Here is a 56,593-nt window from a genome sequence, read left to right as displayed (position 1 = left end):
TCTCCATCTACTACACGTAAAAACCCGATACATTGCTCATACGTTTTTGCACCAAGACGAGGAATTTTCTTTAGTTCTGTTCTGTTTTTGAACTTTCCTACCTCGTTTCGTTTGACGATAATATTTTGCGCAACGGTTTTGGACAACCCTGATACGTATTGTAGAAGAGATGATGACGCCGTATTTACATTAACACCAACTTGGTTAACCGCGGTTTCAACAACAAAGGAAATTTCTTCACCTAGTCTTTTTTGAGAAACATCATGCTGATACTGGCCAACTCCGATAGATTTCGGATCGATTTTTACGAGCTCGGCCAATGGGTCTTGAAGTCTTCGCGCAATGGATACCGCGCTTCTTTCTTCAACTTGAAGGTCAGGGAATTCCTCTCGAGCGACCGTGGATGCGGAATATACACTCGCTCCCGCTTCGTTAACGATCACATATGCTACCGATCTCTCTAAGTCCTTTAACGTCTCTGCGATAAACTGTTCTGTTTCGCGTGATGCCGTACCGTTTCCGATTGCAGCGATCTCGATATCATATTGATCGATTAGTTTCTTCACGATTGCTGCTGATTTTTCTACCTCTGATCGAGGCGGTGTCGGATAGATCGTCTGAATATGAAGCACTTTCCCGGTTTCATCTACTACACCTAGTTTGCAACCCGTTCTATACGCAGGGTCAACTCCTAAAACAACTTTTCCTTTTAGTGGTGCTTGTAATAGAAGACTTCTTACATTTTCAGAAAAAATATGAATCGCACGCTCTTCCGCTTGTTCGGTTAATGCCGCGCGAATTTCTCGTTCGATGGAAGGTGCAATCAATCGTTTATACGCATCTTCAATCGCTTCTATAATAAAAAGTGCAGCTGGTGAGCTCGAGCGTTTCACTACTTTTCTCTCCATCTTTGAAACGATCAGTTCGGAAGGAGCAGCGATACCTACTCTTAAAATATTTTCTTTCTCCCCACGATTAGCGGCCAAAACACGATGGGGAACAATCTTACGGATGGGTTCTTGATATTCGTAGTACATTTCGAACACTTTCTTCTCATCCAATTCCGTGTTCTTACCATCTGTTTTGATCTCGCCTTTTGAAAATGTGTCTTCCCGGATCCATTTTCGCATATCAGCATCGTCAGACAGCATTTCAGCGATGATATCTTTGGCACCTGTCAATGCATCTTCAGCAGAATGCACTTCTTTTTCTTCATTTATGTATGCCGCGGCTTCTGTTAGTGGGTCATCATTTCTTTGCTCTAACAGCCATAAAGCTAGCGGTTCGAGACCTTTTTCTTTCGCTACAGTCGCTTTCGTTCTTCTCTTTTGTTTATATGGACGATAGATATCTTCTAGATCTTGAAGCTTTTGGGCTTTTGCAATTGCTGCTGTTAATTCTTCAGTCAATTTTCCTTGTTCTTCTATTAAACGAAGGATTTCTTCTTTACGTGCAGCTAAGTTTTGCAGATATGTCCATCGGTCCATAATGTCTTTGATCTGTACTTCATCTAAACCACCCGTTAATTCTTTTCGATAACGCGCGATAAACGGGACCGTGTTTCCTTCTTCTAAAAGAGCAATAACCTGGTTGATTTGTTTTCCTTTTACGTTCAATTCTGTTTCCATTGTTTTCAACGCTTGTTCACTAATAGGTTGTCCCAATAAGAACACTCCTTTTTCAATCAATTAGTACTATTATAAACCAAGGAAGTGGTGGCGTAAAAATTACACTCAAGTGAGTAGTTGATTTACGTTTCAGATGCTCGCTTTCCACGGGGCGAACGGTGAGCCTCCTACCGCTACGCGCCATTAGGAGTCTCCACCTGTCTAGATACGGTGGCTAGCCCCTCTAGGTCAAAAGTTAAACGTTCAAGAAGGCAAAGTGCGCCTTCCTAGCCCATTTAACTTTTGCTGGTCGGGGCTGGACGAGCCACTTCCACTTTTCGAATTTACCGCTCGTCCCGTAGGAGTCTCGCATCTTCCAGTTCAATCAACCTGCATAGAAGGGTTAAAACCATGCAATACTCTAGTAAAAATCCATCCAAAACAAAAAACACCACCCTACAAACTAATGAAGGTGATGTTTACGAAATCAAATTTATTTGTCCGACGAGACAAGTTGCATCGTCATTAATGTCTTGAGGTAATCCACTAATATAGAGGATAGACTCTTTTGGTGATATCATTTTCGTTAACAACGAACGGCTTTGTGTATGAATATCCATACCATCGGAATAAAGCATCAGAGTTAACTCTTTCTCGAATTTAAAGTCTTGTACTTTAAACTTTTCAGGCTTTCCTGCAAGAAATCCGACTTTCGGTAAAGGGTGTATCGCCCTTTGTCTTTCAGCAGAGATCATAAAACGGATGTTACCAACTCCTGAATAAGTAGCTGTGTGATTATGATAATCGACTTTAACGATGGCAATCACTGCCCCACGAGTATGTCTTAGCCCTTCATTACAAAGATGCATTAACCCCTCGACAGTTTCATGATGATTTCGATCGATAATTTCAGTAGCGGCCCCAGAAGCTTCTTTAGCCATCTTGCCGCTTCCTAGACCATCTGCTACTGCACATATCAAATAATCTTCCGTTTCTTTCACATAAAAACTATCTCCGCAAAGATCATTTCCCTTTTTCGGTTTTTGATAAGAGGAAACAGATGCCTTGCTAAACTGATAGTGTTCGATCATCTAAGAGCCTCCGAAGGTGATACACGCAACGCTTCTTTTAGCTTTTCAAGTGCTCGTCGTTGAAGTCGTGACACATGCATTTGAGAGATATCTAAACGTTCTCCCGTTTCCTTTTGGCTTAAATTCTCGAAATACGTACATTGAAGAATTTCGCGTTCGCGTTCAGAAAGGACAGCAAAAGCTTTCTCCAAAAGCATCCTTTTATCAATCTGATCAAAACCAACATCATTGGAACCAACTAGATCGAGTAATGTAACCGTACTTCCTTCTTGATCAGCTTCAATAGAACTATCCACGGATAGAGCTTGATAACTTTTGCCCATCTCCATCGTCTCTAGAACTTCTTCTTCAGAAACTTCTAGATACTCTGCAATTTCAAAGATTTTCGGTGATCTCTGTAAACGCGTAGTTAGTTCTTCCACGGCTTTCTTGATTCTTGGTCCTAGTTCCTTAATTCGACGAGGTACGTGGACACTCCATGTTTTATCACGGATAAAACGTTTGATCTCCCCAACGATTGTTGGAACAGCAAATGATTCAAATGATCTTCCGAACGTTTTGTCGTACCTTCTAAAAGCGGCAAGCAATCCGATCATACCGACTTGTACTAAATCGTCATGGATACTTTTGCCTTTAGAAAACTTCCGAGCTAGTGAATGAACTAAGTCTTGATACTGCAACACAAGGTTAGTCTGAATCTCTTCATTCTTCGGGTCTTGCTGCAGTTCATCAATCCAAGCATAGACTTGTTCTTTACTGTGAAGGCGCTGGTGAGATTCTGTCGACATGTTCCTCCACCTCATCTCTGTGAAGATACTTCGTCATCATTACAACGACACCGGCTTCACTGCTTATTTCTACCTTGTCCATTAATGTGTCTATCAGAAAGAGGCCTAAACCTCCCTCATGCAGTTGATCAACTGATTTACCATCTACAGGGCCAAGATTTTTTGAGATAGATTCGACGTCAAAGCTTTTTCCTTGGTCGACAACCGTAATTTCCATGCGGTCATCATATATATTACAGCCAATACGAACTTGGCCTTTGTCTTCATCAGTATCAGTATAGGCATGATTTACAACGTTAGTCACAGCTTCTGATACTGCAATCTTGATATCTTCAATTTCGTCAAACGCAAAACCCATGCGGTTTGCCAAGCCTGAAATCGTTAGCCTGACGACGCCCACATAATCCGGTTTTGCAGGGACCTTCATTTCTATATAGTCGGACGCTGTTCTCATAGCGCCTCCCCCTTTACTCCACTTTCAATATCCATTACTTCTGTTAATCCAGTAATTTCAAAAATGCGCTTAACGCGTTCTGTCATGCCTCTTAATTTTAAAGAGCTGCTATTTGCTTTGGAAGATTTTAATGCTCCCACGAAAATACCTAGCCCTGTGCTGTCCATATATTCAATACCAGAAAGATCTACAATTACGATGTTTCCTTTTGTCTCTGTTAACGGAAGCATCACTTCTTTTAACTTAGGAGCCGTATAAGCATCGACTTCTCCTGTTAGCTTTAATTCGTATGTTTCATTTATTTGATCTTGATTTATTTGCAAATTCATTTTATTTCCCCCCAAGCTTTGTATGGAACCATATAAGGTACCTTTACCCTAATCAAATACTGATTAAACCAGTCGTTTTAAAATAATTAAAGTAAAATCATCTCTGAGCTCAAAGCCTTGAAGGCGATCAAGCTCCTGAAATACATTCTCAACAATCTTTTGAGAGGGCAGATCCATATATTTACGAATAAGAGAAACAACTTCTTCTCTTTCGATGAATCCTTTGCTCGTTCTGCACTCAGTCACTCCGTCTGACAGAAGGATCACCATGTCTCCCACTTCTATCATCTTTTCGTAAGGATGGTAGGTGGTTGTTCTGGATACACCGAGTACAAGACCTTTTGCGATCAAGTCCTGAAACTCATCTTCCTTAGCGTGATAGAAAAAGCCTGGTTCATGACCAGCACCCGCATAGTAAAACTTATGACTCTCTGGTTCATATACCCCATGAAACATGGTGATGAACATGTTGCTATGAACGTTTTGTTCCACAACACGATTTAAGTTTTCTAAAAGCAGATGAGGCTTCATCTGTTCTTCAGGCAAACTATCCATCGCGTATTTAATCATAGACATACACAGTGCAGCGGGTATGCCTTTACCGATGATGTCTGCTACCGCGACACTTAAACTGTTGCCGCTCTTAACAAAATTATAATAATCACCGTTCATTTTTTTCGCCGGAACACTGACAACCCCTATGTCCAACTGGTCAAACCCTGGGACATCACTGAGCAGTAACGTTTGCTGCATACTTGCGGCAACTTCAATCTCTGATTCAAGCTGTTGCTGCTTATCACGTAAGCTTTGATGCTCGCGATAAGCAAATCCGTAGCCGATCATCGCTTCGAGCAGAAAGTCAAAAGAATCTCTCATTTCTTCAGACATATCCGGAAACAGCTGATCCATCACTTGAATGTGTAAACTGACAAGATCTTCTGGTGATATCTGCTGTTCTAATAACTTCCTGCTGAATTGTTGCCCTTTATAGAGGGTCGTCTCTGTTTTAGCTTTTAGATAGACCGATAATAAATCTTGGTAACGTTCCGTTAGTGCGTCTTTTGCAGTCAAGAGCTCTCCTCCTAACGAAGCCATTTAGTAGCTGATATCTCCGTTCCCACATCAACTGTGGATTCGATTGAGAATTCATCCATTAAACGCTTCACGCCTGGTAACCCAGCTCCTAATCCGCCAGAAGTGGTATATCCATCTTCCATAACTTTTCGGATCTCTCGAATTCCAGGACCATTATCTAAGGCTACGATTCGCAGTCCTTTTCTTCCTATTTGATCGATTGGTTCAATGCAAATCTTACCTCGTCCCGCATATAAGTAGATATTACGGGCGAGTTCAGATATCGCTGTTGTTATTCTTGCTTGATCAACGTTTCCGAAACCTAACTCTTTCGCCATGTTTCTTCCAAGTTGACGGGCACTTACGATGTCCCACTCGTTGCGTACTTCCACACAGGATTGGATGTCCATAGTCATCCCTCCAGTTCCAGACGCAATTTATCAAGCCCCTGTTCTAAGTCAAGTGCTGTCGAAACTTCCCTCATTGAAATTCCAAGGTCAATTAAAGTAATAGCAACTGCCGGTTGTATTCCTGTTAATACAACTTGAGCTCCCATTAATTTTGACATCCTCACTACATCTCCAAGAACCTTAGCTATAAAGGAGTCGATCATGTCTACTGACGTTAGGTCAATAACAACTCCTTTCGCACCTGTATCGTGAATTTTATTTAGTAAGTCTTCTTGAAATTGAAGAGCTGTCTGATCATCCATCTCTACTTGAATGGTGATCAATAAATATTCGTGCAATTTTAAAATAGGAATTCTCATTTTTTTACTCTCACTCCCTATTTATTGCTAATTAACTGCTGATTTGTGATTTCCAGAGCGTTTTCCATACCCTTTTGAAGCGTACTTTTCGTCGGGAACAGACTTAGATCAATTCCTAAGCTTACAATCGTTTGTGCAATTTCAGGACGTATTCCTACTAGGATACACGTAGAACCTAATAAACGCACAGCATCTGCTGCTTGAATAATATGATGAGCAACCATCGTATCAACGACCGGTACTCCCGTAATATCGATCAACACCACTTCCGAGCGATACTTGATCACTCCGTTTAAAAGGTTTTCCATGATCAGCTTTGCACGCTCTGTATCAATCGATCCGATAAGAGGCATAACACTGATATTTTTGAACACTGGGATTAATGGAGCAGAAAGCTCTAATAATGCCGTTTTTTGAACGGATACGGTTCTCTCCCAAATCTGAGAGGAGTTTTCAACAACGCGATTTAGAATCGGATCTAACCAGCGATCGATCTCACGGTATACAGCCGACACCTTCTCTTTGTCGTTTTCCGTTTCAACTAAAAGATTTAAAACGACACGGCGTGCCGCTTGAAGTCCTTGTGTTAAATAACTTAATGGTAAACCTGTATGAAGAACTTGATCAAAAAAATCATCAAGTGTTCCGTCTTTAGAAATATCGTGAAAATTAATGTGCTTAATCAACATAGCAAAAAACTGTTGGTCCGTTTCTTCACTAAATTTTAAAGTTGTTCCAACCAGTTCTTTTTCTTTAAAAAGCTTAACTTCTTTAAGCCAATTATTTTTTAGGGTTTCTTGATTTTCATTGATCATCTGTACAATCAAGTTGTCCAATTTTTCTTGCACCCCCACTACATGTAGTCTCAATTCTATTATTTCACTTCTGAATATATTGTGCAATGTTTACTCTTTTACTAGCTTTGGATATATAACCCAAGATTCAAAAAGCTAAACATGTATTTTTTTACAAAAATATTTAAATAGTATTCGTATACTTGTTCCCATTAAAAGGGGTTCATTCCTTGCTGGGTCAGAGAATGAGTAATATGAACCTTAAAACTTAACTTTCATCTTCTTTCATTAAAATACCTGATAACGCTCTAAACACCTTATGAACTATTTGTGCATAATAGGAAAATTGTACCTAGTGTTCCAACTATCCTTTTAACTTCAGTAAAAAAATAAAAAACCGCCAGACATCCCCGTCAGACAGTTTCCTAAATGATGTTATAAAATTAAAAATCAACCAGACCAGTACTGATCTGCAATGCGTCGTCTACCCTGCGCATCATGTCTTCATCCAGTTGTGTTATTTTATCTGTTAATCTTTGCTTGTCAATCGTCCTGATCTGTTCAAGCAAAATAACTGAATCCCGTTCAAAGCCGTATTTTTTTGAATCTATTTCAACGTGTGTTGGAAGTTTAGCTTTCTGAATTTGAGCTGTGATTGCTGCAACGATAACAGTAGGGCTAAAACGGTTCCCGATATCATTCTGTATAATCAGTACAGGACGAATTCCGCCTTGTTCTGATCCAACTACCGGTGAAAGATCTGCAAAGTAAACGTCTCCGCGTTTGACTATCAAGGACTACACCCCGCTAACTAAGCGGTCCAAGGTATGATCGGCTTCCTCCTCTAACATAAATGCTTCTGAAGCAATCGTTAGATTGATCTTAGCCATTTCCATGTAACCTTGTTTCATCTCATCACGAAACTGACGCTTATTCTTCCGCTCACGAAGAAACATCTCAGTAGCTTGATGGATAAATTCGCTGCGGTCCAAATTTTCTTTTTTTATGACGCGATCTACCTCACTTAGTAATTTCTGAGGAAGACTAATCACTATTCGTTTTGTGTTCAATTCGGACACAACATACACCTCCAGCGCAAAGCTATACTACGATCAAATTCCTTTTAACCACATTTAATCTTATCACTTCAATAATCCATTTGCAAAGCGATTTCAAAGTATTTATTCTACAAAATTTTTAATAGTCCTTCTAATATTCTGCTAAAAATTTAGAATTACATTCATATTTTCTAAAATTCGACCCTTTTTCGTATAAACTCTCGGCACTCGAGCGGAAATGAGGCACGGAATTTCATAATTTATCGTATTTGCGATACGCGCGATCTCATCCATTTCTATTCTCTCTGACTGCTGATTTCCTATTAAAGTAGCAACTTCACCAACATCTAGTCTCTTTGGCAGCCTAACCATACATTGATCCATACAGATTCTGCCGATGATCGGCATTCGTTCCCCTTTAATGAGTACCGAAGCTCCTGGGGAAAATCTTCTTTGCCAGCCGTCCGCATAGCCGATTGGAAGTGTACCTACCCACTCCTCTTTTGTTGCTGTATAAGTAGCTCCATAGCTTACAGTATCCCCAGGCATCAGTTTTTTAACATGAATGAGCTGAGAGTGCAGACTGAACGCCTCTTCTAGCGGAAAAGGCAAGTCTTGTTTTAATTCGTTAGATGGTGCCAATCCGTACATACTAATTCCGAGTCGAACCAGATTGAAAGGCCCTTCTACTTTTCTAAGAGCCGCAGCGCTATTGGCACTGTGAAAGAGAGCTGGATTCAATCCACATGTGTTAAGCAAGTCTATATATTTAATAAAGCTCTTTCTCTGTTTCTCAAAAAGTTCTGATTCCCATTCGTCTGCTGTTGCAAAATGGGTAAAGACACCTTCTGCTTCAAACGTAGATGATTGTTTGATGAAGTTCGCTACTTCTCGCAACTCACTTTCTTCTCTAAACCCTACTCGCCCCATACCGGTGTCGATCTTCAGATGAACTTTCACACGGTGATTTGTGTCTTTAACATGTGGTTCCGCATCAATCAGCCATTCTTTTTGAAAGACGGTAAGGCTTAATTCATTTTCTGCCGCAAGATTAGCATATTCGGGTCTTACCCGGTTCATAACTAAAATCGGTGCTGAGATTCCTTGTTTACGTAAAGCTAATCCTTCATCGAGCATCGCTACAGCAAGCCACTCTGCTCCTGACTTCAAAGCTTCTTCTGCAATTTGAAAAGCGCCATGGCCATAACCATTTGCTTTTACTACAGCCATAATTTTTTGATCAGGGAGATGTTTCTTAAATGATTCTACATTTTGACTGATCTTGTCTAAGTCAATTTCCGCCCACGTGTCTCGATAATAATGATGTTTATCCATGATGTTTGCCTCCCTGTTTAGATTGCTGCCTTCTATTTTACCCTCTTAGTGTGATTTATGTAAGCATCCTAACGCTTCAATCCACAAATATGTATGTACAATCAAAAAGTTTTGAGAGTTTATCAACGAGTTTTTGTTCTCAGTCCAAAAGTTTTGCCACTTTATCCACGAATCTACAATCCTCGACAAAGTAAACACTCGCCGCTACCTCTAATACCTTACAATCAAATAAAAACAGGCTAGCATCATCGCCAGCCTGTTTTCTATTAGTATATATAATGTAGTAATTATTTAATCGCCTCTCCGCTCACTGAGCGGGCAATCGCCATCAACTCTTCTTCACCGAGGTTATTAGAGACAAGCAAGTAATCCACACCGTTAAAATTCCATGTAATCGATTGATCTGTCATCGCGCCAACAGTAAAACCTAGATCAACGGGTTCACCACTAGACATCGTGAGACGTGAAGCTGTTTCAACAGCTGTGTTTTTCTGCTGCATTAATGTAAAAGATTTATCTTCATCAGCATAGTTTAATACCACTTTGGAATCATCTTCGCCTTCTGCGACTTCTCTTTCATTTACGATGTTCATGTTAGCTGTATAAGTCGGATACAGCACCTCGAACTCTTCTCCAGCACCAGAGAATGTAGGTACTTCAAATTGAGCACTACTCATGTTTGATTCCATATCAAAAGCGTTCTTATCAAATTTTGCGTTAAACTTAACTTTTGAGAAATCCAGTCTTACAAGCTCTTTTTGGTCTTGATCCATAATTCGCACTTGTTGTGGATCAAGATCTTTATTTAGTGTAATCTCCTGCTGATATAGATTTTTGTTTTGGTAATTAGTTTTTGTATGGAAAACATAGCTTTTCTCTTTTGATTTAAATCCTCTGTCCGTATCGTTCAAGATGTCCGAAATGAGTGATTGGAACAAATATACTTGGCTGTTGTTTTCTGGCCAGTCACTCTGGAATCGGAAACTTTTATTAAGAGCTGGCGTAAGAACGAAAACTCCATCTTTGTTACGCAGTATCATCTGACTTTGATCTTTTTCAGCATTTTTTAAGCTGACTCGATAAAAATCGGGCTTCTTATGCCAAATTTCTAAATCGTAAGTCAGTGGTTTCTCTCCTGTGCTCAATGTCATCTTGGCTTCAGCTTTGTAGCCTGTCATGGATTCCATTCTTTCTTCTAAGGAATCTAAAACATCGTTCTGGCTTTGTGCACCACATGCCGACAGAACCAATACGATCATGAACGCCGTCAACATCATTGACAGTGTTTTCTTCATTTTTTGCCATCCCCTTTGTCCCAAAGTAATTTCGACATTGAAGGGGGACCAACTCTCTGCAACTTGCAAAGGACTACCCCTTCTACCGCATTACAATATATGAGACAACCCTGGACAATATGCAGACTAGCTTGACGAGCTTTCTAAAACCACTTGTGCAATCGCGTATTCTTTCGTATGAGAGATAGAGAGATGGCATAAATATGGGTAAGGGGATGTAAGAAATGGCTTACCTTTTTCATCTGATTTAATTTCCATGTCCTGCCACGAAAGTTCAGCGCCGATTCCAACACCGAGCGCTTTAGCCATTGCTTCTTTTGCTGCAAATCGTCCCGCAAGATATTCAAATCTTCTGTTCCCATTTAAAGACTGAAACCTTTTTTGTTCGAACGGCGTTAACACACGCTCCGGAAAACGAGGTTGATGGGAAACCACCTGTTTGATTCGTTTTAGTTCGATAATATCGATGCCTGTTCCTACAATCATTAAATAAAAGCTCCTTTACAGCTATATCTTTCGCCCTATCTACCATCACATGGTAAACTTAAGGAAGATGAATAAATATGTTTAAATTCGGGCTGTTTTTAAAAAGTTTGTTTTTCTTGCATGAAGATGATTTCGTTTCATGTGCTTCGCGTTCTTCCTGCGGGGCAGGCTTTAACTCCACTCAACGAAAAAACAGCCTACACTTTATATAAAAAGGGTGATACTATTTCCATGTTTATAAGAGATGAAAGCTTTCAGACCTTTATCAGGCGCTATCCAATTGTTACTTTTTTAGTTGCTGCACATATAATCGTGTTTCTTCTTATTAATTTTACCCCTTTTTCTACCTCTTTGTATCATTTTATGGTGGGATCAAACTATTACATCACCGCTGGAGAGTATTGGCGTTTATTTACCCCTATTGTAACGCACGAAGCTGCAGGTCATCTGATCTTCAACTCGTTCTCACTTGTTTTGTTCGGTCCTGCACTTGAAGGAATCCTTGGAAAAGCACGATTTATTATCGGGTATGTAGGTGCTGGATTAATTGCAAATATTGCTACTTTACTGCTGCTCCCACTTTCTTACGCTCATATCGGTGCATCTGGAGCTATTTTCGGTTTGTTCGGTATTTACGTATACATGCTATATAACCACCGTCAATATATTGATCAAGCCAACACACAAATTCTTCTCGTTGTATTGGGAATTAGCTTAGTCACCACGTTTATGAATGCACGGATCAACGTGATGGGTCACCTGTTCGGTTTAATCGGTGGGGCTGCTCTTGCTCCAATCATTTTTGCTTCCCTTCATCGCAAGAAAAAACGATGGTAACACAAAAAGCACCTCATCACGTTTGAGGTGCTTTTCCTATTTGAAGATGCTCGATCAAGACATCTTTTAATGAAGTTTCAAAATAGACAGGCCAATCCACATCCAAAGCGTTCAACTGCCTAGCATGTTTAGGCTTTACTCCAATGATTTTTACTGGTTTCCCATTCATGTATTGAAGCATGCGGAAAAGCTCGCTTAATTTTTGCACGCCACCCTCATCAATTTCTCCTGTTGCCGATAGATCGAAGAAAATCTCTTCAAATTGACCTTCGTACGCGGCTTTCAAAGCATTACCTGTTACGGTGATCATCTTGCTCTCATTCACATCACCAAACAAGGGAACAAACGCCATCTTTTCTGAGATCGGAATGAACGGTCCAGACAATTCATCAAGACGTTTCATTGCATCTTCTAACGCTTCTTTCTTTTCGAATAACTCAAAATCTGTAGAAGATAACCTGAGTCTAAGTTCTAAAAGTTTTTCTTCAAGCCCTTGGACGTGTTTCCCGATTGGAATAAAAACAATGTGCGCGAATTCGCCTTCCCAACAAATAGAGATGTCGCACAGCAAGAACGGTTGATTTCTCGCTTTTATGTTTGCTTCAAATGTCTTTTCGCCTTCAAACGGCATCATAAACTTCATTAGCTTGTTATGACTTTCTTCATCAAAACAATCCCGAATTGTTTCAGCCTGCAAGTCCAACATTTCAATGGCTTTTGAGGATCGATCGTGAATAACTCCATGCTTATCTATCTTTACGTACGGTACAGGTAAGACACTGCTCATTTGTAGGCATTGATCCTCTCTTGGGTATATTCATCCAGCCATTTTTCTGCCTGTTTAAGGTTCTTTATAATGATTCCCTGATTATTTACATATGGTTCTAAATCGTATTTTTCTGTTAGTCGTCCGCCTACTAAGATATCAGGTTTATTCGGCAGCGCGGCTAACGACCGAACATAATTCTTTAACACAGGAAGGTTGTATACGATGGAAACGGATAAGCCGATAACTTCTGGCTTCCATTGCAGTGCAGATTTCAAAGCATATTCCAGCGGCAAGCTTGCTCCATAGTATTTCGTTTCCCAGCCTTTTTCTTCAAAAATACTGTTGATCATTTTAATTCCAAGATAATGCTGTTCACCTTGCAAGCACAAAAACATGGCTTTCTTTTTACCTGGTGTTTCATCTGCTGATACTTGAAATAATCTGGAAAGTACAAAATCACAGACTCCCGTCGCTAAATGTTCATCAGCGACTGAAATCTCATTGTTTTCCCAGAGGTCTCCAATCATATACATTGCAGGAGTAAATAGGTCTCGAAACAAAACCATTCGATTTTGGTCAGGCTGCTGTTTAATAAAACGTAATGCCTCAACATGATTACCTTCTAAAAACAGACGAGCCAGTTTTTCAGCTTCTGAAATAGCCATGGATGGGACCTCTCCTTTAATTTAGTGTGATTCAACTTTACTACGCAAAATATCGTTTGCTTGTTTCAAATATCCGATATAAATACCGACACGGGTATTTTCTATTCTTTGCTTTTCCTTCTCTTCTAAAAGAACCTCTATAATTAAATCAAAATTGTCCATTAAAAGCTGTGTGCTCATTCCAAACTTTTGCAGAATACCATCTAGCCAAATGGCATAATCCGTAAAGAATGAACTATTATCAAGTTCGTATGCCGTTTCTAAGTGCTTAAAGTGATGGTGATTATCTTCGATGCACTTCACTCTCCCCTTGTCACCATATCTTTCGACAAGAGAAGGATCTTTTTGGTAAATTTTTTCTGTTATTCTTTCTACCATATCATTTATGTTAAATTCCGTCATTTGGCAACCACCTTATATTGCTTAACAGTGGGAATGACAGCTGCTAATTCTTGATCGGGATACTTCTTTTCTAAATCATGAATCTTCTTAAACTCCTCACTTCTTACCCATTTTAAGTAAGCTTCCTTTGACGTAAATATGAGTTGAACGGTCAGCTCACCTGCGCGCTTATCGTTCTGAAGCAACAAGAAGTCAACAAAGCCATCGGCGTTATCTACTGATCTAGAACGGTTCTTATATATATTTATTACTTCGTCTGCTTTTTCGTTTGGAACATCAAACGTAGAGAAAACGGTATACATGGAAACATCACCTCTTGGATGTATTTAAACGACACAAAATGTTTATCTCATAAAAGATTCAATAAAGACTATATTTTTCCTGCTAGCTATTTTAACTAGGAACACCTTTTAAATTTGAACCACTCATATTACAGGAAATATGCACAGAAGTCGAATTTAAGTAAAAATGCAACAGGAGAATTAGGCCCTAAAACAGTAATTTTTTTTCAAACTTTTGAACATAGAAAAAAGGATAGAACCCTCACGATCGTGAGTTGGTTCTATCCTTTGGTTTTTTACTTTAGTAAAGATCAAACATATTCACATCGTGATCGGTCTGTTTTAAATAAGTAAACAACTGACCACGATGATGATAGCTATGAGTGACAATTTCCACCAGCCATTTTGCCTGAGTAGCACCCTTCTCAGCATAAAAGGCCTTTGTTTCTTTCTTCAAAAAATCGTCTTCGGAAAGAGATAGGAAATATGACTTCGCCAGATGATAACCTTCTTCTAATACATGAGTTAATTCAGTAACATTTTCTGCAGATAACTTCTTTTCAAGCTGCCGAATGTCTTGCTCTGATTTTTCCTGTAAAATCGCTAAATCGATATGAGGAATCTGAACCAAATGATTAGCTAATTCTAAAAAAGAGCGCATGTTATCAACAGGGCGAAAATTGTAAACAGAAGGATCTGCTTTTTTTAATAATTGATTGGTCGTTCGAACCACAACATACAATTCTTCGAGTAATGTTTCTGTTAAGGAAGCCGTTGCATTCATATCTTCTTTCCTCCTGCTATGTATAATAACTACTCGTATTATCTTCTTCGTCTCAAGCGTCTTTTCCTCCGTTTAATCCAGAAGCTATCTCATTATGTGCGGAGTTGCTCATCAAAATATTCTCAGAGTGGTCTTCACAGATCAAAAGCATATCGTAATAAGCTCGCATAAAGACTTCCACGATAAATGGATCGTACATTTTTCCTGATTGATTCTCGATCTCTTTCTTTGCTTCCCAAGGCGTCATACCTTGACGATACGCACGGTTACTCGTCATCGCGTCAAAAGAATCAGCAACGGCTAAGATACGAGAATAGATCGGTATATCCTTCCCTTTTAAACGGTGTGGATAGCCTAGACCATCGTATCTTTCATGATGATGAAGAATTCCTGTTAAAACACGGTCCGAGTATCCGAAAGATTTTGCTAGCATCATCCCATCAACAGGATGCTTTTTCATAATTTCGTACTCTTCTTGTGTTAATTTTCCTTTCTTCAAAAGCACGGCATCTGGCGTTGAAATCTTTCCGATATCATGAATGAGAGCAGTCAACTCAAGCTCTTGCCATTCTACATTTTTAAATTGACCATGTTTGGCAAGAATCATGGCATAAAGCGCTACTCTCTTTGAATGACCTTGAGTATAAACATCTTTCGCTTCAACAGCTAACGAGAATGCTTTTACACCTTGCTGAATCGCTTCTTTTTCTGCAACGGACTGATAAACGATTCGTTGAGCCATGAACAGAAGTGAACAGAAAATTACATAGATCGAAATAAACGCCAGATAGTCTTTCAGTGGTTCGTTCGATAACAAGAGATATGAACTCAATCCACCTATACTTGAAACATAATATAGCCTCTTATCATTTAAAAGTAGCGCAGATACAGGCAAAAAGAAGTATGCGGCCTGCACGATCGGATATGTAACGAAAAAGTAGGAAATCGAAACGACATATATACTGCACAAAATAAAAGCCAATTTTGTGTATGGTTCTTGTATGCGGTTGACTCCCCAAGCAGGAAGAAACCCGATTAAAAATAAGAATAGAAATGGATAGAAATTATCGATTGGTTCTATAAAAAAATGATGGAGAGCCTGAATGAAGGCACTCCCCACAATAAATAGCTGTGCTAGCTTAATATTACGTATCATGAATGAAACTCCAATTGTCGAATTTTGTAATTTAATGTAATTATATACTATAAAAGCTCTTTATCCTATAGTTTGTTCGTATTTAAAACATGTTTGCTTCATCATGTCTATTTTTATGCAAGCAAAAAAACCGCCAAACGACGGTTTTATTTTACGTAACTGCGAGCAACTTGTCTCATTTTTTTATGTTTATGTTTTTGGCTTCTCATTCTTAATATAACTAGAAATGCGAGTAATAGCAGTAATCCGCTGTATAAGAAAATTCCGGTCTTTACAACAGATTGCATAAACGTTGAATCTACTTCCTCGACAGATTTGTTATCGATCGTCGCCGTAGCTTCTTTTTCCTTCTCTTTAAACAAGGTATGCGTGAGTAGAACATTTCCATTAGAATCTTTTAGTTGAAGCTCTCCATCTGAACTCACATCCTGAACCGGTTCTTCTCCTTTTCGCAAGGTAACGGACAGGTCCTCTTTTAACGGATACGTTTCTCCGTTTAACGCTTCAATCTTTGTACCACTAGGCAGAGTTTGTCTTTCGAAGTTTGCAAATCCATAATCACCAAGCGCCATCGTATCCCAATAAGCCGCCCGACTTGTAGGAGCTTTTAGTGTAACGATGATAACGTCTAGGTTATCGCGTGAAACAGCTGTAACTAAAGTGTGCTTGGATTCATCAACATAGCCGTTCTTAACACCAATCGTACCCGGATAATCCCATAAAAGCTGATGGTGATTCCTTAACGTGGTTTCCCAGCCTTCTCCGACCCAAGGCAATTCTTTTGTAGATACGATCTCTCGGAATTCTTCATTCTTCATTGCGTATTGCGTAATCTTCGCCATATCTTCGGCTGTTGTATAATGTTCCTCATCAAAAAGTCCGTTTGGATTAACAAAATGAGTGTTTTCTGCTCCCACTTTTTTCGCAAACGTGTTCATTTGGTCAGCGAATGAATCGACATCCCCTGCCAAGTATTCTGCAATCGCAACAGCTGCATCATTACCCGAGTTGATCAGAAGGCCTTGAACAAGCTTTCTCAAAGGTACTTGCTCGTCTTCCATCAAATAGACACGCGTCCCCTCAGCTCTCACAGCATCACTGCTCACGACAACAGAATCATCCAACTTGCCTGATTCTATAGCCAGAATCCCTGTAATGATTTTCGTAATACTTGCTGGATACATTTGTTCTGAGCTATTTTTTTGATATAAAATATCCCCTGTTTTCGCATCGATCATTACAGCGCTTTCGCTTTTAATTTCTGGTGTGTTCTCCCCCGTTGCTTGTACAAACTGCGTATTCACAAGCATAACCAGTGAAAAAACAAGAATTAGGCTAAGTTTTTTCATTTATTTCCGCTCCCGTTAGTCATTTAATCTTCATATCTCTTCGTTGTTTGTTTCGTTTCTTTTATGGTTGAAATCAAAATGAAATCTAGTAATATTCGCCATAAAAAAACAGGCGTTTTATCAATTGATACCGTTCGACAAAATCCGCCTGTTTCCTTTTATATATCGTTCATATTTTTAGTTTATTTAGTCAAAATGTTTTCTACTTTTCTTTCCTTTTAATAAATCTCCTGTCCAACCCTTCATTCTAAGCCAAATATAGATAGCTAATGTGGAGACAACGATTGAAATCATAGCGTAAAGGTAACCAAATTTCCAATCAAGCTCTGGCATATTCTTAAAGTTCATACCCCAGACTGCCCCTAGAACCATTCCGGGAGTGAAAATAACGGTAAAAACAGTTAATGTTTTCATTATTTCATTTCCTCGATGAGAAGAAAGAACTTCTTCAAGGTTTAACAAAGTATCGATGTCCTGTCTGTAATGAGAAAGAAGCGAAGTTGTTCGATCGATCCTAGTTTCAATTCGCTTATACGCTCGTGTTTCTGTAATATCATCGAGAAATGCTTCCTTAATGGCCATCTGCGTTTCATGAACCGGAAGTGTTAAGTCACTCCAGTTAATAAGCTCGATTCGTCGATCATAGATGCTGTTCAATAGGTTGGTATGATTGTTTCTTTGAACATCACGCTGCAGCTCCTTGAGCTTAATTTCCAGAGCGTCAATACCGTCCAAAAAGTGATTAATTAATTCACCCAGTAATATTAAAAAACCTTCCACAGGTGTCTTTTCTTCCAGAATCATATGATCACAAGAATCACGGTGATCCCCTTGGATACTTGAAAGGTCTAAGCCTACTGTTATTAAGGATTTGGGACGTATATAAAAATGAAAAACTTTAAAATCAGATTGATTCTCCGGATCTTGTTTATACGTAAGTGACCCACGAACAATTTGATCACCGTCACTGTCTCTTTCAATTCTTAGATAGTTGACTCTATCTTCTTTAATGTTACGCAGCCAATTTTTACAGCCTTTCGTATCTGCTATCAAGTCATGAATTGTTTCTTCATGACACACATGACGATGCCACTTCCAACTATAAACACTTGTTTCTTCCATAGAATGATCCATCCTTTATATAATGATCGCTTTTAGATAACGTTATATTCTTTTGCACCTTTTCTTCTTAACCAGTTTAGTGAGAATTGCATGATATCAGGATGATTCTGCACATCTTTATTCTTTGAATAAATCCAGATATAACCTTTCTTTTCGGTTACCTGTACCTTTAACAATGCAATGGCTAATATTTCATGTTCTTCTACTATCACAACGCTTGTATCATCACGATCCTCTAAATATTGAGAAAGTTTCTTCTGATATTCTGGAGCGTCACTACACCATTCCAACAAACGGTTAAGGTCTTCCTTTTCTGCGAATATCGGTTTCACTGTCATCCTCCTCCATTAGAGTTCCCTTATAAAAATGTGAACAAACACTATATTATTTCTTTAGTTGGTGCCAGATAGCTTTGTAAAAGTTCTCGGTCTTCTGGAAAGGATAAGGTAAGCGTCTCTAACTCTTTCAAGGATACCCAGCTTATATCGTGTATTAAACCATCCGGATCTTGAATGACCGAAGAACCACTCACTAGATCTGTTAAAAAATAGTGAACGTTAAAATGGATGTTTTGAGAGATTCCTTCTTTAATATGTAGCTTTCTAACAACTTTTACGACATAACCCGTTTCTTCCCACACTTCACGAATGCCGCATTCCTCGAGACTCTCGTTGCCTTCTCTACCTCCAGAAGGAACACTCCACGTCTTCTCCTCATCTGCTGCTCCTTGTAAAACCATCAATAACTTTCCATCGTTCACACAAATACAACTTGCACCTTCCCACTTCATAGCCATTCCCCCTTATACAGCTATTTTCTGGACATGAAAAAAAAGTCCTGCGCTTGAATGCCAGGACTTTTCTACAATTATATGACGTTAAATTACTAAACTATATGACTTTAGTTTGTTCAGCTACTTTTTGAGTGTTCACAATGCAACATTTGCAATGATCCCACGTGTATAGCGTCTTGCTGTTTTGTTCTAACAAAGACAGAGAATCATCCGTACATTCAACGATCTTCGAATGTGGAATATCATGCTCTTTTTGTTCACCTGTCTTCATATCGATGTATACGATTCGCTCGCTCTTTCCCGTTGCAAGATCCAATTCGTAGACTAAAAGTTGATCGTCTACTTGATAAAGAGCTCGGGGAGAGATGGATAGCTTATATTCTGTAACCACTTTATCTTTGTCATTCAACACCATGATCTTCTTTGGGTCCCCGTTTAGAACGGGAGCACCTGAAACGTATACAAGATCTTCATGACATAAAATATCAGTAGGAGCCATGTTACTTCCTAGATTTATACGCTTTTTCTTCCCGTTACGGATGATGTAGAGAACCGCTTGATCTTCTTCAACAATATAGGAAGAAATGTAGAGAACATCTTGGTTCATCTCTACTTCCCACAGGAAGCCATTCACTTTCCACTCTTTTACTAACTCAGGGCCATCTTTAGAAAAGATTAAGACTGAGCCTTTTGAACCATCACCTTCACAAGCGACTACAACACTTGATTCGAATTCATAAAAGTTGGGTTGTCCTTTAATAATTTGAGATTTCAAGCAGCCGTTTTTATGGTCAAAGATGAAGAGCTTGTGGTCCCTTGACTGATCATCTACCTTTTTGGAGAACCAGTAATTCTTCTGTTTGTCCATGAATACTTCGGAGTAGGCAAAAGCGCCTTCCTCATTTCTTACTATATTTCCGGCCACTTCAGGATCACGTGAGACATACAGCGATTGATTCTTCTCTGCAGTTCGTGATGATAATTGATACATTTTAGCCATAGTACTCTCTCCCTTCAAATTTGACGCCGGCTCGGTGCTGACATAGGATTTATGTAAAACGTTCTTTTCAAAATTATCAATTTCTAGCAAAAACTTTGTATTTTCTGTTATATTTATCTTATCAGACATTCCATTTATTCTGTATTGGGAAAAATGGTAGGATAGATACTTGTTTAGTGGGGGTCTTGCATGACAATTTTCCCAAGTTCTGAAAGGGGGATTTTATGGTCGGTCAACGAATAAGATATTATAGAAAAACCAAAGGCCTAACCCAGGAAGAGCTGGCACAGGGAATTTGCTCTGTCTCATACTTGAGTAAAATTGAGAAAGGGGACGCCAAATCAAGCGAAGAAGTCATTAATCTGCTTTGCGAACGTCTAGGTATTTCGCCGGAGGAAGTAGACGAAAGCAAGATCCTTGAGATGTTGAATGAGTGGAATATGATGATGGTAAATCGGCAGTTTGAGGAAGCGATAGAATTTTTTCCTCAAGTTGAAAATAAAATTGACCATGTTACACACCCAGAGATAATGATAACTTTTAACCTTTATCTAGCTAAGTATTATATGGTTAAAGATTTACCCGAACTAGACAAAGCAAACTTAGAACTTGAAAAAGTCAAAAAGGTTTTTGACCAACTAACTCCTGATCAAATCTTTAATTATTTCCTACTGCAAGGTATGTATTATAATTATAGTGAAAAATACAATGACGCGCTTCAATTCCTTAAATTAGCAGAAGGTGAATTAAGCAAGAGTTTAAATATTATAGAAACAGAGATTGCTATATTATATTACTTATTGGCACTTACCTATAATTTCTTAATGAGAATAAACTCTGTAACAACTTATGCTTTTAAGGCAATTTCAATTTTTGATAAAGAATACAACTATAGTAGAAGCGCTGATTGCCAGGTCCTATTAGCAATTAGCTATAGACGAGCAAAGAATTATGATTTAGCAGAGTACCACTTAAATAATGCTCTAAAGTATTCTAAATCCTTTAAAGACGATTTTATGAGCGGAGTTATATATCATAATTTAGGGTATGTAACATCTTGTAAAAATGAACATTTAAAAGCAATAGATTATTTTAAGAAGAGTTTGGAATATAGAAATAGTCAAACACAGAAAAGAAAAGCATTAACCTTATTTTTACTTGCTACAGAATATTTAAAACTAAAAGATTATAAACGTGCTGAAGAATATCTTGAAGAAGGATATGAGTATTCAAATAACGATTTAGAGGTTTACTACCATCTAAGAGTCCTTCAATATCAGATTAGCGGAAAATACGATGAGAACTTTGAAACCTTAATAAGTAAAGATGTCATAAGTTTTTTTGAAAACAGAAGTAATTGGGAATATGTTGCAAAATACTCTGAACTATTAGCTGACGTATATTTTGACCAATCTTTATATAAAAGAGCTAGTAATTATTATCGAATTGCGAATAACGCAAGGAAAAATATTGTTTAATAAATAGGAGGAAAAATAAATGAAAAAACTAGTGGCATTAACACTAGCATTGGGTTTGCTTCTCTCATCTAACGTGAGCTCAACTCTAACTTTTGATGATTCGCCAAGAATAAATAAGGTGAAGATTGCTTTTGATGATTCTCCCACAATAAGAAAATCATTTAGATTTGCATTCGATGATTCCCCAACTATTAGAAGTAATTCAATTTTAGCATTTGATGACAGCCCTACGATTAGGAATAAATTTAATTTATCATTTGATGACAGTCCTACTATTAGAAGTTTTAAATTAAATATTTGATACGAATTTTAAAAACCCCATTACTGGGGTTTTTTTATGCCCTTATAACCACCTTCGTCCCAATAGGTACTATCTGCGATAATTCCAAAACATGATTATTATGCATCCGCACACATCCTTTGGATACGTTTTTGCCGATGGATGATGGTGTATCTGTGCCATGTATGCCGTAGTGAGGACGTGAGAGTCCCATCCACATGACTCCATACGGTCCACCTGGATTTGGCGCTTTATTAATTATGGTATAGGTTCCGGTCGGTGTAGGTGTTAGCATTTTTCCTACGCCGATCGGATAACGTTTGATTACTTTCCCATCTTTTACGAGGGCTAGTCTTTTTCTTGTTGTTGAAATATAGATCTCATAAGGCATCATCATACCTCCCGCTTTAGCTTATGCAGGACAACTATGAAATGACTCTATTCGGTTACCATGAAGCATTGCTCACTATGGGAGGCTTGTATCCTCCCTGTAGCTTCTAAAAAGCTTTCTGCCGTTGTTAAGCCAACGTGCTTAAAGGTTTTTCTCAACACTTTTTGTTTTTCTGCTGTTTCATGTGGCAAATGTTTTAAAAACTCTTCAAAACTGCCAAACTCTTTTATTAATGCATGAACTCTCTTCGCGTTTTCAATCGTCGCTTCAATTTTTTTTCTATGCCTGACAATCCCAGCATCATTTAGTAGTGCTTCAATCTCTTTTTCCCCAAACTGCATGACCTTTTCTACCTCAAACTGCGCAAAGGCTTGCCTGAAGTTCTCTCTTTTGTGAAGAATGGTCTTCCAGCTTAAGCCAGATTGAAACAGCTCTAGTGTTAAGCATTCGAATAAGGCATTGTCCCCAACCACAAACTGACCCCATTCGTTATCATGATACTGTTGCAGCATCTCACTTTCTTCACTCCACTTGCATCGGTTCATCTCACATACTCCTTTTATAAAAATAAAAAGCGCAGCCTGGCTGCACTTTTGTTATTGGGTTGCACGCATTTCTGAAAAAGGGTAGATGACGACTTCAGAACGACCTTCGATTGCTTTCGTTTCGATCAAACCTAGCCCGTTTCGTGAATCCATACTATTAAGACGGTTGTCGCCCATTACGAAAACTTTCCCTTTTGGGACTTTCAGTGGACCAAAATCCTCCGTTAGGTACACCCCTAAGCTTTTCGCTTCAGATTTATTTTCTTGAAGATAAGACTCTTTCACTTTTTTATTATTTACATAAAGGCTGTCACTCTTCATTTGAATAACGTCACCTTCTAAACCTATCACTCGTTTTACGTACCGCTTATCGTCACCTTTGATGATAACAATATCGCCTTTTTGGGGCTCAGAAAACGCATAAACAATTTTATTAACATACAGCTTTTCTTGGTCGTGAAGAGTAGGTGACATAGATGCACCTTCTACCATATATGGAGCAAAAAAATAGGCTTTTGTGATAAATACAAAGACTAAAGCAAATCCAATCGCCTTTAACCAGCTAACCCATTCACTTTTTTGCTTTGTTTCTTTTTCTTGTTCTATCATATCTTCATTCACCTCGGCGCAACGATTTCAATTTTTAATCGATCTGGATCTTCAAAGAATAAAGCATAATGATTTTCTCCACCTGCAAAAGGAAACTTGTCCTCATATAAAAAGGAAATATTTTTCTTCTTCAATTGTACACGAAGGTGCTCTATTTGCGCACGTGATTTAGCCCAAAAGGCCAGGTGATTAAGTCCTGAACGCTTTCGGTGAAAAGGGATGTCCATATACATTTCTTCTGTTTGTACAAAAACAAGATAAGACGATTCTATTTTGAAGCTAAAACCATTTTCCCATTCCTGATATAGAGAAAAACCTAACTCTGGCATCAGCCATTTATAAAACTCACTCGTTTTCCTCAGATTCTTCACATTAATTTCGATATGATGGAAGCCTTGTAGTGTTGTCATCGTTTCTCCTATTTCTTCCTGTACTTAAAAAAAGGTCCTCTATCACTTTTAATCTTTCGAGAAATAGCCTACAATGGTAAAGATTTCCGTTTCACTACAGGAGGGTTATACTTATGAATCCTAAAACAAAACACGCAGCAATCTTCCTGGCTATTTCTTTGCTTTGGTTGAAAACCTATATTGTTTATAAAGTTTCATTTACGCTGCCTATCGATCATTTCCTGCAAGAAATTTTATTATTTTTAAATCCGCTCAGTTTTCTCGTACTCTATTTTTGTTTAGCTAACCTTGCTTCACCTGGTAAAAGACGTCGAATCATTCTATGGCTGTCCTTCATTTATAGTTTTATCTTGTATGCGAACGTCGTCTATTATCGATTCTTTACGGACTTCCTTACGATCCCGGTATTGTTTCAAACCAAGAATGTTGGAGATATCGGAAACAGTGTTTATGAACTGGTCTATGTAACAGACATCTTCTTTTTTGTTGATTTGTTTCTATTAGCATATCTATTAAAGCAGACAAGATGGAAGGCTGATCATCTATTAAAACCTGTAGATCGCAGAAGAATATTTTTATGTGGTGTGGCTGTATTTGCCGTTCATTTGATTCTTGCAGAAATTAACCGACCACAGCTTTTAACCCGTACATTTGACAGAGAAATACTTGTGAAAAGCTTAGGAACGTTCAATTATCATCTGTACGACATCATGCTTCAATCGAAGTCTTCTATGCAAAAAGCACTAGCGAGCAACATGGATGCAGAGGAGATTCTCTCAAATGTGAAAAAAGAAACAGCTAACAACCCCGAGCTCTATGGAATTGCAAAAGGGAAAAACGTAATCATGGTATCCCTAGAATCCACCCAAAATTTTGTACTGAACTACAAAATAAACGGTAAAGAAGTTACTCCCTTTTTAAATGAACTTGCTGAATCTAGCTATTATTTTAATAACTTCTATCATCAAACAGGACAGGGAAAGACATCTGATTCTGAGTTTTTAATCGATAATTCCCTATATCCACTGCCAAGAGGTGCTGTTTTCCAAACACACCCATTAAATGAATACAACGCTATGCCTGAGATTTTAAAATCAAGTGGCTATTATTCAGCTGTTTTTCACGGCAATAATAAAAGCTTTTGGAACCGAGACGTTATCTATAAAACGATGGGCTATGACAAGTTTTATAGTGAAGAATATTATCATGTAACGGACGATAACTCGATTAACTATGGACTTAAAGATATACCTTTCTTTAAACAATCCATACCATACTTAAAGAAGCTGCCTCAGCCCTTTTATGCCCGATTTATTACCCTAACCAATCATCATCCATATTTAATTCATGAAAAAGAACAGTGGATTGAGCCTTATCCTGTAGATGATGGAACGGTTAGCCGCTATTTTACAACCGTTCGCTACGCGGACGAAGCACTGCGCCAGTTTTTTGAAGAACTGAAGAGCTCTGGACTATATGAGAATTCAGTCGTTGTTGTATATGGGGACCATTATGGCATATCAGAACGGCATCAAGAAGCGATGGCAGATGTATTGAACAAAGCAACGCTTACCGCTTACAATCAAGTGGAGCTGCAGCAAGTACCCTTATTCATTCACGTTCCAGGAAAAAAAGGCAAAAAGTTAGATACAGTTGGCGGACAGATCGACCTCAAACCTACTCTATTACACTTGCTTGGAATTGAGTCGAAGGATGACGTTCATTTTGGGACCGATCTTTTTTCAAAAGATCATCATGAATTAACCGTGCTCCGTAACGGCTCGTTCATTACAGACAACTATATTTATACAAATGAGACTTGTTATGTAAAACCATTTGGAGCACCTGTAGAAGAAGAAAAGTGCAAGTCATACATTGAGCAAGCAAAAGAGGAACTTGATCAGTCAGATCGAATCATATATGGTGATCTGCTGCGATTCTTAAAATAAATATAGCCCCTTGTGAGGGGCTATATTTTTTGGTGTCTATCAAGATTCATTTAAAACCTTCTTTTACTTCTTTTGATATGCTAATTATGGAGTTAAGACCTAGGATTAAACACGAAATAAAAAATATGGTACTCCACTCACCTATGAAGATTAAGTAAAAGATGCTTAACAGAGCAGCTAAAATAATAATACAATCTAAAATAAAGGCAAACTTCACTCTCATTTTCTTAACCTCCTAAGTCTTTTTATAAGGTTGTTTTCGAAAACTTTGTTGCTTTTGGAAGTGTTGATTTCCGTTCCAGGCTGCTCGCTTTCCACGGGGCAGACGCTGAGCCACATTCGTACGTTTCACTCTTAAGTGTCTCAGCTGTCCGCCTGTCCCGTAGGAGTCTCGCACCTTCCACTCCAATCAAATGTCAAAGGTGGAAATGAGTTAAAAATCAACAATCTTTTAGAAAAGAGCGTTTTGCAAAGAAGCAGTCTTATTTTATTATAAAAGATAATTTGTTGAAGGTGGAAATATGTTGAAACCTCTTTTTGCTTATTTTACAGATATTCACGGTAATTTAGATGCTCTTCAAGCTGTTATTGATGACGCTACACGTATGGGAATCTCTCGTTTTATTAGTGGCGGTGACATGATTGGGATCGGTCCGTTTACAAACGAGGTGCTAGAACGGTTATGTAACTTGCCATCTATTAAGATGGTTACGGGAAATCATGATGAATCGATTTTGGCGTTAAAATATGGTCTGCCTCACCCTAAGAGTCACTCGCATGCGAAACAACATCATCAATGGATTGCTGCCCAGCTTAAAGATACATATGCTCATACATTGAACGCACTTCCCCGAGAGCTTGCATTTGAGGAAGAAGGTTTTCACTTTCTCATCACACACTATCCTTATAAACAAGGAAAAAAGGAATCTTCAATATCTGAAGATCCTTTTATGCCGATTGTAAGTAAACCTGATTCTTTAGCTATGAAAGAGCTCTTTAAAGGCTTATTCACCTATGATTTTATAGGATTTGGTCATCATCATATCCTTCACGACTTTAAGGTAAATCAAACGCATTTAGTGAATCCTGGTGCACTAGGATGTAATAAGGTTGCCGAAGCGCGCTATGCCATCATCTATATCGCAGATGAAAAGGAACTTAAGATTGAATTTAAATCTGTAGCCTACGACCAAACAAATCTGTTTAAGACTTACAGAGAACTTGAAGTTCCAGATGGTGCGTTTTTAATGAGAGCTTTCCATAGTTAGGAGGTAGCTCTTTTTTTTGAGACTCATTTATTACTGTGCGTCTTTGTAGTAGAAATCATTTATTTTGTTTTATTCCATTCATCTAATGTCATCAAATTCTTCTTCGACATCCAGTCTTAAAGGAGCCATTAATTCGATGCTATTTCCATCTGGATCTTTAAAATAAATGGCTGCGTGAGCTTGTGGGTTATTAGGTAATACTAAAGGTTGTTTTTCATGTGAAAATCCAAAATTAGTAGAGACTTCTATAGCCCTTTCTTCTAACCAACTCTTTATATTTAACATATCCTCTCTATCTATTTGAAAAGCGATATGTCTTAACGATGGGTGATAGGGTGTTTTAACCTTGTCTGTTTCCCATAACCCTAACCAACTTCTTCCTTTCTCAATCCAGAAAAAAACTAAATTTTCTTGTTGATACGCGATTTCTAAATCTAGTTTCTTATAAAAATCTATGGACGTTTTAAGATTACTTACCGGTAAATGTGCTTCATAAAGTCCTTTAATCATTTGATTACTCCTATTAACTTATTCTATATTATCTTCGGGGATAGGATTGGTAGTTTGTATAAATTCAATCTCTTCTCCGTCTGGACCTTCATAAAAAACAGTTCTCCAACCGTTTGGAAGGTCAAAAGGTCCTTCTGTTAGAAAGATCTCCTTAAGAGATAGTTCCTTTATTTTTTCCGTTACAGAAGTCACGCTGAATGCGATATGGCCGGATGCCGTATGACTCCCTGAATTAGGCATCAATTCAAGCTGAAATCCTTCCCCTATTAAAAAATCTAGCTCTGTATCGTTCCACATATAACTTTCTTTCTTTTCAATGGGTAGAATCTTTTCATAGAATTCACTAGACTTTTTCATATCACTTACGTAGAGACCGATATGATGCAGCATCATGATTTTCTCACTTACAGAATTAGATTCATATCGCCAAACTCGTGCCAGAGATATCGCTTTTGAATCGCATCCTTGTAAGCTTTATATAACTTGGATCGGTCTACGAATGCAGAAAGCAATTGCAGATGACTCGCCTCCGGTTCATGCATCCCTGTAATTAATCCATCACATACGGCCAGTTTCGTATTTTCAGTAATATATAGATTCGTCCATCCACTAGCTGCCTGGACCTTTCCGTTTTGCTGAGCGACTGTCTCTAGCGTTCTTACAACTGTTGTACCAATTGCTATGACGCGACCTCCATTGTTTTTGGTTTCAGAAATAAGGTCTGCCGTTTCATTCGGGATATGATAGTTTTCAAAGTTTTTATCTGGTCCTTTATGCCACTTATCATCCAGCAAATAACTCAATCCCGTATGAAGCGTAATATAAGCGATTTTAACGCCTTTTTTCTGAAGTCGAAACAGAAGCTCCCAACTGAACGCCCTTCCAGCAGAAGGCATCTCTACAGACCCTGGAATGGTTGCGAAAACCGTTTGATAGTAATCTAGATTCCAAGGCTTCTGGATGTATTCATACCTGACGGGTTCTCCTAAATCATAGATTTGGTTGAACAGCGAAGAGCAGCATAGATTAAAGGCTAATGATACAAAAGGTGCGTCTTCTGACTGTTCGATAATAGCAGCCGTTAATGTTGGCGAAAAACGGATGATATCACCCTCTTTTACAGTTCCGCTAACGGGAAGTGCTTCCCATATTGATTCATTCTTCCTGTGAGCCAGTCGGATCTCTACCTCAGAGCCATCAGCTTCTTTTCGACTCTTTAAAACGGCTGGAACTGTTCGGCTCGCGTTAAGTACGAGCAGATCACCTTTTTTCAAATAACGGTCCAGTTGGTAGAATTGTGTATGATCTGTCTTTCCTGTGTTTTTGTCGAGCACCATCATTTTCACATAATCTCTGCGTAATCCTCTTCGTTCTGGTGGTTCTATTGCATTTAGTTCATCTGGAACGTCAAACTTCATCGCTGTTTCCATTAAAACTCACTCCCCTCAAGCTGAAACATCTGTGCTTCAAATCGCTTGCCTGTAATGAGGGAAGAGGCATCTGATGCTAAGTATCCAAAAACAGCCGTCAGATCTTCAGGCTTTGCAAGCTCATAATCACAATCTGGTACAGCACGTGCATGCATGTCTGTATCCATCTCACCAGGATCAACCATGTTCACACGTACACCAGATTCACTAACTTCGTCTGCCCATGTTTCGGTCAACCCTTCAAGTGCAAATTTTGAGATGCCATATGCCCCCCAACCTGCATAACCAGTTGCTCCCGCTTCTGATGTAATATTAATGATGCTTCCCTGTTGTTTTTGCAGCATGATCGGCAACACTCTTCTTGTTACTAAAAATGGTCCGATCGTATTTACGCGAAGAACTTCTTCAAAATCCTGTTCTGGATAATCAAGTAAATAAGGAATTGGGCTAGGACCTATGATGGATGCATTGTTAATTAAAACATCTATTACTCCAAAGTGATCTTCTGTCAGAGCTACGAATCGTTCTACATCTTTTGACTTCGACATATCTGCTTCTATCGCTAGAACATCTGCTCCAAGCTGAATCGCTTCACTCTTCACACTTTGAAGGGCATCTTTGTTTCTTGCGCATATCGCCAAGTTATAACCTTCCCGGGCAAAATATAGAGAGAGCGCTTTACCTAAACCTTTTGAAGCTCCTGTTATCATGATTACTTTTTTCATTTCATGTTCCTCCTAAATTTATATTTTATACTTTTTATACATTTATGTTTACTAAGTATTTTTATTATAGTGACACTTCTTTTCATTCGTCAACGATTTAATTTACAAATTTTTCGACAAATTTCCCGGAAAATAAAAAAACCTCTGCCGTAGCAAAGGTTTTACTTTAGCCTAAACGATGCTCCATCTATGATTTCAACATCGTTTCTTTCTTTTATTTCCCTCATAAGCTGAAAAAGGGCTAAATCTTTTTTCTTGGATTCAATCATACAGTCTATTTCTTCCACACTACCTTTTACTTCTTTTAAAAAATCAAAAAACATATTCACATCCACAAAGTCAGCATGATTCCTAAATTGCTTCTCGCTCTTTGGACTGGAGATATGCATCTTCAATGGCAACGGTGATGCTTTCCAAGACTCTACTACGCGTGGCCAATGCTGTACCCAGTTCTCGTCATGATGGTATGCAAGGTGATGGTGATAATCGAACACGAGGGGAATCTGCAATTTTTCACATAGGTATAGTGCATCCGCCATAGTAAAAGAAGTATCGTCATTCTCAAGCATGATCATTCTTTGAATCGATAACGGAACGCTTCCCCAATTCTGCACGAAGCGCTCAAGTGCTACATCGGTTTCTTTATAATTTCCACCTACATGCATCACACAACGATGCTCTGTATCGATTCCCATGCTTTTAAGTATTTTGTAGTGAAGCTGTAGCGTCTTTAGAGAATTTTTAAGAATCTCTTTTTTCGGAGAATTGATCAGCACAAAATGGTCCGGGTGAAAGTCTAACCTCATATTATGTTGTTTTGCATATTGTCCCATCTCATGAAGTGCATCACGTAAAGGAGTGATATAATCCCAGTCTAAGAGCTCACTATGATTGGCTAGCGGAATGATCCTAGATGTCATTCGATAAAACCGTACATCGTTAGCCACGGCATGCTTTAACACTCGTAGCGTATTGGTTATATTGGCTAGCGATATGCGCTCAAGTTTCCTCAACCCTGCTTCTCTATTCTGCAGCTGGCTGAATTGTTTATAGGTCATCGTTTTGGACGGAGAAGCATTTTTTAACTCCATGCTCATCGCCACAAAACCAAGCTTAATTATAGTCATCTGTCACACCTCTTTTTCATCACTACCAGTATGACCCTATTGCTTTTGTTTTTATCCAATATGATGAATTGAACAAGAATGCAAATAAAAAAAACTGCCCTCAACATCAAGGACAGTTCACATGTCTACTCAGGTAAATATCTTTTAGAACCTACATAGGTTCCCTTCCAGTACTTAGCATCGAGTGACTGTATCCGTACACCTTTTGAAGTAGCTGCGATAAACTCTTTATTCCCCATATAGATGCCTACAAATGAGACGCTTTTACCATTTGTTTTGAAAAATACGAGGTCACCTAATTTTTCTTTTCCTTTTGCAACGGGTGTGCCGCCTTTATACTGATCAGCGGCCGTTCTTGGCAAACTTTTGTTCACTACTGTTGTTTTGAATATATATGTGGTAAACCCTGATGCATCAAATCCTTTTGGTGTTGTGCCACCCCATTTAAATGGAGCTCCTTTGTAGAGTTTAGCCGTTTCTGTCACTTCTTGATCATAAGATGGAGATGCTTTTGCTGCAGATACACCACCTAAGATCAACAGAGCTGCGAGTCCTAATGAAACTACTGCGACGAGTAAACGTTTCATGAATAACATCCTCTCTTTAATGAACTCTTTCACTCTATTAGTCGACGGCCACAGAATTTAAGTTACTTTCTTTTCATAGAAAAAAGACTGCAAATTGCAGCCTTTTTCGACAAACGTATTTATATTAGAATTTTTTCTAAAAGATTGTTGCATTCTCTTTTTAAATTACGTCTATGACAGTCGAATGTGGCTCACTGTCTGCCCCGCGGAAAGCGAAGCACCTGGAGAGGAGATCAACTACTTTCGGGAAGCAACAATGTATATCATTGATAGAAGTTTGCACCGGTCACTCCTTCAATCTCTTCATCAAGCTGATAAGGGCCGATTGAATCGAGTTTCGTGTTATTAAACTTCACAGACTCAAAACCGTAGCTCTCAGCTGTTAATAGAATAGCATCAATCATCATCAGGTCTTCCGTATCATCTGCTGATAATTTTATAGAATCAGGAAATGTAACCTCTACATCATCCTTGTTAATAATTTTCACACCTAATACTGTATCTTTTGGTAACAATGGCTTAAGTCCACGCTTTTGCTCATCATCCATCATCTCGAGCGCATCTGTAAACTCCTTTGGCATTGAATCAGCGTCTATCCCCGTTGAAAACAGACTTACGATAAACGAATCTGTTGATGGTGCGTCATAACGGAAATGCGGAGCACCTGGAACCTGAAGATCCCATTCTGAAACTGTACCATATCGCGGAAATTCATACCCATTTTCACCGTTCATGCGAAATTCAACCTTTGCCTTCTGCCCTTCATTGGCAAAAGTCATTGAAATGAGTGCTTGTAGCAATGGTTCTTCTGCTTCGTTAATCGTATCCTTCGGGAAATCAACAATGACCGTCTCTTCTTCTTCGGTTATTGTAGCCTTTTCTAACGGACTATTTGTTAACCCAACATCGCTTGGGTTGAATGCTTTAAGTTCTTTATTTACTTTATTGACGTAATAATCTTCATCTGTTAAAAAACTTACAGGTATGACAAGCTGTGCTTGTTCATCCAAGTAACCTACAGTCACCCAGTCTTTGTTCATTGCTTTTATATTTTTGTCCAAATAAGGTCCGTGATAAGCAACGGAAGGTTCAGTTTTCATGATTCCAACTGAGTTTTGATCCTTATCCGCTGAGTCATCTAAAGACTTTCCTTCCATCTTATCGTTTTCAGCGACCTTGGAGTTTTCCATCTGCACACCGTTCTTGATCAGATCTGGGGCAAAAACACCAAATATGACGAGCGCACAAGCTGTAGCTAGGGCTGGTAGACTCCATGAAGGAAGCCGCTTCCCCTTATTGTCCTTATAATTAATATTTGCTTGAACCTTTAAGAAGAGCTCCTGCTTGGATTGGCGGTCTCTTATCGGGGGCAAATGCTTAAGATGCTGTTCAATTTTTTCTTCGTTCCACTTAATTGGTTCCATCTTTCAATTCCTCCTCCAGGCCCGGTTGCTGATCCAGCCATTTGCGCAATTCTTTTATAGCCCGGTGCTGGGTGGTCTTCACTTTACTTTCGGTCCAACTTAGTATTTGCGCAGTTTCTGAGATCGATAATGACTGAATGTACCGAAGTACAAGCACTTGCTGCTGATCGAGTGAACAACGTTTCATCATTGTATATAAATCTCCGTAAGACTCTTTTTTTGCAACTAACTCTTCTGGAAGGGGATCCTGATCACGCAATAAACTCTCACTTTCTTTTATATCAAAAAATAGGAACCGTTTGTTGCGTCTTGATTGTTTTCTAAGCCAGTCAATGGCCACGTGCCTGGCAATGGAATACAACCATGTTTTCTCTGAACTTTTGCCCTCGAAACTTTCGTAAGCGTTTAACACTCGGATATAAACCTCTTGCACAAGATCTTCTGCCGATTCACGATTTCGTACCATATAGAAGATAAATTGAAATAATGCCGTATGGTACTCATCATACAGTCGGTCGAACGTTTCTTTCACTTCGGGTGGCCCCCTATCTCTATGTATTTATGTAGTCGAATATTCTTATAAAAAGTTACATTACAAATATGTTACTTCTAAGTCTACTCTTTTTTATATCATCTCGATAGGACCATTTGGTCGATAAATCCCAACAAAAGGGGAACTCCTTAGACAAAACTAGCCAGTAAATATGCCTCCAGCAATATTGGTGGTATTTTGGGGAGAGCATCGATACGTAGCGGGGTATTTTGAATGTTACTCAAGAAATATTTATGAAGAACCATAGAGTTTTGAATTTAATCCCGCGAGTTTTTCATATATCCACGAGTCTATGTATTAGGACCCTCACTACTGAAGCATCTCTTAACACATATAAAAAAGACACCAAAAAATATGGTGCCTTCTCTTTATTTCGTTTTCACATAGCTTAAAAACATCTCTTCAATCGTATCCCAAGCAATTCGATACTGTTCTTCTTCTCCTAAAAATGAATAATGAAGTACATTACCGTCACGAACAGCCCAAAAAATTCGTGATACATTTTGCGGATCCAGCTCTTTTTTGATTTCTCCCGATTCCTGACCCTCTACTATGATTTTTACAATATAATCGATAAACCGATTGTATCGCGCTGCAAGAATAGACCGTAGATCTTCTTGTCTTGATCCATAAAGCCAGAATTCAATATATACACGCATCGTCTGCTGATCATCTTCTTTTAACTCTTGCTTTTTCCAACGTTTGAATAGATTTTCAAGCTTTCTGCTAGCACTTTTAAGAGAGGCGTTCTCTTGTTCCATATCTTCAAAAAATTCATCTGTACGCTTTTTTAACAGCTGCAGATAGATCTCTTCTTTGCTCGCAAAATAGTTATAGATCGCACCTTTACTAATGTTTGAATCTTTCACTATATCGTCAATAATCGTAGCTTGATATCCCTTTTCACTGAAGCATTTTAAGGCGCTCTCAAGAATGTGGTTGCGTTTCTCTTCTTTATACTCAGCTGAAACTTTAGGCATGATGCTTCCTCCATTTATGACACGTCTTCCTTGATAAGTATAACAGAGTTTTCAGTCTATTTCGGAAAAAGTTTTCACCGCTCGATAGTCGTTCGTTTGTCTGATTCCACGTTCCATGTGTACTTGTTCAACATACGTCGAAAACCCTGTTTTACGCAGCAGTTGGTTTACGTGATCCTCTTTTTTAGGAATATTAATCGTCATCCTTTTTACTGACCCTTCAGCGGGTGCGAATACCGATTTTACTAGTTCTCTAACTGTGGCTTCTTGTAAAGCATGCTCATCAATTACACATTGATAGAGTAGGATAGCAGAAAGCTCTCCCGTTTCTTTATAGATTCTTTTATAAACGGCGTATCCGAGTGGTACTTCTTCATTTACCCCAATCACACAGATAAAATCTTTTAAACTTTGAAATTGCGTCTGCCATGCGGTGGTAGATTTAAAAAAAGGCAGTTGTTGTATATCATGCATGGATACTTCCTTGACCTTTACATCTGAACATGTATCGTTCCAAGTGGTAATGACTCCTTCATGCTGAAGATATGTCAGCTCTTCGAACGTCACATAACCCATACTTTCATATAGTTTAATAGCAGCTTCATTTTCTTTAATGGCTTCGAGCCTTGCAATTTCAACTTTCTCTTCTTCGTATATCTTTAGGCAGACCGATATAAGCTTCTTACCTACACCCATCCCTCTAAAAGCTGGAGCAATCGCGGTTCCACCGTTCCATACGTATCGTTTGCCGTTGATCGTTCGAAAGCTGTTCAGCACAAACCCTGCTAACTTGCCATCGTAAACAGCCACGACTGACTTTTCTAAAGAAATCCCTTCACCAGCAATCTTTAGTATGAATCGATTAAGGTCCATGGTCATATCTGAGAAATAATGCTTCCACGATTCGTTCCATAACAAAATCGCTTCATTAAAAGTTAACTCACTAAATCGTTTAATGACTAACACCACAATCACTCCTCTATCCTCTTTTAAAACGACTGGTCGTTTTATTAAATTTTATAAAATAAAGGATGCAATGGCCAACATAATCGTTCGACAAAAACAGTATTGTTTCTTAAGGCTTAGTAAAATCAATAAAAAAGCTGATATCAAGTGGTTCATTCAAGATATCAGCTTCTTATACTTTTATGATTTTTCTTCAAACAGCATCTTAAAGTGATCATAATACTCTTCTACCTTTTGATCTTCTTGCTTCAAATAATCGTCTAGTTGTTGTTCTGAAGATAACTGAAGAGCCTTCTCTCCAAATTCACTCATATCATCTAACACACCAGATGTTTTTTCTCCGATCTCAACATCTTCTTTTAAAAGTTGAGCGACTTCCGTTAGCTTATTGAGTTGTTCTTCATTTATGTTCTTTTTTTGATGAATTTCTTCCAACATGGAGTAAATGATCTGAGCTCTTTCTTTTGTCTGTGTTTTCATAGAACCACTCCTCTATTTAACTTTTCCCCCATCGTGTGCCTTAATAAACTGTTTTATATTTACAAGTATTGGGTAAATCAGGAGTAGTAACTTAGAGAAAGGAAGAGTGCTGTGGCGAAAAGGTCTGTACTTCGTAAAAAAAGAAAACGTTCAGTCTGGATTCGGCGAACAGCTATTGTTACATTGATTCTTTTCTTATCCAGCGTGACATTTGGAGGCGCTTTAATCTATGCATACGTGAACGGCACTCCAAATCTAACAGCGGATGACTTAAAAGATCCTCAATCATCGATGATTTATGACATGAACGATGAGTTCATCACATATGTAACAGGCTCTGAACGACGAGAATATGTCAAGATCGATAACATTCCAGAACTCATACAACAAGCATTTATTTCGACAGAAGACGTTCGCTTTAAAGATCACATGGGAATTGATGTGAAGCGAATTGCCGGAGCTGCCGTTGCAAATGTACAAGACGGATTCGGTGCTGAAGGGGCAAGCACGATCACACAGCAAGTTGTTAAAAACTCTGTCCTGTCATCAGAAAAAACTCTTGAACGAAAAGTGCAAGAGGCCTACCTTGCTATTCAGTTAGAACAAAAATACTCTAAAGATCAAATCTTAGAGATGTACCTCAATAAGATTTACTTTGGAAGCGGTGCTTATGGAGTAGCAACAGCTTCAAAGACATATTTTAATAAACCGCTGAAAGAGCTATCACCTGCTGAAGCCGCTCTTTTAGCTGGTCTGCCTCAAAGACCGAGCAGTTATGACCCCTTTCTTCACCCTAAAGTGGCAGAAGAAAGACGAAATACCGTATTGCAGCTCATGTATAAAAATGGCGCAATCACAAAAGAACAAAAAGAAGAAGCTGTTAACACACCCGTAACAGACTCCCTCTCAAAGGAAAAAGCAAAGCGATTAAAATACGATGCCTTTATTCAACAAGTAATTAAAGAATTAAAAGAAAAAGGGGTATCTGAACGTTCTATATATGAAGGCGGATTAAAGATTTATACAACACTTGATCCAAAAGCTCAAGCTCACACCGAAAAAGTGTTATCGACTGAAGAATATGTGAACTATCCAAATGACAAATTTAAGGCCGGTGTCGCACTGCTCGATACAAAGACAGGTGTGATTCGGGCACTAGGCGGGAACCGAACAAGCGGTGACCAAAACATTGAAAAAGGCTTTAACTACGCCACTGATATTACACGCCAGCCGGGCTCGACCATTAAGCCAATCTTGGATTATGGTCCAGCTATAGAAAAGTTTAAATGGTCTACCTATAAACAGATTAAAGATGAGGAGCTAGAGATTGACGGTTGGGAAGCTGGAAACTGGGATGATGAATTTCATGGAGATGTTTCTATGAGAGAAGCACTCGTTCATTCCTACAACATTCCTGCGATCAAAACCTTTATGGAAGTTGGCTCAGAAGATGCTGTAAGCTTTGCCAAACAGCTAGGCATTCCGATTAAAACGGCTCATCCCGCCTATGCGATTGGCGGATTTGGCAAAGGACCCTCACCTTTAGAACTAGCAGGCGCTTATACAGCATTCGGAAACCAAGGCGTCTATCATAAACCGACCACTCTTCGTAGTGTGAAGTATCCGGATGGTTATGAAACGAAGTACGAATCTAAGCCTGTTGCAGCCATGCATGATTACACGGCATATATGATTACCGATATGCTAAAAGATGTTGTTAACCGAGGAACAGGAACGCTTGCCGCTATCCCTGGGTTAGAGGTTGCAGGAAAGACGGGAACGACGAATATGCCTGATGGTCTTGATCACATTGAGAAGGGCTCTAGTGACTCCTGGTTCGCAGGTTATACAACTAACTATACTGCAGCCGTATGGACGGGATATGACAAAACAACAGCTCAGAGCTACCTAACACCTGAAGACCAAAAGATCGCCAAATACATCTTTAAATCCATTGTCTCAGAAGTTTCAAAGGATAAAAAGACTGCAGGATTTTCTAAGCCAAAGTCGGTTGAGGAAGTCTATATTAATAAAGATACCGGCTATGTAACGAAAAGTAATAGTGGTTCTAACGTCACAAAAGAATTGATCGTAAAAGGTACATCACTAAAAGAGATGACTGCTCCGGTTAAGACCAAAAAAGCAGGTAAGAAAGAACGAGCGAAGAGTAACAAGAATGATGAAGATAAAAATAAAGACGAAAAGAAAGATTCAGACAAGGTTAAGGAAGAAGAGAAAAAGAAAGAAGACGAAAAACAAACAGAGCCTCCTCCAACAAAACCAGAAGATGAGGCCGATCCGCCACCACCACAAGATGACAACCCGGATGATCCTGGAACAGATCCTGAACCTGAGGATCCACCGACAGTGCCAGACCCACCTCCAACGGAACCGCCTCCTACAACAGACCCGCCACCAACCGATCCACCACCAGCGGACGATGGTGAAGGTACGGGAACAGGTACGGGAACAGGAACAGGAGCTGGTGCTGGTGGTGGTACAACCGGCACAACAACTACACAGTAGTAAAAAAAGTAACCCGCTACTTTTAGCGGGTTACTTTTCTATAAATTCATACAAAAAGGATTCTCCGTTACGATAAAAACGAGGATCATAGATTCCGAGTTTTTCCTCTTCTTCAACCACGACAACGAATGGAGACCAATCATAAAGTGTTTTTGCTCGTGGATTCTCTTCAAACAGCGGCTCTAGATCCGCTTCATCGCTGGAAACCAATCGATGCTCTATCTCAGGCTCAATAAAAATGCTATCTTTTATAATTTCTACTTCACTATCTTTTTTCCCGATCACTTGAAACTGAGTAGGAACAAAGCCAGCAGCTAATGCTACCTCATCATACTTTTCTTTTGCTTCGTTATAGACCACATAGCCTTGGAGAGATTGGATCGCAACATGTGCAACCATCAAAATCCATACCACGCGAAAAACTTTGAAACGAACTGATGGCTCTTTTTTTCTTGAAACGATAAAACCAGCAAGCATCAAGAACCAATATACAAAATCAACGATTGGAATCGTACCAAATGTGACTCGATAGCTAGAAAAAGGCTCTAGATATCCTGTTCCCCACGTGTTAAAGAGATCACTCGTATTATGAATAAACACGGCCAAAAGCGCCCAGTAGAAAAGCCTTCGATCCTTCACCTTAAATAAAAGCCTGCTAAGAAGATAGATGATAAAGCCCCAAACAGGAACGAGGAAAAAAGAGTGTGTTAATCCTCTATGCCACATTTGCTGCATGATGCGGCCCGTTTCTGTAAGGTTTACGACCACATCTATATCAGGAATCTGACTGCCGACCACTGTCGTAAACAACAAAGCCCTCTTGTGTGACTTGTCCATATTCATTTTATTCGCAGCGCCATACAACGTTAAACCAAACAATGTGTGAGTTACTGTATCCATAGGTCCTCTTTAATTCGTTTTTCTTTTATGTTAACGAAAAAAAGAACTTCTGTCTTGAAAGAAGCTCGTTTAAAGTTTACCATTATTTCCTAAGATAATTTCCGGGGAAATTCGACTTTATTTCCTACTTGTTTACACTTCTTGTTTGGATAGTTCAATCCCTTTGTTCAAAAGGAATTTTTCAATCTGCTGTTTGTGATGATTGTCGTGTTCAACCAATCCCTTGATATATTCACATAATGAAACCCATGAATGACTCATTTGGATTTTCTCTTCCCATATAGCATTCGGCACTTCTTGAAGTTTCCTAGCTAAAACGAGTCGGCATTCAATCACTTCATCAATTAAAGCATTCTTAGAGATACCCGATTTTGCTTCATGGGCAGCATTTAGGTTTATTTCTTCTACATCCCCTTTTTTTGGCGGAGTGTTCGATTTCTTTAAAAAATAAGAAAGTCTTTCATCCCAAACAAAGACATCCCACGCTTTTAGATGGGCGATGATTTCACCTGTAGACCACTTACCTTCATGAATAGGCTCTAACCAATATTCTTCAGGCATTCTTCTAAGTTCCTCGAGCCAATTCACTAAACTGCTATACTGCTTAATCACTTCACTCATTAGCATGTCCTCCTAGCATTTCATTAAACTTTTTCATTTTAATAGGATTTTGTCCATGTCACTCCTTCTTCTGGGACATACACTAAGATGAAAGCATAAGGCACAAGAAAGAAGGAGGACTTACAGCATGTTTGGAAAAAGACAAAAACAACAACGTAACTGGGGCTATCCAGGTTACGGATATGGTTCCTGCACTCCATGTGGTTATGGCTACGGTGGTTACGGCGGCGGAAGCGGAGTTTTCGCTTTAATTGTCGTGCTATTTATCCTTCTCATCATCATCGGTGCGACGTTGAGATAGTAGTTCGTTAAAAAGGCAAGAGTCTATGCTCTTTGCCTTTTTAATTTGGAATCATGTGCTGGTTCAACCTGTCTTCTTTCGTGATAAAAATACAAATGAATTTTTTTCTACCAAGCTAATGTTTGGCTTTCGTTCACCCTTGCTTTTCACCTTTTTGGGGATAGGCAGCTTGTTCACTGACCGTTTGATGCCCTCTCCCATAAAATTAAATGCTAATATGACAGCGGCAAAACTGAACACTGGAAAGAACACGAGCCATGGTGCTAAACGAAGCTGATAATAATACCCTCCTATCAGCCCTGACCATTCATTGGAGTCTGATACTGGTATTTCATATTCCGTTGTAAACTCCCTCATCGTTGTTCCTCCAAAGAATACGCCTAATATTCCTAGGTGAGCTAACAAAAGGAGGACAGCAATCACTTGTTGTACATAGATCAATAACAGCTTTGGCCATAGATGGGGCAGTATGTGTTTTGATAGAATTCTTACTCTTGAACCTCCCATTAATTTAGCGCTTGTAATAAACTCTTCTTTTTCGATCAGGTTAATCTCTTCTTTTATTAGAATAGACGTGTTCGGAACAGCGATAGCTATAATTAACAGCATCTCAAAAAATGCTTTCTCCCAAAATGTGTAGTTTTCTAATTGTATTATCGGTCCTACAATAAAAAAGATTAACAACGCTGACGGAATGTAATAGAACGATTGAGATAATCCTTTTATAAACGGCATCACTCTTCCCGCTCTCCACAAAAGAAACGATCCGATGAATGATAGACCGACCCTAAGCAAGCTGACGACTAGCGCGATACCAATCGTGTATTTGGCTCCAGATATAATCTGAGAGAACAGATCAGCTCCCATCCGGTCACTGCCAAACCAGTAAAGACTGGACGGTTCAAAAGGCGCCTTTTCTTTGGGCATTCCCTCTTCATCGTGTATATACTGTTCTTCATAAATTTCATTATCCAGCACGATTTCATGATAGAAACTAGCGATCAAAAGGCCAAACACAAACAAGAATCCTACAATAAAGAAAGGATCTTTCCATATATTTTTAATCATTTTTCACCAACCCACTTAAACGTGATCACTCGTAACAATGTGAAAAAAAGAAACATCGGAACAAATAGCAGCAGCATGGAGATCGTAAAGACTGCCGGATTTCCACTAGTCCTAATCAGTGATGTAATGCCATAAATATTAAACAGAAATTCGATCATCAGCAGGTTGGATAGCATAAACCATAATATATTTCGTGACTGGTGAAATACACTTAGCAACGTATTTGGAAGAACATGGCGCCATAAGATTCGAAAGCGGCCCATTCCTTTACTTCTTGCCGTATCTACGTAAAGCTTTCCGTACTCTTCTTCTATGTTTAATAATAGAATCCGCAAAATAAGAAAGGTCGGCAAAATGGTTAAGCATAAAATTGGAACAAAATACGTCTTCTGATCGTACAGAGATACAATCTGAAATAATAAGATGTTCGTTTTCTTAAAGAACCATACGATAAAGAACTGTATACCGATCGCGATTAATACATCTGGAATCGATTCAAAAACAAATGAAAATACTCTTATTCTATTCTTTAAGCTCGATGGAAGCATGAATATGAATAGAGCAAACAATAATGCTACGATAATCGCTATAAAGAATGCAGCAAACAGAATGGTAACCGAGTATCCATAGATTCCCCACATGCTTGGAAAGAGCGGATAAGGACCACTTTCTGCAAAGTACATGATCTCTTCAGGGTTCAGCATGACTCTAAACATTTCAGTTATTCCATCCAAATAACCGCTAGTGTTGAATGTCATCCCACTGAACATATAGGGAACAGATCCTAATAGAATAATTCCAACGACAGAAAGAACCATTGATAGAAAACTATCTTTTAAAATATACGGCATGATAAACCCCTATTCCTGACTTTTATAGTCCGCTTTTGCTAGATTAAAATCTCTTGGACTAAATAGGGCGACTAATAGTGTAGAAACTTCTGTTGTACATCCATCTACCATCAAGTTTTGAGGGGAATCCAAAATATAGCTACATTCAATCTCACCAGTTGGCATACCGAATGTCTTGTTGTTGTTCCTGAAAATCGTTTTATCTTTATTCACATAGTGCAATTCACTCGTTGTCGATTCACCTTTTTTAGAAAAGACCGTTATCTGCAGCTTGCTTTCTTTGTCTGCTTTTACATCATCTAAAAAGGTGAACATTGGAACAAGATGCTCGGTTTTAGTCGCGCCTGTCATCAGTTCAGTTTCCTTTTCGGAAAGATTTTGAATGACCACATGATCTTTTTTGATCGCATCTTTAATCGTGGTCTTCGATTCCTTTTCAGCTTCTTTTTCAGAGCACCCCGTAAGAAGAACACCTGCAATAAATAAAGCCCCCCATTTTTTCAAACTAATCCCCCTTTTTATTACAAATGTCTTTCTTTAAGAATTTAGACGTACAAAAGCCCCTCTTTTATTCAAAAGAGAGGCCATTATTTTTATAATTCTAATGTTTGTGGTTCGTGTTCACCGTCATTCATAAGTCGGATCAAGCTTGGTTTGATTTCAAGCAAGATATAGTTAGGATCATTCGGACCTTCAAAATAATGTTTCATTTGATCGTTCCAAAACTTTTCCTTTAACCCTTGATCATCTCGAATTGTAGCTGTTCCTTCGATTTCAAGGTAAGGATCGTTGTATCCTTCTCCATCATAGCCGACTAGTACGTGAACATTTGGATTATCTTGAATTTCGTCCGCTTTATGTGTCTCGATACTTGTTGGCGTGTAAAATGTGAGTTCGTCGTGGAAGAAGGTCATATAGCGAGAATGTGGCTTGTTCTTCTTTACCGTTGCCAGCACACCTGTCTGTTTTTTGTCTACTACTTCAAATACTTTATTTTTCATCTGTTCTTTATCCATGTCATCCACTCCTTAAAGTTTGGCTCTATTATATCTACCTTTTAGGATGGAAAATAAAACATCATGTTATACATAGATGAATCAGAGAGTTTTTACACTATCGCATTTGTTAGGCTTTCTCTTTCAACGGTCTCCATAAAATCATGAACGACTTTATTGTTGTTTTTATCTCCAGCGATTTTTAACATCACTTTCCCTAAAAAGTTGATGCCTTTATTTGAACCTTCATAAACAAACTGAGTCGTATTTTCATCCATTTTAAGAAGAGTGAACGCTGTTTGAATCTCAAATGCTTTTGCCAAGCTAAAACCGATTTCCAGATGCTTACGATTAACAGTATCTTCGTATGCCAACGTTTCTACGATATACGTTTCTACCCTGCGTCCTTCTTTATAGGACTGCTTGTACGTAGAACCCACCACACCCTCTTTCTTCTCAATTGGTGTATGCTCTACAACGTTCGGCATGATCCTTTGAATATTCTCATCAGAAAAAAGCACCCAAACTCTTTCAATGTTTACTGGTATCGTTCTCTCTTCTTTCCACGTTAGCATTTTTCATCCTCTTCCTTTCCCCATAATAAAAATTGATCGATCTCATCTATCGTGCCGTATAGTTCATCTATCTTTTGTTGAATATTTCTCTTTTTTTCGTTTAATATGTGCTCTAGATTCTCGAAGGATTCATCTTCAATAACAGAAAGCATCTCTTGGATGGTGAAGTTAAAGGTTCTCAAACGAGCTAGGATCATTGCAATTAAGTAAGATCCGTTATCGTAGTATCGATACTTATTCTTAGGATCGACATAGACAGGCTCTAATAACTTCACTTCTGCATAATATCTAAGGGTCTCTTTGCTCAATCCCGTCATTTCTGAAAACTCACTTACTCGATACATGTATCATTCACCGCCTGCTATTTCATCATAAACCGTGTTGTGCACCACATGGTCAATTCTTTTTTATATATTCCTTTATTCTTCCTCAAGCATCTCTTTTATTCCTTTTATAGGAGTAGTACTTTCTTATCGTATATAAAAAGCCCCCTTCTCTATGTGAAAAGGGGACTCGTATGAATGGAGTAATCCACTCATCCAAATTGCGCTGCATGTAAACGGCTATAGATTCCTTTTGATGCTAACAGATCGTGATGGTTTCCTTGTTCTGCAATTCCTTCATTCGTCACGACCATTATTCGATCCGCATTTTTTATCGTGGCAAGTCGATGTGCAATTACGAGTGTCGTTCTACCTTCTGTTAATTCTTCTAAGGCTTTTTGAATCGCAACCTCTGTTTCCGTATCTAATGCAGATGTGGCTTCGTCCAAGATCAAGATCGGCGGATTTTTCAAGAACATTCGAGCAATGGCTAGTCTCTGTTTTTGGCCGCCCGAAAGCTTGACTCCTCTTTCGCCGATCACTGCCTGGAGTCCTTCTGGCTGATCTTTAATAAAATCATCCAATCGAGCTCTCTTCGCCGCATCCATAATTTCAGCATCGGTCGCGTTTAGGTCACCGTAAGCAATATTTTCTTTGATCGTACCTGAAAAGAGAAAAACATCTTGCTGCACGATACCGATTTGCTTTCGTAACGATTGTAGCTTCATCTCTTGGATGTTGATCCCGTCTATTGTAATCGATCCATTTTGCACATCATAAAAACGAGGCAGCAAACTGCATAGCGTTGTCTTCCCTGCGCCAGATGGTCCGACAAACGCGACAGTCTCACCAGAGCGAATGGATAGATCGATGTTATTCAAAACTGATCTGTGACCTTCATAACCAAATGTCACACCCTGATAACGGATTGCCCCTTTTAAATCGACTTCTATAGCGTCTTCTGAATCTGCTATATCTGGGTCTGTATCCATGATTTCAACGAACCGCTTAAAACCGGCAATTCCTTTAGGATAGCTTTCAATCACGGCGTTTATTTTTTGAATCGGTCCGATCAAAATGTTCGATAACAAAATAAAAGCAACAAACTGTCCATACGTTAATTCACCTGAAATGACAAAGTATGTTCCAAACAATAAGGTGAAAAGGGTAACTAACCTCATTAAAACATAGTTGGACATAACGTTCTGAGCCATGATCTTATAGGATTGAAGCTTTGTAAGACGGTACTTCTTATTATTTTCTCTAAACTTTTCCTGTTCATATTTTTCGTTCGCAAAAGCCTGAACAACACGTATTCCACCGATGCTGTCCTCTACTCTTGCATTGATCTCCGCTACATCTTGAAACATCTTTCTAAACGTGATCGTCATTTTTTTATTAAAGTAAATCGCTAGAATGATCAATAAAGGGATAACGATAAAAGACAAAACAGCGAGCTTCCAATTGATCGTTAACATGAGGCCGAACGATCCAATCAATGTCATAACCGCCACAAACACATCTTCTGGCCCGTGGTGAGCAACTTCTCCGATCTCTTCCAAGTCTTTCGTAAGACGAGAAATACTATGACCGGTCTTATTGTTATCATAATAGCCGAACGAGAGTTTCTGCATATGAGTGAACAGCTGCTGACGCATATCTGTTTCAATATTGATCCCAAGCTTGTGCCCCCAGTACGTGACAACAAAATGAAGAAACGTATTTAAAAGGTAAACAAGCAACAAACCAAGACAAGCTAAAGAGATAATCTCCCAGTTTCCATCAGGAAGAAGCTTATCGATCACTTGGTTTACAGCTAACGGAAAGGCCAATTCCAAAATTCCAACAAGAATGGCACATGAAAAATCAAGTATGAACAACCACTTATAGGGTCTATAATAAGCAAAAAAGCGAGTTAACACGTATAGACCTCCTTTACTGTTTTAATTGAAATACAACTAATTGAAATCCATTCTCAATTATACAGAATAAAGGGTTTTCTTACAATTTAAAATGACTGAACCGTTGTATGATCTTTGAAAGTGGTTGCTTTCCGCTCCAGGTTGCTCGCTTTCCATGGGGCGACCGGTGAGCCTCCTGCCGCTTTGCGCCCTTAGGAGTCTCCACCTGACCGCTCGTCCCATAGGAGTCGGCAACCTTCCGCTCCAATCAACTTGCATCAGAAGTAAAAAGAAATCAGTTTTTTATAAAAGATTTTTTTAAGCATGAAAAAACCTCCCGTATCGCTACAGGAGGTTTTTGTGCTATTAAATGATCTATTCTACTGTTACTGACTTCGCAAGGTTACGCGGCTTATCTACATCACAGTCGCGGTGAAGCGCTGCGTAGTAAGAGATCAGCTGCATCGGAAGTACAGATACTAACGGCGTCAAGTATGGGTGGATCTTCGGAAGAACAACACGGTCGCCTTCTTCTTGCAGACCATCCATAGAGATCACGCATGTGTAAGCTCCACGTGCCGCTACTTCTTTCACGTTACCACGGATGCTTAAGTTAACATGCTCTTGAGTTGCAAGAGCGATAACTGGTGTTCCGTCTTCGATCAATGCGATCGTACCATGCTTTAATTCTCCTCCAGCAAAACCTTCTGCTTGGATGTAAGAGATTTCTTTTAATTTTAGTGCAGCTTCTAAACATACGTAGAAGTCAGCAGCACGCCCGATGAAGAATGCGTTACGAGTTACAGCTAAGAACTCGCGTGCGATCTTCTCCATCTCTTCTTTTTGGTCACAAAGAACTTCCATCGCGTTTGCAACGATCGCAAGCTCTTGCAGCGGATTGAAGTCTAACTCGATGCCTTTTGCACGAGCTGAGTCAACAGCTAGTATTGCCAGTACTGCGATTTGAGCTGTGTATGCTTTCGTTGATGCTACTGCAATCTCAGGACCAGCATACAAGTTAAGCGTGTAGTTTGCTTCACGAGAAAGTGTAGAACCTGGAACGTTCGTGATCGTTAATGCTTTGTGTCCAAGTCTCTTCACTTCAACTAACACGGCACGGCTGTCTGCAGTCTCACCTGATTGTGAGATGAAGATGAACAACGGCTTTTGTGATAGAAGCGGCATGTTGTAAACAAACTCACTCGCGATGTGTGCTTCAACAGGAATGTTAGCGATGTTTTCGATCAGCTGTTTCCCAACCAGACCAGCGTGGTAGCTCGTTCCGCAAGCGATGATATAAACACGGTCCGCTTCTTTCATCGCGGCACGGATATCATCATCCAGCTTAAGATCGCCATTTTCATTTTGGTATTGATTGATGATGTTACGCATTACGAAAGGCTGCTCATCGATTTCTTTTAACATGAAATGAGGATACGTGCCTTTTTCGATGTCGCTTGCATCTAGTTCAGCTGTATAAGGTGTGCGCTCAACAACTGTACCATCAAGAGTTTTGATCGTATAGCTGTCGCTTGTCACGATTACAATTTCTTTATCCATTAATTCAACGTATTGATCGGTTTGAGAAAGCATAGCCATTGCATCACTTGCAATAACGTTAAAGCCTTCACCTTTACCAACCAATAACGGGCTCTTGTTCTTACCAACATAGATGGTTTCAGGGTTTTGGTTGTCGATTAGTCCGATCGCATAAGAACCTTTTAACTCAGAAAGCGTACGGCGGAATGCTTCTTCCACTTCCATGCCTTCGTTCACAAAGTATTCTACTAGCTGAACGATAACTTCTGTATCTGTTTCAGACAATAAATCAACACCTGAGATGTATTGTTTCTTCACCAGTTCATAGTTCTCGATTACACCGTTGTGTACGAGTGTAAAGCGTTCTGTTGAACTTTGGTGTGGATGAGAGTTAACTCTGCTCGGAACTCCGTGTGTTGCCCAGCGTGTATGTCCGATACCAACGGATGCTTCTACTCCAAGATCTACGTTTTCACGAAGATTTGCAATACGTCCTTTTTCTTTGAACACATGAACTCCGTCTTCATTAAGTACAGCGATACCAGCTGAGTCATATCCGCGGTATTCTAATTTTTCTAATCCGCGTAAAAGGATTTCCTTCGCGTCATTATTCCCAATATATCCAACGATTCCACACATAAATAAGCGTCCTCCTTAAAGCCATCACACTCTGCTGACGGCTTTCATAAGGGGGCCGTGAGCGGGGCTCACAACCCCACCTATGTTCTCTATTTTTATTTTTTTCACTTGCTTTCGTCTTTGTACAGGAAGTCACCTTACCTGGTTTGAACAAAAGCTTACGGAAGTGATGTTCCGAGAGGCATCCGCCGAAATATCGATGAACCTCTTCCTCGTCAACTGCTCTTTAGCCGGTCAGCAGTTCAGGCGCTTTGGATGAATGATTAACTGTAAACTCCTTCCTTTTATTTGAAGTAAACAAAAATAATCATACACGGGTTTTTCAAAACCGTCAATTATTATTCTTTCCCATTTTGAGAAAAAGTTGAAACATAATGTTCCATATTACAAAAATATGCATACACAGCTCTTTCTGTGAGCCGCATATGCATATGTTTCGTGCCCTTTTTTATTTTATGAGGGACAGTTTCTTTTTAATTTAAACGAGCTCAGCCTTTACTACTTCTACGATTTTATCTGCATGCTCTTGGCAGAGTTCTTCTGTTGGAGCTTCAACCATTACACGCACGAGTGGCTCCGTTCCAGAAGGGCGAACAAGCACTCGGCCGTTTCCTTCAAGCTCTGTTTCTACGTTATCGATCGCAGCCTTGATCGCATCGTTTCCGTTCAACTTAGACTTATCCGCTACTTTTACATTGATAAGAAGCTGCGGGAATTTTGCCATCTCACCTGCAAGCTCGGATAGTGGCTTTCCGGTTGCTTTTAGAATGGCAGCAAGCTGAATGCCAGATAGAAGTCCGTCTCCTGTTGTCGTGTAGTCTAAGAAGATGATGTGACCAGACTGTTCTCCACCAAGGTTAAAGTCGTTCTTACGCATCTCTTCCATTACATAACGGTCACCTACAGCTGTTTGTGCAGATTTCATCTCGTTTGCTTCTACAGCTTTATAGAAACCTAAGTTACTCATTACTGTTGAAACGACTGTATCCTGCTTCAAACGTCCTTGCTCTTTTAGATGCTTTGCACAGATGAACATGATTTGGTCTCCATCGACGATGTTTCCTTTTTCATCGATCGCGATCAAACGGTCTCCGTCACCATCAAATGCAAGCCCCATGTCGCAGCCTTTTTCTTTAACAAGTTCAGCAAGCTTTTCAGGATGTGTACTTCCTACACCTTCATTGATGTTTAGGCCGTTTGGACTTGTGCCCATCGTTGAGATGTCTGCTTCAAGATCAGCAAACAGATGTGGTGCATGTGATGATGTAGCTCCGTGCGCGCAATCTAAAGCGATATGAAGACCAGAAAAATCTCCAGGAACCGTTTGTTTCAGATAATGCATATACTTTTGGCCGCCTTCAAAATAATCGCTGACTGAACCTAAGTCGCCGCCTACAGGACGAGGGAGTTCATCCGTTTCATTATCCAAAAGGGCTTCGATTTCTGCTTCTTGCTCATCTAATAGCTTGAAGCCATCTGCTCCAAAGAATTTAATGCCGTTATCTGCTACTGGGTTATGCGACGCTGAAATCATAACACCTGCTTGTGCGCCTAAAGCTTTTGTTAAGAAAGCAACTCCCGGAGTAGAGATTACGCCTAAACGCATTACTTCCGCACCGATGGATAGAAGTCCCGCTACAAGAGCACCCTCTAGCATCTGTCCCGAAATACGCGTATCACGCCCGATTAAGATTTTAGGTCTTTCTGTATTTTTTGTAAGAACATATCCTCCAAAGCGCCCTAATTTAAATGCTAGTTCAGGCGTAAGCTCTGTATTTGCAACTCCTCTAACTCCGTCGGTACCAAAATATTTTCCCATTATTGCTCTCTCCTTCAACTATTGACTGCTAGTTTCTGTTTGAATTTCCACACTGGCTTCCTGAACTGTACCTGTCAGTTCAACATCCCCTGGATTTTTCCAATCTATCTTCACTTTATGCGTTCCTTGACCAAGTGAGCTCACATCTACGATTCCCTGCAGATCTGACTTTTTAAGGGAATTAAGCACACCCTTTTTCCCTCTTACTGTTACATCTACAACACCATCTGCCGGATCTAGTATCGTTGCTTGTTTGTCAGCGTCCCTTCCAAGCAGCGTTAATGGAACATCACTGAACGTTTTTGTCGTCTCTTGATCGGTTTCTTGTTCTGCTTCTGTTTCTGTACCTGCTTCTGTTTCGGTTTCAGCCTCATTACCCGTTTCTTCAACGTTTACATCTACTGTCACTTCTTTTATTGAAACGTCGTCAATTCCGTCTGGTACGGGAACATCAACGGTCAGCGTCGTGTCTTTTTTGATGTCACTTAAATCTATCGTTATTCCTCTAAATGAATCGATTTTATCCAAAGAAGTTGTTGTACCTGTCAATGTGATCTCGCTCGGATCAGATGTGATCGATTGAAGGGTAAGCCCCTCCTCTAGTTCGCCTTTCGTTTCGATAGATATCGGTACCGTTTTCTTAGGCTTCTTGATCGGTACAGACACCTCCGCTACTCCAGGGTTGATCTGAACATCAATTATATCTCCTTGCTGATTGTACGCACGCAGGGGAACTTTGGTTTGGATCGCTTCATCTGCATCACTTACGTCCACAAATCCTGTGATGAATGAGATCTGTTCGATCATCCCCTCAGCACCTGTCACATTGACCGTTCTCGGCGAAAACTCAACCTCACCTGCTGTATATCCCTCAGGCAGTTTTCTCTTATTCTTCAGGTCCACGTTCACGTTCATTTCTTTTGTTACTTTTTTATGCAGGATGACATCCACATAGTCTGGATTAATCTTAGCCTTTACCCCTTCAGGCAGACCTTGAACTTGAACTTTTACCCGCTTGTTGCCAGGTTTCATATTGGTTAGATCAATATAGACTTCGAATTCTTTATCCACTTTTGTCGCTTTTGTAATCAAACGGCTAGAACCCGTTAAAGTAAGATCAACCGATGATGGCATATCAGTAAGAACATATTGATCATCATCAAAGTATGGTTTGATCTGTACGTTCTCGATCGTTTCACTCTCAGTGTACATTTTTGAGAATATCGAATTGTTTGCTGCTTCTTCCTGTGTCTCCATCGTTACGATCGTATACATCATGAGGGCAAGAAGGAAAGCAATAATTTTTACAAACCATGAACTACTAAGGAGTTTGTCCATTTTTCTTTCCCCTCCAATTCCAGCGAGTTGAGGAAGTGGACTTGTTGGCAATAATCAATTCTGCGTTTAACAAATTTCTTAATGACTCTTCGTCCAGGTTACGATAGATCTCTCCATTTTTCGTAAGTGAGATCGTACCTGTTTCCTCAGAAACAATAACCGTTACAGCATCTGTAACTTCACTAATTCCTAGTGCGGCTCTATGTCTTGTCCCAAGCTCTTTTGAAACAAACGGACTTTCCGTTAAAGGTAAGTAACAACCTGCCGCGTAGATCTGACTTTGTTTAATGATGACCGCTCCATCATGTAATGGAGTATTCGGTACAAAGATATTCGTCAGCAGTTCTGATGATAGATGCGCTTTAATCGGAATGCCAGTTTCCACATACTCACTCAATCCCGTTTCGCGCTCGATCGACATGATCGCACCTATACGTCGCTTAGACATATAGTTCGTTGACTTACAGATCGCGGCAATGGCTTTTTCCGTTTCTTCCTCTTCAGGTAATCCTGTACGAGAAAAGAACTTCCCACGACCAAGCTGTTCTAACGCCCGTCTTAACTCTGGCTGGAAAATGATAATGATAGCAAGAAGACCATATGTAATCACTTTATCCATCAGCCATGACATCGTTCTAAGATCGAACGAACTACTCAGGAACCATACTACAATGATTACGGTGATCCCTTTTAACAATTGAACAGCTTTTGTTCCTCTGATCAGCATTATCAGCTTATAGATCACATACGTCACTAATAAAATATCTATGATCTGTGTAATGTAATTAAATATATTAAAATCAGCGATTGGTAACATAAATTCCCTCCCAACCCAGTTTGTCTTCCAAGTTGAAGTATTTAGTGGTGCGAAACAGGTTATTGCTATGCGTAAACTTATGGAATACCATTTCTTCAAACACTACCAAGAAAAAATTTTTAACCCATTTATTATAGCATACCTCAATGTAAAGAAAACTTGGCATGACATTCACATGTTTTACTCATGATGGTTGGATGATGATTGCCATTTATACGATTTGCACATGAAAAAAAGCCGTATGAGAACGGCTTTCTATATGAGGATCATTCATTGCTTCATCATTTGTACTAACTAAAGATTTCAACTTATACCATACCCATTCGACCACTTGGCCGATTTCCTGACTGTGACCTGTTACTTCCCCTGCAGATGCAAGATATTGATCACCTTTTATGACCGTAACGTCACCTTCTACTCTGCCTTCTATTCGAACATCAGCATTCTCTACAACTAGATCGCCTTTAATTGTTTCTCCAGCAGGAACGACTACTACGCGTTCAGACTTTTTGATCTGCAGGTTTCCTTCACCTTTTACAACTGCTAAATCTTGTTGATTGTAACTCGTAAACACGGATGCAGCCATAAAAAACATAAAGATCGCCGCAGCTGTTAGAGCAGGATGACTCTTCATCCAGCGCATCCATTTTACCTGTTGCCTCTCTTTAGGCAATTTAGCCATCACAGCCTCTGTAAAGCCTTCTGGTGCCTTCATATGAGATTGCAGCTGCAAATCCTTCAATGTCGCAGTCAGCAGCTCAAACTCTTCCCTACACGTCTCACAATCCTTAAGATGATTGTGAAAGTCTAATTCCTCTTCTTTTGTTGCATCACCATCAAGAACTTTATTCATTAATTCATCATATACGGAAACTTCACAATGCATTATTATCACCTCGTTTTTACAACCATTTGAAATACTTTCTTCAATGCTTCCCGCCCGCGATGTATACGAGTTTTCACTGTTGGAACAGGTATGTCCATAATCTTGCTGATCTCCTCTAACGATAGATCCTCAACGTATTTTAAAAGAATTGCGGTCCTGTATTTTTCAGGAAGCTTCATGATTTCTGACTGAAGTTCATTCCACTCTTCATTCTCTGTAACTACTTCTTCAGGTAAAGGCTCTTCACTCGAAAGCTGGCTATACATCGTAGCGCCGTCTGTTCCAGGCACCTCTGCATCCAGATAATAATCCGGTTTCTTTTTCCTTAACCTGTCGATACAAAGGTTTGTAGCAATACGAAAAATCCAGGTTGAAAATTTGTATTCACTATTGTATTTACTTATATTACGGTAAGCGCGTAAAAAAGTTTCTTGTGCTAAATCTTCTGCTTCATGTCCATTGCCGACCATCCGGAAACAATGCCGGTATATTTTATCTTTAAAAAGGTCAACAATGCCTTCAAACGCTTCTTGGTCCCCTTTTTTAACTTGGGTCACCATATTCGCTATTAAGGCGTCCATTATTTTATCACCACTCGGATTTTATTTACGTACCAGCATTTCATAAGTTTCAAATCTTTTCATATTATTTTATTTTATCATGTTGCAGAATTTGACGAAATAAAAAGGTATTTTTTTCTAAATAATGTGTTTTAAATAAATCAGACCTGGGAATATTAATCATATAAAATATTATGCTGAGGCAGAAAGGGGTAGTTTGTATGCATAGAGATTTATTAATCGAACAGATCGAACACTCCAGACAGCAAATGAATGAACTTTCAAAACATCTTCCACTAATCGCACAAGAAGTAGTTGAACTCTCACAAGAGATTGATCACCTGCTTAACCAATACCAACGCATAAATGAAAAAGAACAGTTGCATCTATAAAGAGGCAACTGTTTTTATTTTGTCTTCGTCTATTATAGTAGCTTTTCTCCAAATAAAGAACCCATTAAAGCTACAGCCACCGTCGCTGTTTTGTTCTTTTCGTCTAAAATTGGATTAACCTCTACAAATTCCGCAGATGTTATAACTTCCGCTTCAGCTAACATCTCCATTGCCAAGTGGCTCTCTCGGTAGCTGATCCCTCCAAGTACAGGCGTTCCAACACCAGGTGCATCATGAGGATCAAGACCATCTAAATCGAGACTCAAGTGTACACCATCTGTGTGAGCTAAGTATTCAATCGTCTCTTCCATAACCTTCGCCATCCCTAGACGATCTACTTCATGCATCGTATATACTTTGATTCCTCTTTCTTTTATCAGCTCACGTTCACCTTCATCTAAGGACCGCGCGCCAATGATTACAATATTTTCAGGTTTGATCTTTGGTGTATAGTCACTAATGTTTGTAAGTCTCTCATGACCGATACCAATGCTTACCGCAAGTGGCATCCCATGAATGTTTCCACTCGGTGAAGTATCGGCAGTATTCAGATCTCCATGCGCATCGTACCAAATAACACCTAAATTCTCGTAGTGCTTAGAAACCCCAGCTAATGTACCAATCGCAATACTATGGTCTCCTCCAAGCACGAGTGGAAACTTCTTGTTGGAGATTACATTTGATACAGTTTGTGACAGCTTTTCACTCGCATCAATAACACCTTGTAAATTTTTCAGATTACCTTCGTTTTCAATACTTTGTTTTTCTGGACGAGCAATATCTATATCACCAAAATCTTCAACACGATAATCCAGGTTTTCAAGGCGTTCAACAACACCCGCATATCGAATCGCACTCGGTCCCATATCTACACCACGGCGCATTTGTCCTAAATCCATCGGTACTCCGATTACTGTAATATCTTTCAACATTTTTCTTCCTCCCTTATGAAAAACACATAAAACATGAAAATCTATCTCTATTGTAGCTGTAAGGGATTTCATGGTTCAACTGGACAAAATGTTGCATAGATATACCAAAAAGAAAGCGCTTTCGACCTTAAGTTACATATTTATAAGGTTTCGGATAAGAAAGGACAAAAAAGAAGATGGCTTCGAGCCATCTTCTTTTCATTTTTCTTAACTCTGTTTAACTTATCAGTACTGAAATGGGGTATATTTAGAGGTCCCGTTTCATGAGTAGAAAAATAGACCGCTATAACAAATACCACTCGGGGTATTTATGATGCAAATTCTAGAAATATCAGCAATAATTCTAGATATTTCGCAAAATAATACGGCGAGTTTTGTTCCTATATCTTCGAATCGTGATAGTTCAACAATAAATATGAAGCACATACCCTTAACTCTATTCCATAACTGACACATGTATACGTGATCACACTATACACTAGCAGCCAAAAATTAGTATCTCTATCTATCAAACGAGAAGTATTTTAAAGTCTTCTAAACAATAAAAAAACTTCAGGCATCGCCTGAAGTGAAATGATTATGTATATGGTGGAGCTTAGCGGGATCGAACCGCTGACCTCCTGCGTGCAAGGCAGGCGCTCTCCCAGCTGAGCTAAAGCCCCGAAGAAATAATATGGAGCGGGTGATGAGAATCGAACTCACGACCAGAGCTTGGAAGGCTCTTGTTTTACCACTAAACTACACCCGCATATTCTATTAGTATCGTCTATCTTTTGTATTGTTAAACATAAGATGGTGGAGGGGGACGGATTCGAACCGCCGAACCCGGAGGGAGCGGATTTACAGTCCGCCGCGTTTAGCCACTTCGCTACCCCTCCACATAAAAAAAGAGAGTTACTCTTCAAGCACTTCGTTGTGCTCTGTGTCTACTATCCAAGAAAGTAAACATGGTGCCGGCTAGAGGACTTGAACCCCCAACCTACTGATTACAAGTCAGTTGCTCTACCAATTGAGCTAAACCGGCAAGCAAAAAAAATGGTGGAGGATGACGGGTTCGAACCGCCGACCCCCTGCTTGTAAGGCAGGTGCTCTCCCAGCTGAGCTAATCCTCCAAATATTTATAGAAAATGGTGACCCGTACGGGATTCGAACCCGTGTTACCGCCGTGAAAGGGCGGTGTCTTAACCGCTTGACCAACGGGCCATAACTGTATGATTTAAAAGTAAGTATGATATGGAGCTTCCAACCGGGCTCGAACCGGTGACCTCTTCCTTACCATGGAAGCACTCTACCTGCTGAGCTATGGAAGCAAGTAAAAATGGCTCCACAGGCAGGACTCGAACCTGCGACCGATCGGTTAACAGCCGATAGCTCTACCACTGAGCTACTGTGGAATAATGTAATGAAAATCCACAACTAAGTTGGAATTTTGAGATTTTAGCCCAGCGACGTCCTACTCTAACAGGGGGAAACCCCCAACTACCATCGGCGCTAAAGAGCTTAACTTCCGTGTTCGGTATGGGAACGGGTGTGACCTCTTTGCCATCATCACTGGACCTAGTTACTTATGTAACACTCTCAAAATCATTTATCCTGTTGGGACAAGATAAATTTTATTATATTTTAAAGCTTTTTGCAAGAGATTTTTTAAATGATTTTC

At 39.3% G+C, this 56,593-nt stretch carries 65 protein-coding genes, 8 tRNA genes and 1 rRNA gene (1 of these 74 cut by a window edge); 8 read left to right on the top strand and 66 right to left on the bottom strand.

What is annotated here, in order from left to right; translation table 11 throughout:
• The 14 genes from IHV11_RS20130 to acpS form a co-directional block, all read right to left on the bottom strand.
• On the bottom strand, positions 1-1,628 hold the 5' portion of the coding sequence (locus IHV11_RS20130) for a Tex family protein (protein WP_197196031.1). The gene continues 502 nt to the left of window position 1, outside the view; 1,628 of the gene's 2,130 nt are visible here — the first part of the coding sequence; it begins with the start codon at positions 1,626-1,628; its stop codon lies off the left edge, out of view.
• A 458-nt stretch (positions 1,629-2,086) separates the two neighbouring features.
• A complete protein-coding gene (locus IHV11_RS20125; RefSeq protein WP_197196028.1) occupies positions 2,087-2,698 on the bottom strand; it encodes a SpoIIE family protein phosphatase in 612 nt (203 codons plus the stop codon).
• Positions 2,695-3,486 carry an RNA polymerase sigma factor SigB gene (gene sigB / locus IHV11_RS20120; protein ID WP_066390807.1) on the bottom strand — a complete coding sequence of 264 codons (792 nt, stop codon included), beginning with the start codon at positions 3,484-3,486 and terminating at the stop codon, positions 2,695-2,697. Before sigB ends, IHV11_RS20125 begins: the two co-directional genes overlap by 4 nt.
• Positions 3,452-3,940: an anti-sigma B factor RsbW gene (gene rsbW / locus IHV11_RS20115; protein WP_197134381.1), complete on the bottom strand. Its 489-nt coding sequence runs from the start codon at positions 3,938-3,940 to the stop codon at positions 3,452-3,454. The genes sigB and rsbW overlap by 35 nt, the downstream gene beginning before the upstream one ends.
• Positions 3,937-4,269, bottom strand: coding sequence for an STAS domain-containing protein (locus IHV11_RS20110; RefSeq protein WP_191755225.1), 333 nt, complete (start codon positions 4,267-4,269; stop codon positions 3,937-3,939). Before IHV11_RS20110 ends, rsbW begins: the two co-directional genes overlap by 4 nt.
• 63 nt (positions 4,270-4,332) lie before the next feature.
• On the bottom strand, positions 4,333-5,340 hold the full coding sequence (locus tag IHV11_RS20105; RefSeq protein WP_197134378.1) for a PP2C family protein-serine/threonine phosphatase: 1,008 nt from the start codon (positions 5,338-5,340) through the stop codon (positions 4,333-4,335).
• Between the two features lie 11 nt (positions 5,341-5,351).
• On the bottom strand, positions 5,352-5,753 hold the full coding sequence (locus IHV11_RS20100) for an anti-sigma regulatory factor (RefSeq protein ID WP_197196027.1): 402 nt from the start codon (positions 5,751-5,753) through the stop codon (positions 5,352-5,354).
• A 2-nt stretch (positions 5,754-5,755) separates the two neighbouring features.
• A complete protein-coding gene (locus tag IHV11_RS20095; RefSeq protein ID WP_066239455.1) occupies positions 5,756-6,112 on the bottom strand; it encodes an STAS domain-containing protein in 357 nt (118 codons plus the stop codon).
• A gap of 17 nt (positions 6,113-6,129) precedes the next feature.
• On the bottom strand, positions 6,130-6,948 hold the full coding sequence (locus IHV11_RS21430) for an STAS domain-containing protein (protein ID WP_305069371.1): 819 nt from the start codon (positions 6,946-6,948) through the stop codon (positions 6,130-6,132).
• Positions 6,949-7,349: 401 nt separating this feature from the next.
• Positions 7,350-7,700: a type II toxin-antitoxin system PemK/MazF family toxin gene (locus tag IHV11_RS20085; RefSeq protein WP_066239453.1), complete on the bottom strand. Its 351-nt coding sequence runs from the start codon at positions 7,698-7,700 to the stop codon at positions 7,350-7,352.
• A 3-nt stretch (positions 7,701-7,703) separates the two neighbouring features.
• A complete protein-coding gene (locus tag IHV11_RS20080; RefSeq protein ID WP_066390801.1) occupies positions 7,704-7,985 on the bottom strand; it encodes a CopG family ribbon-helix-helix protein in 282 nt (93 codons plus the stop codon).
• A gap of 141 nt (positions 7,986-8,126) precedes the next feature.
• A complete protein-coding gene (gene alr, locus IHV11_RS20075) occupies positions 8,127-9,299 on the bottom strand; it encodes an alanine racemase (RefSeq protein WP_197196026.1) in 1,173 nt (390 codons plus the stop codon).
• Positions 9,300-9,586: 287 nt separating this feature from the next.
• Positions 9,587-10,594 carry a LolA family protein gene (locus IHV11_RS20070; protein ID WP_197196025.1) on the bottom strand — a complete coding sequence of 336 codons (1,008 nt, stop codon included), beginning with the start codon at positions 10,592-10,594 and terminating at the stop codon, positions 9,587-9,589.
• 126 nt (positions 10,595-10,720) lie between these two features.
• Positions 10,721-11,080 (bottom strand): holo-ACP synthase, encoded by a 360-nt coding sequence (gene acpS, locus IHV11_RS20065; RefSeq protein ID WP_197196024.1) that lies wholly within the window; start codon positions 11,078-11,080, stop codon positions 10,721-10,723.
• A gap of 231 nt (positions 11,081-11,311) precedes the next feature.
• On the opposite strand from acpS, the gene IHV11_RS20060 reads away from it, so the two are divergent.
• Positions 11,312-11,917: a rhomboid family intramembrane serine protease gene (locus tag IHV11_RS20060; protein ID WP_197134367.1), complete on the top strand. Its 606-nt coding sequence runs from the start codon at positions 11,312-11,314 to the stop codon at positions 11,915-11,917.
• A 16-nt stretch (positions 11,918-11,933) separates the two neighbouring features.
• Here IHV11_RS20060 and IHV11_RS20055 read toward each other — a convergent pair whose 3' ends face one another.
• The 11 genes from IHV11_RS20055 to IHV11_RS20005 all read right to left on the bottom strand — a co-directional run bounded on the left by IHV11_RS20055 (position 11,934) and on the right by IHV11_RS20005 (position 20,238).
• Positions 11,934-12,704, bottom strand: coding sequence for an STAS domain-containing protein (locus IHV11_RS20055; protein ID WP_197192185.1), 771 nt, complete (start codon positions 12,702-12,704; stop codon positions 11,934-11,936).
• Positions 12,701-13,351 (bottom strand): cobalamin B12-binding domain-containing protein, encoded by a 651-nt coding sequence (locus IHV11_RS20050; RefSeq protein WP_197196023.1) that lies wholly within the window; start codon positions 13,349-13,351, stop codon positions 12,701-12,703. Before IHV11_RS20050 ends, IHV11_RS20055 begins: the two co-directional genes overlap by 4 nt.
• Before the next feature lie 21 nt (positions 13,352-13,372).
• The gene (locus tag IHV11_RS20045) at positions 13,373-13,753 is read right to left on the bottom strand and encodes a hypothetical protein (protein ID WP_197196022.1); all 381 of its coding nucleotides are present in this window, start codon (positions 13,751-13,753) and stop codon (positions 13,373-13,375) included.
• Positions 13,750-14,055 (bottom strand): antibiotic biosynthesis monooxygenase family protein, encoded by a 306-nt coding sequence (locus IHV11_RS20040; protein WP_144704740.1) that lies wholly within the window; start codon positions 14,053-14,055, stop codon positions 13,750-13,752. The genes IHV11_RS20045 and IHV11_RS20040 overlap by 4 nt, the downstream gene beginning before the upstream one ends.
• A gap of 280 nt (positions 14,056-14,335) precedes the next feature.
• The gene (locus IHV11_RS20035) at positions 14,336-14,818 is read right to left on the bottom strand and encodes a DinB family protein (RefSeq protein ID WP_197196021.1); all 483 of its coding nucleotides are present in this window, start codon (positions 14,816-14,818) and stop codon (positions 14,336-14,338) included.
• 52 nt (positions 14,819-14,870) lie between these two features.
• On the bottom strand, positions 14,871-15,974 hold the full coding sequence (locus tag IHV11_RS20030; protein ID WP_197196020.1) for an HD-GYP domain-containing protein: 1,104 nt from the start codon (positions 15,972-15,974) through the stop codon (positions 14,871-14,873).
• A gap of 146 nt (positions 15,975-16,120) precedes the next feature.
• Complete coding sequence (locus IHV11_RS20025; protein WP_197196019.1) at positions 16,121-17,323, bottom strand: D-alanyl-D-alanine carboxypeptidase family protein; 1,203 nt, start codon at positions 17,321-17,323, stop codon at positions 16,121-16,123.
• A 186-nt stretch (positions 17,324-17,509) separates the two neighbouring features.
• Complete coding sequence (locus IHV11_RS20020) at positions 17,510-18,445, bottom strand: magnesium transporter CorA family protein (protein WP_197196018.1); 936 nt, start codon at positions 18,443-18,445, stop codon at positions 17,510-17,512.
• A gap of 32 nt (positions 18,446-18,477) precedes the next feature.
• Positions 18,478-18,777, bottom strand: coding sequence for a hypothetical protein (locus tag IHV11_RS20015; protein ID WP_197196017.1), 300 nt, complete (start codon positions 18,775-18,777; stop codon positions 18,478-18,480).
• A gap of 47 nt (positions 18,778-18,824) precedes the next feature.
• A complete protein-coding gene (locus IHV11_RS20010) occupies positions 18,825-19,235 on the bottom strand; it encodes an NUDIX hydrolase (RefSeq protein WP_370568721.1) in 411 nt (136 codons plus the stop codon).
• Positions 19,236-19,335: 100 nt separating this feature from the next.
• Complete coding sequence (locus IHV11_RS20005) at positions 19,336-20,238, bottom strand: hypothetical protein (RefSeq protein WP_197196015.1); 903 nt, start codon at positions 20,236-20,238, stop codon at positions 19,336-19,338.
• Between the two features lie 224 nt (positions 20,239-20,462).
• Between IHV11_RS20005 and IHV11_RS20000 the strand changes: the two genes are divergently transcribed.
• Positions 20,463-21,716, top strand: a complete 1,254-nt coding sequence (locus IHV11_RS20000; RefSeq protein ID WP_197196014.1) for a helix-turn-helix domain-containing protein — start codon at positions 20,463-20,465, stop codon at positions 21,714-21,716.
• A gap of 19 nt (positions 21,717-21,735) precedes the next feature.
• A complete protein-coding gene (locus IHV11_RS19995; RefSeq protein WP_197196013.1) occupies positions 21,736-22,017 on the top strand; it encodes a hypothetical protein in 282 nt (93 codons plus the stop codon).
• Between the two features lie 34 nt (positions 22,018-22,051).
• On the opposite strand, the gene IHV11_RS19990 is transcribed toward IHV11_RS19995, so the two are convergent.
• From IHV11_RS19990 to IHV11_RS19975, 4 genes are read right to left on the bottom strand one after another with little or no spacing between them, the layout of a single operon-like run.
• A complete protein-coding gene (locus IHV11_RS19990; RefSeq protein WP_370568723.1) occupies positions 22,052-22,390 on the bottom strand; it encodes a L,D-transpeptidase in 339 nt (112 codons plus the stop codon).
• 44 nt (positions 22,391-22,434) lie between these two features.
• On the bottom strand, positions 22,435-22,932 hold the full coding sequence (locus tag IHV11_RS19985; RefSeq protein WP_197196012.1) for a DNA-3-methyladenine glycosylase I: 498 nt from the start codon (positions 22,930-22,932) through the stop codon (positions 22,435-22,437).
• A 51-nt stretch (positions 22,933-22,983) separates the two neighbouring features.
• Positions 22,984-23,541, bottom strand: a complete 558-nt coding sequence (gene lepB, locus IHV11_RS19980; RefSeq protein ID WP_197134340.1) for a signal peptidase I — start codon at positions 23,539-23,541, stop codon at positions 22,984-22,986.
• 8 nt (positions 23,542-23,549) lie between these two features.
• Positions 23,550-23,951 carry a VOC family protein gene (locus IHV11_RS19975; protein ID WP_197196011.1) on the bottom strand — a complete coding sequence of 134 codons (402 nt, stop codon included), beginning with the start codon at positions 23,949-23,951 and terminating at the stop codon, positions 23,550-23,552.
• A gap of 113 nt (positions 23,952-24,064) precedes the next feature.
• Between IHV11_RS19975 and IHV11_RS19970 the strand changes: the two genes are divergently transcribed.
• Complete coding sequence (locus IHV11_RS19970; protein ID WP_197196010.1) at positions 24,065-25,900, top strand: LTA synthase family protein; 1,836 nt, start codon at positions 24,065-24,067, stop codon at positions 25,898-25,900.
• Between the two features lie 46 nt (positions 25,901-25,946).
• Here IHV11_RS19970 and IHV11_RS19965 read toward each other — a convergent pair whose 3' ends face one another.
• The gene (locus tag IHV11_RS19965; RefSeq protein ID WP_197192172.1) at positions 25,947-26,123 is read right to left on the bottom strand and encodes a hypothetical protein; all 177 of its coding nucleotides are present in this window, start codon (positions 26,121-26,123) and stop codon (positions 25,947-25,949) included.
• Positions 26,124-26,421: 298 nt separating this feature from the next.
• On the opposite strand from IHV11_RS19965, the gene IHV11_RS19960 reads away from it, so the two are divergent.
• A complete protein-coding gene (locus tag IHV11_RS19960) occupies positions 26,422-27,168 on the top strand; it encodes a metallophosphoesterase family protein (RefSeq protein WP_197196009.1) in 747 nt (248 codons plus the stop codon).
• A 78-nt stretch (positions 27,169-27,246) separates the two neighbouring features.
• On the opposite strand, the gene IHV11_RS19955 is transcribed toward IHV11_RS19960, so the two are convergent.
• From IHV11_RS19955 to IHV11_RS19905, 11 genes are all read right to left on the bottom strand, one after another.
• Positions 27,247-27,678 (bottom strand): VOC family protein, encoded by a 432-nt coding sequence (locus IHV11_RS19955; protein WP_197196008.1) that lies wholly within the window; start codon positions 27,676-27,678, stop codon positions 27,247-27,249.
• 18 nt (positions 27,679-27,696) lie between these two features.
• Entirely contained in the window at positions 27,697-28,071 is a 375-nt protein-coding gene (locus IHV11_RS19950; protein WP_197196007.1) for a VOC family protein, read from the bottom strand.
• Between the two features lie 11 nt (positions 28,072-28,082).
• Entirely contained in the window at positions 28,083-29,108 is a 1,026-nt protein-coding gene (locus IHV11_RS19945) for an S-adenosylmethionine:tRNA ribosyltransferase-isomerase (RefSeq protein ID WP_197196006.1), read from the bottom strand.
• Positions 29,108-29,833 carry an SDR family NAD(P)-dependent oxidoreductase gene (locus IHV11_RS19940; protein ID WP_197196005.1) on the bottom strand — a complete coding sequence of 242 codons (726 nt, stop codon included), beginning with the start codon at positions 29,831-29,833 and terminating at the stop codon, positions 29,108-29,110. The genes IHV11_RS19945 and IHV11_RS19940 overlap by 1 nt, the downstream gene beginning before the upstream one ends.
• A gap of 161 nt (positions 29,834-29,994) precedes the next feature.
• Positions 29,995-30,960 (bottom strand): UV DNA damage repair endonuclease UvsE, encoded by a 966-nt coding sequence (gene uvsE / locus IHV11_RS19935; RefSeq protein ID WP_197196004.1) that lies wholly within the window; start codon positions 30,958-30,960, stop codon positions 29,995-29,997.
• Between the two features lie 125 nt (positions 30,961-31,085).
• Positions 31,086-31,547 carry a C40 family peptidase gene (locus IHV11_RS19930; RefSeq protein ID WP_197134313.1) on the bottom strand — a complete coding sequence of 154 codons (462 nt, stop codon included), beginning with the start codon at positions 31,545-31,547 and terminating at the stop codon, positions 31,086-31,088.
• Positions 31,548-31,810: 263 nt separating this feature from the next.
• A complete protein-coding gene (locus IHV11_RS19925; RefSeq protein WP_197196003.1) occupies positions 31,811-32,971 on the bottom strand; it encodes a GerMN domain-containing protein in 1,161 nt (386 codons plus the stop codon).
• Positions 32,958-33,503 carry an RNA polymerase sigma factor SigX gene (locus tag IHV11_RS19920; protein ID WP_197196002.1) on the bottom strand — a complete coding sequence of 182 codons (546 nt, stop codon included), beginning with the start codon at positions 33,501-33,503 and terminating at the stop codon, positions 32,958-32,960. Before IHV11_RS19920 ends, IHV11_RS19925 begins: the two co-directional genes overlap by 14 nt.
• Before the next feature lie 389 nt (positions 33,504-33,892).
• A complete protein-coding gene (locus IHV11_RS19915) occupies positions 33,893-34,504 on the bottom strand; it encodes a TetR/AcrR family transcriptional regulator (RefSeq protein ID WP_197134304.1) in 612 nt (203 codons plus the stop codon).
• Positions 34,505-34,555: 51 nt separating this feature from the next.
• Positions 34,556-35,470 (bottom strand): GNAT family N-acetyltransferase, encoded by a 915-nt coding sequence (locus IHV11_RS19910; RefSeq protein ID WP_197196001.1) that lies wholly within the window; start codon positions 35,468-35,470, stop codon positions 34,556-34,558.
• 180 nt (positions 35,471-35,650) lie between these two features.
• Entirely contained in the window at positions 35,651-35,950 is a 300-nt protein-coding gene (locus tag IHV11_RS19905) for a hypothetical protein (RefSeq protein WP_197196000.1), read from the bottom strand.
• Between the two features lie 111 nt (positions 35,951-36,061).
• Between IHV11_RS19905 and IHV11_RS19900 the strand changes: the two genes are divergently transcribed.
• Positions 36,062-38,476 carry a transglycosylase domain-containing protein gene (locus IHV11_RS19900; protein WP_197195999.1) on the top strand — a complete coding sequence of 805 codons (2,415 nt, stop codon included), beginning with the start codon at positions 36,062-36,064 and terminating at the stop codon, positions 38,474-38,476.
• 30 nt (positions 38,477-38,506) lie between these two features.
• Here the strand turns inward: IHV11_RS19900 and IHV11_RS19895 are convergent, their stop codons facing one another.
• Both IHV11_RS19895 and IHV11_RS19890 read right to left on the bottom strand, forming a co-directional pair.
• Positions 38,507-39,376 (bottom strand): metal-dependent hydrolase, encoded by an 870-nt coding sequence (locus tag IHV11_RS19895; RefSeq protein ID WP_197195998.1) that lies wholly within the window; start codon positions 39,374-39,376, stop codon positions 38,507-38,509.
• 132 nt (positions 39,377-39,508) lie between these two features.
• On the bottom strand, positions 39,509-39,997 hold the full coding sequence (locus IHV11_RS19890; protein ID WP_197195997.1) for a DinB family protein: 489 nt from the start codon (positions 39,995-39,997) through the stop codon (positions 39,509-39,511).
• 127 nt (positions 39,998-40,124) lie between these two features.
• On the opposite strand from IHV11_RS19890, the gene IHV11_RS19885 reads away from it, so the two are divergent.
• Positions 40,125-40,298 carry a YjcZ family sporulation protein gene (locus IHV11_RS19885; RefSeq protein WP_197134286.1) on the top strand — a complete coding sequence of 58 codons (174 nt, stop codon included), beginning with the start codon at positions 40,125-40,127 and terminating at the stop codon, positions 40,296-40,298.
• 63 nt (positions 40,299-40,361) lie between these two features.
• Here the strand turns inward: IHV11_RS19885 and IHV11_RS19880 are convergent, their stop codons facing one another.
• From IHV11_RS19880 to sigW, 13 genes are all read right to left on the bottom strand, one after another.
• Positions 40,362-41,366, bottom strand: coding sequence for an ABC transporter permease (locus tag IHV11_RS19880; RefSeq protein WP_197195996.1), 1,005 nt, complete (start codon positions 41,364-41,366; stop codon positions 40,362-40,364).
• Positions 41,363-42,217, bottom strand: coding sequence for an ABC transporter permease subunit (locus IHV11_RS19875; protein ID WP_197195995.1), 855 nt, complete (start codon positions 42,215-42,217; stop codon positions 41,363-41,365). The genes IHV11_RS19880 and IHV11_RS19875 overlap by 4 nt, the downstream gene beginning before the upstream one ends.
• Positions 42,218-42,226: 9 nt before the next feature.
• A complete protein-coding gene (locus IHV11_RS19870; protein ID WP_197195994.1) occupies positions 42,227-42,721 on the bottom strand; it encodes a hypothetical protein in 495 nt (164 codons plus the stop codon).
• A gap of 89 nt (positions 42,722-42,810) precedes the next feature.
• The gene (locus IHV11_RS19865) at positions 42,811-43,233 is read right to left on the bottom strand and encodes a pyridoxamine 5'-phosphate oxidase family protein (protein WP_153236608.1); all 423 of its coding nucleotides are present in this window, start codon (positions 43,231-43,233) and stop codon (positions 42,811-42,813) included.
• A 92-nt stretch (positions 43,234-43,325) separates the two neighbouring features.
• Positions 43,326-43,787: an SRPBCC family protein gene (locus IHV11_RS19860; RefSeq protein WP_197192155.1), complete on the bottom strand. Its 462-nt coding sequence runs from the start codon at positions 43,785-43,787 to the stop codon at positions 43,326-43,328.
• Positions 43,781-44,131 carry a MerR family transcriptional regulator gene (locus IHV11_RS19855; protein ID WP_197134269.1) on the bottom strand — a complete coding sequence of 117 codons (351 nt, stop codon included), beginning with the start codon at positions 44,129-44,131 and terminating at the stop codon, positions 43,781-43,783. Before IHV11_RS19855 ends, IHV11_RS19860 begins: the two co-directional genes overlap by 7 nt.
• A gap of 191 nt (positions 44,132-44,322) precedes the next feature.
• Positions 44,323-46,032 (bottom strand): ABC transporter ATP-binding protein, encoded by a 1,710-nt coding sequence (locus tag IHV11_RS19850; RefSeq protein WP_197192154.1) that lies wholly within the window; start codon positions 46,030-46,032, stop codon positions 44,323-44,325.
• A gap of 354 nt (positions 46,033-46,386) precedes the next feature.
• The gene (glmS, locus tag IHV11_RS19845; protein WP_197195993.1) at positions 46,387-48,189 is read right to left on the bottom strand and encodes a glutamine--fructose-6-phosphate transaminase (isomerizing); all 1,803 of its coding nucleotides are present in this window, start codon (positions 48,187-48,189) and stop codon (positions 46,387-46,389) included.
• A gap of 478 nt (positions 48,190-48,667) precedes the next feature.
• Positions 48,668-50,008, bottom strand: a complete 1,341-nt coding sequence (glmM, locus tag IHV11_RS19840; RefSeq protein WP_197195992.1) for a phosphoglucosamine mutase — start codon at positions 50,006-50,008, stop codon at positions 48,668-48,670.
• Between the two features lie 18 nt (positions 50,009-50,026).
• On the bottom strand, positions 50,027-51,346 hold the full coding sequence (locus IHV11_RS19835) for a CdaR family protein (protein ID WP_197195991.1): 1,320 nt from the start codon (positions 51,344-51,346) through the stop codon (positions 50,027-50,029).
• Positions 51,330-52,163, bottom strand: a complete 834-nt coding sequence (cdaA, locus tag IHV11_RS19830) for a diadenylate cyclase CdaA (protein ID WP_197134253.1) — start codon at positions 52,161-52,163, stop codon at positions 51,330-51,332. The genes IHV11_RS19835 and cdaA overlap by 17 nt, the downstream gene beginning before the upstream one ends.
• A 211-nt stretch (positions 52,164-52,374) precedes the next feature.
• Positions 52,375-53,049: an anti-sigma factor family protein gene (locus tag IHV11_RS19825; RefSeq protein ID WP_197195990.1), complete on the bottom strand. Its 675-nt coding sequence runs from the start codon at positions 53,047-53,049 to the stop codon at positions 52,375-52,377.
• A gap of 5 nt (positions 53,050-53,054) precedes the next feature.
• A complete protein-coding gene (sigW, locus tag IHV11_RS19820; RefSeq protein ID WP_197134246.1) occupies positions 53,055-53,630 on the bottom strand; it encodes an RNA polymerase sigma factor SigW in 576 nt (191 codons plus the stop codon).
• 200 nt (positions 53,631-53,830) lie between these two features.
• On the opposite strand from sigW, the gene IHV11_RS19815 reads away from it, so the two are divergent.
• A complete protein-coding gene (locus IHV11_RS19815) occupies positions 53,831-54,001 on the top strand; it encodes an aspartyl-phosphate phosphatase Spo0E family protein (protein WP_171005666.1) in 171 nt (56 codons plus the stop codon).
• A gap of 32 nt (positions 54,002-54,033) precedes the next feature.
• Here the strand turns inward: IHV11_RS19815 and rocF are convergent, their stop codons facing one another.
• The 10 genes from rocF to rrf form a co-directional block, all read right to left on the bottom strand.
• Entirely contained in the window at positions 54,034-54,933 is a 900-nt protein-coding gene (gene rocF, locus IHV11_RS19810; protein WP_197192151.1) for an arginase, read from the bottom strand.
• A 586-nt stretch (positions 54,934-55,519) separates the two neighbouring features.
• A tRNA-Ala gene (locus tag IHV11_RS19805) sits at positions 55,520-55,595 on the bottom strand.
• 12 nt (positions 55,596-55,607) lie between these two features.
• Positions 55,608-55,681 (bottom strand) — tRNA-Gly (locus IHV11_RS19800).
• 45 nt (positions 55,682-55,726) lie between these two features.
• Positions 55,727-55,811, bottom strand: a tRNA-Tyr gene (locus IHV11_RS19795).
• Positions 55,812-55,881: 70 nt separating this feature from the next.
• A tRNA-Thr gene (locus IHV11_RS19790) sits at positions 55,882-55,957 on the bottom strand.
• A 12-nt stretch (positions 55,958-55,969) separates the two neighbouring features.
• Positions 55,970-56,045 (bottom strand) — tRNA-Val (locus tag IHV11_RS19785).
• Positions 56,046-56,061: 16 nt separating this feature from the next.
• Positions 56,062-56,136: transfer RNA gene (locus tag IHV11_RS19780), tRNA-Glu, on the bottom strand.
• Positions 56,137-56,167: 31 nt separating this feature from the next.
• A tRNA-Thr gene (locus tag IHV11_RS19775) sits at positions 56,168-56,243 on the bottom strand.
• A gap of 9 nt (positions 56,244-56,252) precedes the next feature.
• Positions 56,253-56,327: transfer RNA gene (locus tag IHV11_RS19770), tRNA-Asn, on the bottom strand.
• A 46-nt stretch (positions 56,328-56,373) separates the two neighbouring features.
• Positions 56,374-56,489: ribosomal RNA gene (gene rrf, locus IHV11_RS19765) — 5S ribosomal RNA — on the bottom strand.
• Positions 56,490-56,593 lie beyond the last annotated feature (104 nt).

The sequence above is a fragment of the Fictibacillus sp. 26RED30 genome (assembly GCF_015903845.1).
In the GTDB taxonomy this organism is placed as follows: domain Bacteria; phylum Bacillota; class Bacilli; order Bacillales; family Fictibacillaceae; genus Fictibacillus; species Fictibacillus phosphorivorans.
The sequence above is the reverse complement of the archived record's forward strand: the minus strand, read 5'-3'. Positions and strand labels throughout refer to the sequence as shown.

Coding starts and splice junctions, on each gene's coding strand:
- IHV11_RS20125 (WP_197196028.1), bottom strand. CDS start 2,698: ATGATCGAACACTATCAGTTTAGCAAGGCATCTGTTTCCTCTTATCAA.
- sigB (WP_066390807.1), bottom strand. CDS start 3,486: ATGTCGACAGAATCTCACCAGCGCCTTCACAGTAAAGAACAAGTCTAT.
- rsbW (WP_197134381.1), bottom strand. CDS start 3,940: ATGAGAACAGCGTCCGACTATATAGAAATGAAGGTCCCTGCAAAACCG.
- IHV11_RS20110 (WP_191755225.1), bottom strand. CDS start 4,269: ATGAATTTGCAAATAAATCAAGATCAAATAAATGAAACATACGAATTA.
- IHV11_RS20100 (WP_197196027.1), bottom strand. CDS start 5,753: ATGGACATCCAATCCTGTGTGGAAGTACGCAACGAGTGGGACATCGTA.
- IHV11_RS20095 (WP_066239455.1), bottom strand. CDS start 6,112: ATGAGAATTCCTATTTTAAAATTGCACGAATATTTATTGATCACCATT.
- alr (WP_197196026.1), bottom strand. CDS start 9,299: ATGGATAAACATCATTATTATCGAGACACGTGGGCGGAAATTGACTTA.
- IHV11_RS20070 (WP_197196025.1), bottom strand. CDS start 10,594: ATGAAGAAAACACTGTCAATGATGTTGACGGCGTTCATGATCGTATTG.
- acpS (WP_197196024.1), bottom strand. CDS start 11,080: ATGATTGTAGGAACAGGCATCGATATTATCGAACTAAAACGAATCAAA.
- IHV11_RS20060 (WP_197134367.1), top strand. CDS start 11,312: ATGTTTATAAGAGATGAAAGCTTTCAGACCTTTATCAGGCGCTATCCA.
- IHV11_RS20055 (WP_197192185.1), bottom strand. CDS start 12,704: ATGAGCAGTGTCTTACCTGTACCGTACGTAAAGATAGATAAGCATGGA.
- IHV11_RS20050 (WP_197196023.1), bottom strand. CDS start 13,351: ATGGCTATTTCAGAAGCTGAAAAACTGGCTCGTCTGTTTTTAGAAGGT.
- IHV11_RS20045 (WP_197196022.1), bottom strand. CDS start 13,753: ATGACGGAATTTAACATAAATGATATGGTAGAAAGAATAACAGAAAAA.
- IHV11_RS20040 (WP_144704740.1), bottom strand. CDS start 14,055: ATGTATACCGTTTTCTCTACGTTTGATGTTCCAAACGAAAAAGCAGAC.
- IHV11_RS20035 (WP_197196021.1), bottom strand. CDS start 14,818: ATGAATGCAACGGCTTCCTTAACAGAAACATTACTCGAAGAATTGTAT.
- IHV11_RS20030 (WP_197196020.1), bottom strand. CDS start 15,974: ATGATACGTAATATTAAGCTAGCACAGCTATTTATTGTGGGGAGTGCC.
- IHV11_RS20025 (WP_197196019.1), bottom strand. CDS start 17,323: ATGAAAAAACTTAGCCTAATTCTTGTTTTTTCACTGGTTATGCTTGTG.
- IHV11_RS20020 (WP_197196018.1), bottom strand. CDS start 18,445: ATGGAAGAAACAAGTGTTTATAGTTGGAAGTGGCATCGTCATGTGTGT.
- IHV11_RS20010 (WP_370568721.1), bottom strand. CDS start 19,235: ATGAAGTGGGAAGGTGCAAGTTGTATTTGTGTGAACGATGGAAAGTTA.
- IHV11_RS20005 (WP_197196015.1), bottom strand. CDS start 20,238: ATGGCTAAAATGTATCAATTATCATCACGAACTGCAGAGAAGAATCAA.
- IHV11_RS20000 (WP_197196014.1), top strand. CDS start 20,463: ATGGTCGGTCAACGAATAAGATATTATAGAAAAACCAAAGGCCTAACC.
- IHV11_RS19995 (WP_197196013.1), top strand. CDS start 21,736: ATGAAAAAACTAGTGGCATTAACACTAGCATTGGGTTTGCTTCTCTCA.
- IHV11_RS19990 (WP_370568723.1), bottom strand. CDS start 22,390: ATGATGCCTTATGAGATCTATATTTCAACAACAAGAAAAAGACTAGCC.
- IHV11_RS19985 (WP_197196012.1), bottom strand. CDS start 22,932: ATGAACCGATGCAAGTGGAGTGAAGAAAGTGAGATGCTGCAACAGTAT.
- lepB (WP_197134340.1), bottom strand. CDS start 23,541: ATGATAGAACAAGAAAAAGAAACAAAGCAAAAAAGTGAATGGGTTAGC.
- IHV11_RS19975 (WP_197196011.1), bottom strand. CDS start 23,951: ATGACAACACTACAAGGCTTCCATCATATCGAAATTAATGTGAAGAAT.
- IHV11_RS19970 (WP_197196010.1), top strand. CDS start 24,065: ATGAATCCTAAAACAAAACACGCAGCAATCTTCCTGGCTATTTCTTTG.
- IHV11_RS19965 (WP_197192172.1), bottom strand. CDS start 26,123: ATGAGAGTGAAGTTTGCCTTTATTTTAGATTGTATTATTATTTTAGCT.
- IHV11_RS19960 (WP_197196009.1), top strand. CDS start 26,422: ATGTTGAAACCTCTTTTTGCTTATTTTACAGATATTCACGGTAATTTA.
- IHV11_RS19955 (WP_197196008.1), bottom strand. CDS start 27,678: ATGATTAAAGGACTTTATGAAGCACATTTACCGGTAAGTAATCTTAAA.
- IHV11_RS19950 (WP_197196007.1), bottom strand. CDS start 28,071: ATGATGCTGCATCATATCGGTCTCTACGTAAGTGATATGAAAAAGTCT.
- IHV11_RS19945 (WP_197196006.1), bottom strand. CDS start 29,108: ATGGAAACAGCGATGAAGTTTGACGTTCCAGATGAACTAAATGCAATA.
- IHV11_RS19940 (WP_197196005.1), bottom strand. CDS start 29,833: ATGAAAAAAGTAATCATGATAACAGGAGCTTCAAAAGGTTTAGGTAAA.
- uvsE (WP_197196004.1), bottom strand. CDS start 30,960: ATGACTATAATTAAGCTTGGTTTTGTGGCGATGAGCATGGAGTTAAAA.
- IHV11_RS19930 (WP_197134313.1), bottom strand. CDS start 31,547: ATGAAACGTTTACTCGTCGCAGTAGTTTCATTAGGACTCGCAGCTCTG.
- IHV11_RS19925 (WP_197196003.1), bottom strand. CDS start 32,971: ATGGAACCAATTAAGTGGAACGAAGAAAAAATTGAACAGCATCTTAAG.
- IHV11_RS19915 (WP_197134304.1), bottom strand. CDS start 34,504: ATGCCTAAAGTTTCAGCTGAGTATAAAGAAGAGAAACGCAACCACATT.
- IHV11_RS19905 (WP_197196000.1), bottom strand. CDS start 35,950: ATGAAAACACAGACAAAAGAAAGAGCTCAGATCATTTACTCCATGTTG.
- IHV11_RS19895 (WP_197195998.1), bottom strand. CDS start 39,376: ATGGATACAGTAACTCACACATTGTTTGGTTTAACGTTGTATGGCGCT.
- IHV11_RS19890 (WP_197195997.1), bottom strand. CDS start 39,997: ATGAGTGAAGTGATTAAGCAGTATAGCAGTTTAGTGAATTGGCTCGAG.
- IHV11_RS19885 (WP_197134286.1), top strand. CDS start 40,125: ATGTTTGGAAAAAGACAAAAACAACAACGTAACTGGGGCTATCCAGGT.
- IHV11_RS19880 (WP_197195996.1), bottom strand. CDS start 41,366: ATGATTAAAAATATATGGAAAGATCCTTTCTTTATTGTAGGATTCTTG.
- IHV11_RS19875 (WP_197195995.1), bottom strand. CDS start 42,217: ATGCCGTATATTTTAAAAGATAGTTTTCTATCAATGGTTCTTTCTGTC.
- IHV11_RS19865 (WP_153236608.1), bottom strand. CDS start 43,233: ATGGATAAAGAACAGATGAAAAATAAAGTATTTGAAGTAGTAGACAAA.
- IHV11_RS19860 (WP_197192155.1), bottom strand. CDS start 43,787: ATGCTAACGTGGAAAGAAGAGAGAACGATACCAGTAAACATTGAAAGA.
- IHV11_RS19855 (WP_197134269.1), bottom strand. CDS start 44,131: ATGTATCGAGTAAGTGAGTTTTCAGAAATGACGGGATTGAGCAAAGAG.
- glmS (WP_197195993.1), bottom strand. CDS start 48,189: ATGTGTGGAATCGTTGGATATATTGGGAATAATGACGCGAAGGAAATC.
- glmM (WP_197195992.1), bottom strand. CDS start 50,008: ATGGGAAAATATTTTGGTACCGACGGAGTTAGAGGAGTTGCAAATACA.
- IHV11_RS19835 (WP_197195991.1), bottom strand. CDS start 51,346: ATGGACAAACTCCTTAGTAGTTCATGGTTTGTAAAAATTATTGCTTTC.
- cdaA (WP_197134253.1), bottom strand. CDS start 52,163: ATGTTACCAATCGCTGATTTTAATATATTTAATTACATTACACAGATC.
- IHV11_RS19825 (WP_197195990.1), bottom strand. CDS start 53,049: ATGCATTGTGAAGTTTCCGTATATGATGAATTAATGAATAAAGTTCTT.
- sigW (WP_197134246.1), bottom strand. CDS start 53,630: ATGGACGCCTTAATAGCGAATATGGTGACCCAAGTTAAAAAAGGGGAC.
- IHV11_RS19815 (WP_171005666.1), top strand. CDS start 53,831: ATGCATAGAGATTTATTAATCGAACAGATCGAACACTCCAGACAGCAA.
- rocF (WP_197192151.1), bottom strand. CDS start 54,933: ATGTTGAAAGATATTACAGTAATCGGAGTACCGATGGATTTAGGACAA.